We start from the raw sequence: 54144 nt of genomic DNA, 5'->3' as shown, positions 1-54144 counted from the left end.
ATGGTTGCTACGACAATTTGGTGTTGAGTAAGGATCAGGCTCAGGAGTACGGCAATGAACTTGTGCTGTCGTTGCGAGTGGACGACGAGATATTACGAGGAAAAGGGCTCAATCCGGGAGAGCCGTTTGCGTGGAAGATTGAAGACGGAGAGTTAGTTACGAAGCAAGTTTCGCGGCAGATGTTTGAATCGGTCGCAGAAGATGACCGACATGATTCCGAGTACGCTCGTCAAGTCTTACAGAATCGAGCAAGACGGAGACTCAGCGACTCACGGTAGCGACCGAGATAGTGACACTTGAGGTAGTTCGCTACTGTTTAGCATGGGGAGTCATCCTGCTTTGCCGTGAAGACGAGCTTCCGTCTCGGACTTCACACAGCTCTTATGCTTTCTGCCGAGTCGAAATCAGATCGGCCCAAGAATCCTCAGATCGATTCCGAGACGATTGTATCGAACCACTGCTTGAATCCAGTCTCTGATGGAATCCCAATCGGAGATTCATTCGAATCGAACTTGGCTGGTGGACAAGCATCTCGGTGGTTTAAGTATCACCCCTGCATAATAGCTGTTAGTAGCGGCCAAAAAACGCAATTGAGCGGATTTGGGTAGGCTCGAAACGAATGGTCACCCGGCGGTTGAGGGAGGCCTTTCGAGCCGAGGACATGGGTTCAAATCCCATACCGAGCACATTCCTGCCGCGAACGAGTTCGGAAGTGGCGACGCTGAGAGATGCGTCGGAGACGGTTCTCATTCCGGCGTAATGGAGGGATACGCGACCGATTCCGGCATTTTTGCTCGTCAAGGTGCCACACGTGACTCCAGTTTAGACGTGGGATAATATCCCGAGAGGGTCAGTGACACGGCCGGGTTAGGATGCCAGTAGCTATTTTTCCGGCGGGCGCCAGCGCTAAACCATGCAAGCAATCGTACTCGCGGCCGGCGAAGGGACACGGATGCGGCCGCTGACCGTGAACACGCCGAAGCCGATGCTCCCGGTCGCCGACCGACCCCTCGTCGCACACACCGCGGACACCGCCATCGAGGCCGGCGCGGACGAACTGATATTCGTCGTCGGGTACGAGGCCGATGCCGTCAGAGAGTACTTCGGCGACTCCTATCGCGGGCGCCCGGTCTCGTTTGCCGTCCAAGAGGAGCAACTCGGGACGGCCCACGCCGTCGACGCCGCGAGCGAGTACATAGACGGTCCGTTCGCCGTGTTGAACGGGGACAACCTCTACGACGAGGCGAGTCTCACGGCGCTGTTCGATGCGGCCCCCTCCATCGCCGCGTACCGCGTGCCCGACCCCTCGAACTACGGCGTCCTCTCGACGGACGGCGACCGCGTCACCGGCATCGTCGAGAAACCCGCGGACCCGCCGACGCGACTCGCCAACGCCGGCGCGTACGTCTTCCCCGCCGAAGCGCGCAACTGGCTCGACGTCCCGCTCAGCGACCGCGGCGAGCACGAGATCACCGACGTGCTGGCCCGGGTCATCGAGGAGCGGTCGGTCACGGCCGTCGAGGTGGACCGGTGGCTCGACGTGGGCCGCCCGTGGGAACTGCTCGAAGCCAACGAGTGGAAACTCGGCCAGATGACCCGCCGCGTCGACGGCGAGGTTCGCGGCGACGCCGACTTGCGCGGGGCCGTCGTCGTCGAAGAGGGCGCCGTCGTCGAACCCGGCGTCACCATCGAGGGGCCGGTTCTCGTCCGCGCTGGCGCCGAGGTCGGCCCGAACGCCTACGTTCGCGGCGCGACGGTGCTGGGAGAGGACACGCACGTGGGTCACGGCGTCGAGGTCAAGAACAGCGTCGTCATGGCCGATTCGGCGGTCCCGCACGTCTCCTATCTCGGTGACAGCGTCCTCGGCACCGACGTGAACCTCGGTGCGGGGACGCAGGTAGCGAACCTCCGCCACGACGGCGGCGACGTGAAGATAACCGTCAAGGGCGACCGCGTCTCGACCGGGCGGCGGAAGTTCGGCATCGTCGCCGGCGACGGCGTCCACACGGGCATCAATACCAGCCTCAACGCCGGCGTCGTCCTCTCGGCCGGTGCGACGACGGCCCCGGGTGAGAGTGTCACGCGCGACCGCTGACGCATACCGAGAGCGCGCGCCGATTATGTGGGATTAAGTAGGGTGAAAACGACCCTCAGGTAAGATGGTCGACCCGACTTCAGATCACCACGAGGACATCGACGAGGCGGATGCACCGAACTGTGAGGTATGTGGCGCGGCGATTGCGAACGAAGTGACCCATCGCGTCATCACATGGATAGAGGACGACAGCGTCCAGACCGCACACTTCTGTGACGACGAGTGTCGACAACAGTGGGACGGTGCGTAGATAACTTCGATCCCAACTAGCGCCTACAGAAGGCCTTTTGTGCGGTGGCTCGTTCTGGCGAGCAGATGACATATGTGCCGACGAGGTAGTGTGGTCGCCCGCGTCGCCTTCCTGGCGATACTCCTCTCCGCGACGGTCGCTGTCGGACACTCCTACGTGACTACGACGGGTGTCGCCGACGCAACGGAGACCGCACAGACCGACTCGAACAGCCCCGCCCACGTCTCGACAGTATCGACGACCGGCCAGACGCTCGACGTCGAGTCGCGTTTCGAGTCGGCGAGCGAGCGACCGACGCGCGGTGAGAACTGGTCGACGCCGCGCGTCACCGAGGCCGTCGCGACGCTCGACCGGAACGTCACCGTCGTCGCGACACAGGGGTTTTACGTCAGTGACGAACGGGCCGAACTGGCCGCGTTCCTCGCCAACGGAACCGTCGTGTACTACGACGACCGCTACCGCGTCTACTTCGACGTCGACCCGGTCGAAGCGGAACGCTACACCGTCGAGTACGTCGCCGCCGAGCACCTGACGGGCGACGCCTGCGGCCCGGTCGGTGGCGAGCCCTGCACCCGCAACGTCGTCACGCGGGTCAACCTCACGACCGGGGAGGAAGAGCAGGTCTACAGCGAGGTGACAGAGCGCGTCTACTCCGCCCGCTGGCACGACGTCGACCGCATCAACGAGACGCACCTCCTCGTGGCCGACATCGTCGACGACGGCGTCTACGCCGTCGATACGCGAGACGGAAGCGTCGCGTGGCGCTGGAACGCGTCCGCCCACTACGACAGGGAGCAAGGTGGCTCCGAGGGCGACTGGACGCACATCAACGACGTGGAGGCCCTCGCGGACGGGAGCGTCGTGGTCAGTCCCCGGAACATGGACGAAGTCGTCTTCCTCGAACCCGGCCCCGACGGGTGGGCGGTCAACGAGAGTCGGACGCTCGGGACGGACGAGAACCACGATGTCCTCTACGAACAGCACAATCCCGATTACATTCCTGCCGACCGCGGCGGCCCGGCGGTCCTCGTCGCCGACTCGGAGAACGGCCGCATCGTCGAGTACGAACGCACGGCCGAGGGGTGGAACCGGACTTGGAAGTGGCGTGACGTCCGCCTTCAGTGGCCCCGCGACGCCGACCGACTCCCCGATGGGAACACGCTCGTCGTCGACTCCCACGGCGACCGGGTCGCCGAAGTGGGCGTAAACGACACCGTCGTCTGGAGCGCCGACGTCGGGATGCCCTACGACGTCGAGCGACTGGGCACCGGCGACGAGAGTTCGGGCGGCCCCGCCGCGCCGTATCGTGCCGTCGTGAGCGACCGGCCCGGCGACGCCGCCAGCGTCGTCGCGAACGTCACGAACGCGTCTGGCGTCGGTTCGGGGTCGGAACCCCGTCGGTCGCTCGCCGACCGGTTCTGGCTCGGCCTCAAGACGCTCGTCCCGAGTCTCCTCGCGAACGGTGCGCTGTACGTCGCCCCCTCGTGGGTCCGGTTCAGCGACCTCGCGTTCGCGACCACGGCCCTCTCTACGGGCGTCGTCTGGTGCGCCTCGGAGTTCTACTGGTCGCGGTACTCGCTGGCGGGACTCGCACGACGAGCGACAGCCGTGGGTCGCCGTGCCTTCGCGGCTATCCGTCGTCGGTAGTCTCCGTCGGTGGCTCGTCGTCGTACGCCCGCTCGATGGCCTGCTGGCCACCGAGGCCGGCCGCCACCGTTCGGGTGAGGACATCGAAGACAGTAACCACCGGGTACAGGAGGAGTTCGACGTATCGTAGCGGACGCACGACCCGGAGTGCGAACGACTGCGCGTGGCCGAGCCCGTAGGACTTCGGGACTATCTCGCCGGCGACGAGGACGACGCTGGTGGCGACGACTGTCGTGACGACCACGGCGGTCCCCGACTGGAATCGGTCGACGAACAGCGCCGTCAGCAGACTCGAGAGGGCGATGTTGACGACGTTGTTTCCGACGAGAATCGTCACGAGCAGTCGGTGTGGGTCGGCCAGTAGGTCTTCGACGGCCGCCGCACGCGGGTCCGTAGCCGCCGCTTCGGCGACCCACTCCCGCGAGAGCGAGAACAGCGCGGTCTCGCTACTGGAGAAGAAGGCACTACACCCGAGCAGCGCGACGACGATTCCGAGCGTCGGGAGGAGATGTGTGGACATACGCGTCCTCGCACCCACGACGGCAAAGAACCGGCGCACTGCTGGCCGAGACGAGAGTCGAAGAATGCTCCGTCAGGGATTTGAACCCTAGTCATCACCGTGAGAGGGTGATATGATTGGCCGGACTACACCAACGGAGCGTACATTGAATCGGAGGGTGGTGGAACGTATAATGATTGCGTTTCGGGAGCGCCCTGTGTGGGTTTCTCACTCCTCGTCGAACGGCGAACCGGCGGCGTCTGGCTCCTGTCCGGAGAGGCTGATGATGTTCTCGCGGCCGACTCGGAGTTTGCTGATGTCGCCGTCCTCCTCCATGTCCGAGAGGAGCATACTGACCTTAGATTTCGACCAGTCGGTCGTATCGACGATGTCGACTTGCTTCATCCGGCCCCCGTTCTCTTCGAGGAGGTTGATGACGCGGTCGCTGTCGCTCAGCAACTCCTCGTCGGAGACTGCGGGTTCGGGAGCGGGTTGCTCGCGTTCCTCCGTGGAGGGGTCTGGGTCGGCGGGCGATTCGGCAGCCGTCCCCCCGCTGTCGTCGTCGCCCAGTGCGGCCGTCGCGGCCCCGGAGCGCCACGCAGCGGCGGCCACGGCACCGAGCGCGACGACTATCGCGACGACGGCTAGTGGCCACATCCCGTTCTCGGAACTGGGTCCGACGGTCGTCGTCGCGTCGGTCTGGGCCGTCGGGTCGCCGTCGAGGACGGCGGACCGCTGTCCGAGTTCGACGTACGGACGGCGGTCACCGAAAGACCGCTCTCCCACCCAACTGACGCTCTCGCTGCGGGCCAGCGAGTCGGGTTGACTCCGTGCATCCGGCGTCGGACGGACCTGTGCGAACGCCAGTGACGGCCCGCGTTCGAAGACGAGCGACTGGCTCTGGGCGATGTAGAACCCGCCTTCGAACACGTCGCCGACGACGACGCGGCCATCGGAGACGTTGGCGAAGTTCGTCCACAGGAACGCCATGCGGACGGTGCCAGTGCTCTGAACCGGATTCGCCGCCGCCGAGCGGCGGAAGTTCCGGGCGTCCATCTGGCGTCCAGTCTCGTTGGCCCCGTACTGTGTGAGCAGGCCGGCCTGCTCGACGAAGTTGACGTACAACGCCGTCTCGTTCCGCTCGAAGTTCCGAGCGAAGTCCTCGAAGCGCTGTTCCTCCGTCTCGTTGGTCAGCGGCGTCTGGTGTTCGATGGCCCACGTCGCAGAGCCGTTCTCGTAGACGGTGACCCGGAACGTGGTCTCTTCGAACCCGTCGGGCGTCTGGACGAGTGTGGACGGCTGCGACCCGAGTGCGGGGCCAGCGGCGAGGCTGGTAGTCAGCAGGAGAGTGACGACGACGGCGACCGCGCGAGACATCTACGTCGTATGACCCGAGGACAGCATAAAAGCGCTATGAATAGCGGTGCTATCGCTTCGTCGGACCGACGGCGTCTGCGAGTTTTTCGACTGGATGTGGGGGTTCCTCGCCGGCCGGCCGCTCACCTATCTGTGTCCGACAGGACGCGCCGGGCGCGACGACTTCCTCCCCGTCGCTGTCGGCTATCTGGTCGTAGAGGATACCAGCGATAGCCTTACTCATCGAGTAGTGTTCGGCCTCGTAGCCGAAACTGCCGGCCATGCCACAACAGCTAGAGTCCAACGGGTCGACGGCGTAGCCCGCCCGGCGCAGGACGCCGACGGCATGGTGGTCTTTCTTCGTCGCCTTCTGGTGGCAGTGGCCGTGGTAGGTCAGCGACGCCGACGAGTCTGTCCAGTCGACGTTCGCGTCCAGCGCGAACCGGTCGAGGTACTCACAGACGCCGAAGGCGTTGGTCGCCACCGTCCTCGCCCCGTCGTGGTCGTGGCCCAGCAGATCCAGATAGTCCGACTGGAACATCACGGCGTCAGACGGTTCCACGGCGACGACGTCCCAGCCCTCCGCTACCTTCGGTTCGAGGGCCTCGACGTTGGTCGCTGCCCGGTCGCTGGCGGCGTCGACGAACCCCTTCGAGTAGGGCGCCCGTCCGGAGTCGGTAACGTCCTCTGGAACCTGTACGTGGACGTTGGCGGCTTCCAGCACCTCGACGGCGGCCTGCAGGACTTCGGGGTGGCTGTAGTTGTTGTAGGTGTCGGGAAACAGCAGTGCCGTCCGTTCGGCGTCCCGTTCGGGCACCTGCGGTCCGCGGTCGGCCCACCAGTCCTCGAAGGACTCCCGTTCGAACGTCGGTAAGTCGCGTTCGCGGGCAATGCCGAGCAGTTTCTCCCCGAGATAGTCGCTCCCCGGAAGCTTCTGTGCCCAGTTCGAGACGGGTGCGAGCGCGCTCCCGACCTTGCTCACCGTCTCGATGTTCGCGAACACCCTCTCGCGCAGACTCGCGCCGTGTTTCTGGTGGTGGGCGTGTTCGACCTCCGTCTTGAGTTTCGCCATATCCACCTCGCTCGGACAGTCCTTGGCACACCCCTTACAGCCGATACAGAGGTCCATCACCTCGGAGACGAACTCGTCGTCCGTGGGGTCGTCGGGCAGGTCGCCGCTCATCGCCTGCCGGAGCATGTTCGCACGGCCACGCGTGGCGGTTATCTCCTCGTCGGCCGCCCGGTAGGTCGGACACATCACGCCGCCGGTGGTCTCCTGCGGGCCGCGACAGCCGCCACAGCCGTGACAGAGTTCGACCATCCCCTGCATCCCGTTCTCGTTGTCCCACGAGAGTTGGGGGTCGAAGTCGAACTCGAACTCGTACTCCGGCGAGAACCGCAGGTTCTCCGTCATGTCGACGGTGCGGGCCCGGGGCGGGGCTTCGCCCGCCTCTATGGCCGCCTCGTCGACGCCGACGACCTGTCCCGGGTTCAACAACCAGTTCGGGTCGAACGAGCGCTTGAGGTCCTGAAAGACCGCCCAGACGTCGTCGCCGTACAACTTGTGGTTCCACTGCGTGCGTGCACGCCCGTCGCCGTGCTCGCCGGAGACGCTCCCGCCGTACGCCGTTATGAGGTCCGTCGCACCGTCGGCGATGGCTTCCATCTGCTCGACGCCCTCCAGCGTCTTCGTGTCGACGAGCGGTCGGATGTGGAGACATCCCGGTCCAGCGTGGGCGTAGAAGGAAGCGAACGTCCCCTCCCGTTCGAGAAGGTCCTGAAAGTCCGCGACGTACTCCGGGAGGTTCTCCGGGGGCACGGCCGTGTCTTCGATGAAACTGATGTGTTTCGCGTCGCTGGTCCGCCCCAGCAGGATGGGGAGGCCGGACTTCCTGAGTTTCCAGAACCGTGCCCGCTCGGCTTCCTCGTGGGCCTCGCGGCCGTGGAAGGCCCGAATCGGCTCGGCGGTCAGTTCCTCGGCGTTCTCCTGCGGGACGGCCTCTGTCGAGAGGTCACCGACGCGGTCGGTGAGGAGGTCCGCCACTTTCTGCTTGCCCTGTGGGTCGTTCTCGGCGTAGAACTCCACGAGGAGGACGGCAGCCGTCCCCTCGGGGAGTATCTCGTCGACGAGGTCACCGAACTCCTCGGTCCCTGCGGCGAGGTCCAGCAACACGTCGTCTAAGACTTCGAGTGCCGCCGGGTCGTGTTCGAGGATGGGCGAGACGTCCTCCATCGCCGAGATGAGGTCGTCGTAGGCCAGCAGCGCGAGCGACTTGGTCTCGGGGATGGGTTCCAGCGAGACGGTCGCCTCGGTCACGATACCGAGCGTCCCTTCGCTCCCCGCGAGCAGTCGAGCGAGGTTGACCGTCCCGGCCTCGCCGTACTCACCCTCGGCCTCGGCGACCAACCGGTCTAAGTTGTAGCCGGAGACGTTCCGCTTTAGGTCCGGGAAGGCGGCGTCGACGTCGTCCCGATCCTCGTCGAGTATGCGGACGACGGCGGCGTGAATACGGGCTTCGAGGTCGCCGTCCGTGTCGGCGTTCTCGCGAAGCGTCTCGACCTCGACGTCGCCGAACGTCGTCACCGTCCCGTCGGCGAGGACCACTTCGCACTCCTCGACGTAGTGGTCCGTCTTGCCGTACTGCAGCGAGTGGGCCCCGGTCGAGTTGTTACCGATGGCGCCGCCGAGCGCCGACTTCTCGCCCCACGCGGGGTCGGGCGCGAACTTCAGGTCGTGGGGCGCGAGTTCGGCGTTCAGGTCACCGAGTGTCGTCCCGACCTGCGCGGTGGCGCGGGCAGCGTCCGGGTCGACGGAGCGTAGTGCGTCCATGTGACGAGTGAAGTCGAGGACGACGGCCTCGTTGACCGACTGGCCGGCGAGACTGGTTCCGCCGCCCCGCGGCAGGACGGGTATCTCCCGCCGTGCGCAGTAGTCCATCACGGCGGCGACGTCTGCCGTCGACTCGGGGTAGACGACGCCGACCGGCGTCACTTCGTACGCGCTCGCGTCCGTCGCATAGAGTTGCCGCGAGTACTCGTCGAACCGGACGTCGCCGTCGACCCGGTCGACGATGTCGGCGACTAGCCCGGGCCGATCCACGGTGTCGGTCCGGTAGTCGTAGTCCGCCCGCGCGTCGGCGGCCGGGTCCTCGATCGGTCCCTGTTCTGTAGCATCCATAGTCGGACGTTCGAGCGGTTCGACGTTAACCTGACGCACGAAGGCATTCCGAGCGCGTCTTCCCGATGCATCGGCGAAAACCACCGGAGCGTTATTTACGCTCCAGTGTCCAACCATTGCTAACCAATGGGTATCGCTGAGACCGTCTCGGATGGCCGACGACTGGCGATAGAGCGGCCGGACGCCGGCGCAGTCGCCGCCGTCCTCCTCTACCTCGTCGCAGACCTCACGACGAAACTGCTCGGAACGACGGTGTACGCCCTCGGATTCAGGGTCATGGGCGGGTCGCTGACCGTCGGGTCGCTGGCATCGATGGCGGTAGACGGCCTCCTCGTGGGCCTCGCCGTCGGACTGGCCGGTATCGGCCTTTCGATGACCTACAGCATCCTCGACTTCGCCAACTTCGCACACGGCGATACGGTCACTGTCGGTGCCTTTCTCGGCTGGGTCGCCGCGTACGTCACGGCGAATCTGGCCGTCAGCGCACCCCTGACCGACCTGTTCCTGTTCAACGGCGGCACACAACTGAGTGCGTCCGCGTCGTGGGCGCTCGTCCTGTTCGGCCTCGTCGTCGCCGCCGTCGGCACCGTCGTCGTCGTCCTCGTCGTCGACCGTCTCGTCTATCGGCCCATGCGTGACGCGGGGAACATCTCCCTGCTCATCGCCTCTATCGGTGTGGCACTGGCACTCCGCTATCTCATCGCCTTCGTCTTCAGCACCCAGACCAGCGGCGTCGCCACCAGCGGCGCCCGCCTCCAACTGTTTGCGGGCGTCGCTATCACCGACAACGAGATCGCGCTGCTGGTCGTCTCCGTCGTCCTGATGCTCGGGGTTCACCTCCTGCTCCAGCGGACGAAACTCGGGAAGGCGATGCGGGCGATGGCCGACAACGAAGACCTCGCTCGCGTCACCGGTATCCCGACCGAACGCGTCGTCCGTCTCACGTGGGTACTGGGCGGTGCGCTGGCCGGGACGAGCGGCTACCTCCTCGTCTTAGAGAGTGGCACCATCTCGTTTAACTTCGGCTGGATTCTCCTCTTGCTCATCTTCGCGGCCGTCATCGTCGGCGGCATCGGCTCTATCTACGGGGCGATGGCCGGGGGCGTTCTCATCGGCCTCGTCGACAGTCTGGCGCTCATCTGGCTCCCGTCGGGACTGACGCGGGCCGCCGCCTTCGCCGTCCTCATCGTCGTCTTGCTCCTGCGCCCGTCCGGTATCTTCGGGGGGGTAAGTACGGCATGACGGGCTTCGAAGACGTACGGGACCGACTGGAGGAACTGCCGGACGCCGCGCTCGTCGTTTCCTTCCTCGTCGGTATCTGGCTGCTACTGACCGCGCTCGCGTTCAGCGTCGGCGGCGCGCAGTCGGCCAACCTCGCCGCCGGGTTCGTCGGTAGCGTGACGGTGCTGGTCGGGGCGTATGCCATCCTCACCCTCGCGCTGAACCTCCAGTGGGGGTACACCGGGCTGTTCAACATCGGCATCGCGGGGTTCATGGCCGTCGGCGCGTACACGACGGCCATCCTCACGGCGCCGGTCGACCCCGGGGCGGGCGGCGTCCCGGGGTTCGGGCTGCCGCTGTGGGTCGGCCTGCTGGGCGGGATGGTGATGGCCGCAATCGTTGGGGCCATCGCCGCCCTCCCCGCGCTGCGACTTCGCGCGGACTACCTCGCCATCGTCACCGTCGCGCTCTCGGAGATAATCCGCCTGTTCGTCAACTGGGGCGGCGTCGCCGAGGTGCAGGTGTTCGGGAAGCGATTCGGTACGGGCGGCGCGACGGGTATCTCGTTCGAGTCACCCGACGAAATCGTCGCGACGCTCGTCAACGGTCCCGGCCAACCGCTCGTTACGGCCGCCGAGAGCGTCGGCATCTCTGGACCGAACGTCGTCAACATGGCGTACGGCCTGAGTCTGCTGGGTATCGCCGCCGGGAGCTACTGGGTGCTCAGTCGCCTCGTCAACTCCCCGTTCGGCCGCGTGCTGAAGGCCATCCGCGAGGACGAGACGGTCACGCAGTCACTCGGCAAGGACACCCGCCTGTTCAAGATCAAGGCGTTCATGATCGGCTGTGCGCTGATGGGGCTGGCCGGCGCGCTGTTCCGCGGTAGCGCGGGGTACATCAGTCCCGCGCAGTTCCGGCCCGTCATCACCTTCTACGTCTTCGCGGCGCTCATCATCGGTGGCTCCGGGTCCAACACCGGGAGTATCCTCGGTGCCGCGACGTTCTCGGCCCTGCTGTTTTACCTCCCGGCGCGGTTAGGCGAGTACGTCCCGACGTTCGGCCAGAGCGCCCCGGGCAACGTCTTCGAGGCCGTCGCCGCCCTCGGGTCGCTGGACCCGACGCCGCTCGTCGCCTACACGGTTAGCAACGTCAGCACGCTCCGGTTCGTCCTCATCGGAGTGGTCCTCGTGTACATCATCCAGAATCAGCCGGCGGGACTGCTGGGCCACCGCAACGAACCGGCGACGAGCGTGGACCTGACACGCCCGCACGCCGCCGACGGAGGTGAGGCCGATGAGTGACGCCGAACCCGTCGGCACGGAACGGACGCCCGAGAGCGAGGTGCCGACGACGAGCGACGCCATCGACTCCCCGCTTCTGGAAGTACAGGGGCTCAGGAAGGAGTTCGGCGGCGTCACGGCCGTCGACGGGACCTCGTTCAAAGTCGGAACGGGCGCGCTCACCGGGCTCATCGGTCCGAACGGCGCGGGGAAGTCGACGACGTTCAACTGCATCACCGGCATCCACGAACCCACCGGCGGGACGGTCAGGTTCGACGGCCACGACGTGACCGGGCTGGCGCCCTACACGCTCGCGAAGCGGGGCCTCGTCCGGACGTTCCAGATAGCCCGCGAACTCTCCGAGATGACGGTGCTAGAGAACGTGATGCTCGCCCCGCCCGCCCAGATGGGGGAGTCGGCGCTTCGGTCGGTCCTGCCGGGCCTGCGCGAACAGGTCCAGCGAGACGAGGCCGACGTGGTCGAGGAGGCATGGGAGACGCTGGAGTTCTTCGAGATCGACCACCTCGCACACGAGAACGCCGGCAACCTCTCGGGCGGCCAGCGCAAACTGCTGGAGATGGCGCGTGTCCTGATGACCGACCCAGAGATGGTGCTGTTGGACGAACCGCTGGCCGGCGTCAACCCGACGCTAGAAGAGAAACTGCTGGACAGAATCGACGAACTGCGGCAGGACGGGCTGACCTTCCTGCTGGTCGAACACGACATGGACGTCATCATGAACCACTGCGAACACATCATCGTCATGCATCAGGGACAGGTGCTGGCCGAGGGGGACGCCGACACGATTCAGTCGGACGAGCGCGTTCTCGAAGCGTATCTGGGAGGTGACGTATGAGCCAGCAGGCCCAGCGGTCCGCCGACGCGTCGCTGCCGGACCCCGCCGAGAGCCTGCTCGCGGTGCGCGATCTAGACGCCGGCTACGGCGACCTGCAGGTGCTAGACGGCGTCGACATGGACGTCGCCGACGGCGAGTACGTCGTCATCGTCGGCCCGAACGGCGCGGGGAAGTCGACGGTGATGAAGTCCGTCTTCGGTCTGACGACGTACATGGGTGGGACCGTCGTCTTCGACGGCGAGGACATCAGCAAGCGCCGCCCCGACGAGATTATCCACGAAGGCATCGGCTACGTCCCGCAGAACGACAACGTGTTCGGGTCGCTCACGGTTCGCGAGAACCTAGAGATGGGCGCGTACATCCTCGACGAAGTCCCCGAGGACCAGATTCGGACGATATACGACCGGTTCCCCATCTTAGAGGAGCGCTCGACCCAGAAGGCCGGGACGCTCTCGGGCGGCCAGCAACAGATGCTAGCGATGGGCCGGGCGCTGATGCTCGACCCGGACCTGCTCTTGCTGGACGAACCGTCGGCGGGGCTGGCACCGGACCTCGTCGCGGAGATGTTCGACCGCATCGACGGCATCAACGACGACGGCACCGCCGTCCTGATGGTCGAACAGAACGCGAAGGAGGCGCTGCGACGATGTGACCGTGGCTACGTCCTCGTACAGGGCCAGAACCGCTATCAGGACGATGGCGACGTCCTGCTCGCGGACCAGCAGGTCAGGCAGGACTTCCTCGGCGGCTAAAACGTCGAGCGAGAGGGGGCGACCGGTTCGCTACTGGTTCAGCGCGCTGTTGATCTGGGAGGTGTAGGACGACTGCTGGGACTCGAAACCCACCTGCTGGACGACGCTCCCGCCCTGCTCTTCGAACGCGGTGACGAAGGCCTGCTGGAGCGCCTGCCCGTAGCTGTTGTTCAGGTACAGCGTCGAGGCCGTCGACGCGCCGAGTTCCTCGGTCGCCAACTGCGCGAGCACCTGCCCCTGCAGGGCGTCGCTCGGCGGGGTCCGGAACACGAAGTCGTCGTCTTCGAGTGTGGTGATGGCCGGCGAGGTGGACGCGGGCGAACACCCGACGACCTGATTGTCCACGAGGACGTTGTTCGCCACCTGAATCGTCGCTTCGGACGAGGCCGCGCCGGTGATGGAGGGGTAGCCGGCGCTGACGAGCGAGTTCGCCGCGTTGACCGCGGCCTGTGCCGTCGACTGGGTGTCACCGACCTGCGTCTCGATGCGCTGGTCGATTTGGTCTCGGAGCTGAATCGCCGGGAGGAGCGCGGCGTCTCGAATCGGCTTGCCGAGCGGGCCGAGGTCGCCTGTCTCAGGCTGGAGGACGCCGAGTCGGACCGTCCGGTCGGCGCCGCTACCGCTCCCGGCGGGTTCCGGTTGCGCGAGGTCTGCGTTCCCGCCGAAGTCGATGGTCTGCTGGGTCTCGACGCCGCTCTGGGTAAACCCGAACACCTGATACTGCGCGGAAGTGATGTCCCCTGCGTCGTCGAAGTTGACGTTGCTGGAGGCCCCCTCGTACTGAATGTTCTCGCCGGCGGCCGCCGCGGCCGCCGCTTCGGGTAGTTCAGACGGCGTGTACGTCGTCCCGCCCGGGTTGGCGACGACGCGCATGTGGTCTCGAATCGCGGTCCCGTCGTTCTCGCCAGCCAGCAGGTTCGCCAGAATCTGGACCGCCGACGCGTCGTAGGCCTGCGAGGTGAACACGCCGGCCTCGTCGTAGTCGAACTCCTCGGTGAACAGGTTCGTGAAGGTGTCCACGCCCGGGCCGGCGGCGGACGGTGCCGATCCGAGGACGTTTGACATGTCGTTGCCGACGTCACCCGGGAGGCTGCCGTCTTGTAGTCCGTCTGTCACGAGGATGTCGACGGTGTCGTCGCCGTAGTCCGAGTAGTAGTCCTTGAACAACTGGACGCCACTCTGCGGGTACCCCACGATCATCAGAACGTCGGGCGTGTCCGCACCGCCGCCGCCATCACCGGTGGTCTCGCCGTCGCCGCCACCGTCACCGTCGCCGCCATCACCGCCGTCACCGCCACCGTCGCTCGGTTCTGTCGAACACCCTGCTAGTCCGACCAGACTCAGGGTACTGAGCGCACCGGTGCGCTTGAGGAATGTTCGTCGACTGCTATCACGACTCATACCTATCGTTCATTGAACCTACTAGTAGAAATATGTTGTCCGTGGTGGGACGCTGTACGACGGCGTGACACGGAGAAACGGTGTGACGGTTCTATCGAGTACCAGACCTATCAGGGCGCGAGTCGGTTCTTCCGGTTTTTCATCTCACGTTCGTAGTGGTCGAAGGTAATCGGACACCACTCGCCCGCGATGTCGAGCAGTTCCTCGGTCATCTCGCGAATCTCCCACTGTGCGTCGGCGGCGGCCCGCATGTCGGCGACGTGCATCAACATCCGGGCGTTCATCGACATCACGATGTTGACCTTCGTCCCGATCGGGAGGACGAACCGAGCGTCTTCGGGCGGCATTCCGAGATCGAGCAGTTCCTGATACGACTCGACGGCGTCCTCGATGGTGTCGCGGAAGATCTCCGCACGCTTCTCGACGTCCGCCTCGTCGACCGCCCCTTGCTTCTGGTTGCGACCCACCCACTCGGGGTCCGTCGCCGACGGCGGGATGACCACCATCTCGCCCTCGCGCACGTCGGCCGGGTCCACGTCGTCGAAAGAGACGTACCGCATCGACTGGACGTCGAAAGAGACGTGGCGATGGCGCGTAATTTGGGCCATACAGGACCGGGAGACGCCCTCGATGGCGAACGTAATCTGCGGGTGTTCGAACGGACCGAAGTGGCCGTGGTCCAGCAGGTGGCCGATGAGGGTCTCCTTTTTCGCTTCGAGCGTGTCGCCGTCGACTGTCTCCATCGTCGCTTCGAGGGACTGCCCGCCGACGAACGCTCCGCTGTAGTCGTTGCGAGCGGCTTTACAGACGAGGTCCTCGGGGTCCTCAGTGGCTTCCAGCAGCGTGACTTCCATACCGGGTGGGAACACCGGAGCGTGAAAATACTTCCTCCCCACCGCCACCGCACGAACCGGGACCCGCCGCGTCGGTTCGCGAGCGGTCTCAGATTCGCTTCCAGTCCGTCGGTTCGCCGGAGAAACCGAGGACGCGCGATTCGCGCCCGCCACCGTCCGCGTCGCGGACCTCGATGAGTCCGTCGAACGCCTGCTTGATGACCTGAATCGTCTGCTGGTCGTGCGCCCCGGAGTCGATGGTGAACACGCCGATGTAGTCCGCCGCGTCGAGACGGGACGAGAGGACGTGACAGAACTTGAAGACGGTCTTTTTGTCGGTGTACGTGAGCATCGTCGACAGGGAGACGAGCGCGAGACGCCCGCGGTCACGGCCGGAGTTGTGCAGCCCTTCGAGCGTCTTGGTGATGCCGATACCGATACCCGTCAGGTCGCCCGGCGAGGACACCTGATGGACGTAGGCACCGTCGACCGAGCTGTTGTCTGACCCGCCTTCGCGGCGACAGTCGACGACGCCGAGTTGGGACTCTTCGAGTTCCGGCACTCTCTCGCGGAACTCTGCGACGACGTCTGTCGCGTCGTCGCCCGTCGTCACGACGACGGTGCCGTCCCCGTCGCGAGCACCGTCGGCCAAGATATCGTAGGCCAGCCGTTGTTTCCCGGTCATCGCGGGGCCAGAGATGAGGATACTGGACCCGGGACGGACCTCGGACAGAGCGTCGAAATCGAGTACAGATGAGAGGTCGTACATATCTTCCATCACCTCAGTTCTCTTCGCCATTGCTCAGTCCACGCAGTGTCGCGATGAAGTCGTCATCGTCTTCGATGCCGCCGAGCGTATCGGAGAGTCCCTCCCGCATCTCTGCCACCTGCTCTTTGAGGTCGGCGTACTCCTCGCTGTCGGCGAGTTCCGCGTTCGACTTCGTCGCTTCCAGTGTCGCCCGTTTCTCGACCAATGCGTAGTAGTCCTGCAGTAACGAGTCGTACTCGGACCGTTCTAAGAGGTTCGATACCGTGTCGTGGAGCTGCTCGCTCCGAATCGGCTTCGAGAGGTACGCGTCGAATCCCATCTCGAGGATGTCGAAGTCCGGTTCGACGGCCGTCACCATCGCCACGCGACATCCCAACTCGCGCTCGCGGATTCGGCTGAGGACTTCGTCTCCGGAGAGCCCGGGCATCATCCGGTCTAAGAGGACGACGTCGACTGTATCGTCCAACAGTTCGAGCCCCTCGTCCCCGTTTTGGGCCATCCGGACCTCGTAATCACCTTCCAGCCACAGTTTGTACGTCTCTGCGACGTCCGGTTCGTCTTCGACGATGAGTACGACAGGCGGGTCCGATTCGGACATACTTTACTTACTATCCCCGTCTTTAGTACCCACCTACATAGCCCTGTGGGTGCGGGCGCGAGCGGGCGTGTCGTACCGGCAATCGACGGTCTATTTCGCCACAGAGCGACACCGACATTGCCGGCCATCGACAACGAGGGGGCATGATACGGAACCTGGCTCGCGGCGCCCAGTCGTTTACCAGCAACACCTTCCTCGTTACGGGAGACCGGACCGTGCTCGTGGACGTCGGCAACGAGTTCGACGTCGTCTCGACCGTCACCGACCACGCGGACGAACTCGACGCCGTCGTCCTGACCCACACCCACTACGACCACGTCGGCAACCTCGACGACGTGGTCTCGGCCTACGACGTCGACGTCTGGGGGTTCGACACGAATCAGGAGGGCGTCACCCGCGCCGTCGCCGACGGCGAGACGGTGACGCTGGGCGACCACGACTACCGGGCGCTCCACACGCCGGGGCACAAGAACGACCACCTCTGCTTTTATTCGGCGGCGGCGAGCGTCCTCTTTGCGGGCGACCTCGTCTTCGCCAACGGGAGTTTCGGCCGGACAGACCTCGAAGAGGGGGACCGAGCGTTGCTCGTCGAGAGCATCGACCGCGTCCTCGACGTCGTCGACGAGGACCTCGGTGAGATGCACACGGGCCACGGCCCCAGCGTCACGGACACCCCCTATCACGACGTCGAACTGGCGTGGCAGGCCGCGCGGTTCTGATACTGGTGGCTGTAAGTTCGTAACGATATTCGCCACCCCGGGGTGGCGAATTACTTCAGTTTGTTACAGCCACCAGTATGAGTCTCGACCAAACCTCTTTGTCCGGACGGCGCGTCGATTCGCACATGACGCTTCCGATAGACCCATCGGCGCTCGACGCAGCGGACATCGGTGAGAAACGAGCCACGCTGGAGATGGACCACGAGGAGGCAATCGAACACGTCCGCGAGGTGTTCACCGAGGCAGGGTTCGGCATCCCCACCGAGTTCTCCCCGTCGGCGTTGCTCAACGAGAAGGTCGACGCCGACCGGGACCCGTACTACGTCCTCGGGGCCTGTAACCCGAACATGGCCGACCGGGCGCTCGACGCCTCCGAGAACCGCATCGGCGCGCTCTTTCCCTGTAACGTCGTCGTCTGGCAGGAGGAACCGGGCGTCCAGACTGTGTACCACATCAGCATCATGCGCGCCGCTCGACTCCTCGGGATGGCCCCCGACGACGAGGTGATGGCCGACATCGTCGCCGACACCGGCGAACTCGTCGACGAGGCGGTCGGCAACCTCGACAGCGTCGAGTGAGACAGCGGTTCAGTCGAACGCCGTCGCCAGCAGTGCGTCGTAGGCGTGGTCGTAGGCGTCGGCGACGGCCTCGGGGTCGGCCCGCGTCTCGGTGTCGAGGGCCGGCAATCTGACCGCGCCCGTCCGGTCGATGAGGTCGACCACGTTGCCGACCCGTTCCTCTAACTGTCCGTCACCGGGGCTCCCGGTGGCGATCTCACAGGCTTTCGCGTAGCGACGCCCGTCGTAGAAGCGGGCCCGGCCGGGTTCGACGACGGCGACGGCGTCCGGTTCGAACCCGTCTAACGGTCGGGCCACGTCGCCGTAGGACTCGACGACGGCGCGGTCGGCGTCGGCGATGTCCTCGGCGATTGCTCCCAGCGCCTCGGCGTGCATCACGCTCATGAGGTCGTTGAAGTCAGGCAGCGAGGTGACACGCGGCGCGTCGGCGACGGGGAGCGAGTCGGTGACCGACTGCGGCAGGTCGACGGTGCCGTTGACCACGAACTCGCCAGCGCCGTCACGGCCGCCGACGCGGTCCACGACGAACTGCCGGCGGTCGCTCCCGAGGATCCCAGTTCCCGCGCCCGGCGAGGGGTGCCAGAGCCGATGAATCGGGTTTATCGCCTCGGGCCGCACGTCGCCCGGCGAGGCGTCGGCCAGTCGCCTGGCGTCCTTGCCGAACAACCGGCCCTGTTCGGTCGCATAGCGGAAGTCGTCGTGGTCGAACCAGTAGTTGTTGCCGGCCCGCGGCTTGAACCCGCGAGCGCCGGTGTGGGCCAGCAACCCGACGGAGAACGTCGTCTTCCCGGCGTCGACGCGGTCGGCACCGGCCACGAGGAGGTTCATCTGTCGTCGAGACCGTAGAGGCCGACCACGTCTTCGGCGTCGGGTTCGGCGAACACCAGACTGTCCTGATTGTAGATCATCCACGGGATGGCCCAGTCGATGAAGACCGACTCGTTGAAGTCGCTCAACTCGGCGTCGACGGGCAGTCCTTGCAGGAGACGGGCCAGTTCCGGAATCGTGTACAGCAGGTCCGAGTCGAGGATGTCTGCCGGTTCGTGCAACTCGAAGGAGCGAACGTCGTCGAATTCGGCCTTGTCGGCTGGCATAGCCGCGGCTACGCCGAGGGAGTGGGTAAATCCCTCGGACCGGAGAGAGCCGCCGCTACGGGGAGGCGCTCGAAGAAATGTGCGGTTCGAGAGCGTTACTCGAAGTGACCGACCGCGGTCTGGTACTCCTCGGCGACCTCGCTCCAGTCGACGACCTCGAAGAAGGCGTCGATGAAGTCGCCGCGGGCCGGACCGTAGTCGTAGTAGTACGAGTGCTCCCAGACGTCGAGGGCCAGGACGGGGTGTGCGCCCCAGAGCGCGCCCTGGTCGTGCTTGTCGACCTTGACGTTGCGCAGTTGCTTCGCAACGGGGTCGTAGACCAGTAGCGCCCAGCCACCGGCAGCGGACGCGGCGGCCTCGAACTCGCCCTTCCAGCCCTCGTAGGACCCGAAGTCCTCCTCGATGCGGGCACGAAGGTCGCCGTCGGGTTCGCCGCCGCCGTTGGGGTCCATGTTGTTCCAGAACAGCGTGTGGAGATAGTGGCCACAGCCGTTGTGGGTCACGTTACCCAGCGCACCGGCGGACGAGGAGAAGTCCCCCGACTCGCGGTTCTCGGCCAGCGTTTCCTCCGCCGACTCCAGCCCGTTTACGTATCCCTGATGGTGGGTGTCGTGGTGCCACGTGAGCACCTGTTCGGAGATGTGTGGCTCCAGGGCATCGTAGTCGTACGGAAGCGGTGGCAGTTCGGGTTCGGAGTGTTCGGACATATGAAATCGCCTCCACATGAACGGTCGAGCGCGCGACTGTTAAACGTTTAGGAGCAGGACGGTACCACACCGCAGGGACCAGCCAGCGGCGGCGTAATGTGCCGTGAGTCGAGTATTTATGACACGTATCCAATGATATCGCGGCGAGATGTCAACAGTCGTGTTCGAGGACGAGTCCCGTCACCCGTCGTCACCCATCGTTCACACCGTGTCTCGCTGAGCCGACCCTCGCACGCCGGGTACTCGCCGGTCACCGCGTTCCCCGCTCTGCCGAGAGGGGACAGCGTCGCGTTTCAGCTGTCGCCTCTCGCGACCTCGAACATCTCGATAGCTTCCTCCCGGCGCTCGCTGTGGTCCACGATGGGGTCCGGGTAGTCCGGGGCCGCGTTCCGGCGCTGGGTCAGCGACGCCTCGTGCCACTCGTGGATAATCTCGGGCGCGGCGTCTTCGAGTTCCGGGACGTAGCGCGTGATGTACTCGGCGTCGGGGTCGTAGCGCTCGCCCTGCGTCATGGGATTGAACACCCGGAAGTACGGTTGGGCGTCCGTGCCGGTCGATGCGGCCCACTGCCAGCCGCCGTTGTCGTTGGCCGTGTCGTGGTCGACCAGTTTCTCCCGGAACCACTCGTAGCCGTGTCGCCAGTCGATGAGGAGGTCCTTCGTGAGGAACGAGGCCACGATCATCCGGACGCGATTGTGCATGAACGCCGCCTCGCGGAGTTGGCGCATCCCGGCGTCGACGATTGGGTAGCCCGTCTCGCCGTCCTTCCACGCCTGCAAGTGGTCCTCGTCGTAGTTCCACTCGATGTCGTGGTCGTACGTCTTGTAGTTCTCCGTGACGACGTTCGGGTTCGCGAACAGTACCTGCGTGTAGAACTCGCGCCACGCGAGTTGGGACAGGAACTCCTCGACGGACTCCGCGTCGGCACTGCCCGGTTCGACGGCGTCGCGGGCCTCGGCAGTGGCCGCGTACACCTCCCGGATGCCGACGGTGCCGAACTTGAGGTGGGCCGAGAGCCGCGAGGTGCAGTCGTCGGCGGGGTAGTCGCGCCGCTCCTCGTAGCGGTAGACGTTCTCGTCGAGGAACGCGTCGAGCAACTCGCGAGCGTGGTCGGTCCCGGCGGGCGGCACGTCGGCCTCGGGGGTATCGAACCCGAGGGCCGACAGCGTCGGCAGGTCGTCACCGTCGACGTCGGCCAGTGCGTCCGCGGCGGGGGTATCGTACGGGTCGGCCTTCTCCCGGTCGTGCCACTTCCGACCGAAGTACGTGAACACGCTGTAGGGGTCGCCGTCGTTGGTCGTAATCTCGCCGGGTTCGTGGAGGACGGCGTTCTGGACGGCCTCACGGGCGACCCCTGCGTCGTCCAGTGCGCGACGGACGGCGGCGTCCCGTTCGCGGGCGAGGCCGGTGTAGTCTTTCCCCCACGTCACCGTCTCGGCACCGTACTCCTCGGCGAGTTCGGGGAGGACCGTTCGGGGGTCACCGTGCGCGACGACGAGGTCGGACCCGTTCTCTCGGTACCACGACCGGAGGCTGTCGAGTGCGTCGAGCATGAACGCCACCCGCGGCGGGCCGGCGTGTGTGAGCACGTCCGAGTCGAAGACGAACACCGGGACCGCGGGGTCCCCGGCGCTCGCTCGGGCGAGGCCCGCGTTGTCGGCCGCCCGCAGGTCTCGACGGTGCCAGTGAAGGCGCATATCCGATGGTCGCTCGCCGCAGGCAAAAAGCCGTACCCAACAGGGTTTGGCTCCGACCGGCGGCAGAGTTATCTCGGCGGGCCCGGTGGTCGCGGGTATGTCAGACGATGCCGTTCTCCTGACTATCGAGGACGACGTGGCGACGGTGACACTGAACCGACCGGACGTGCGGAACGCGCTCGCCGCGGACACGGCGGAGCGACTGACGGAGCGCTTCGACACTATCGCCGACAGCGGCGCTCGCTGTGTCGTCCTCGAAGGGGCCGGCCCGGCGTTCTGTGCCGGCGGCGACGTCGGGGCGATGGTAGAGGGCGTCGCGGGCGACCAGCCACCGGCCGAACGCGTCGAACTCGTCGTCGCCGCCATCCACGGCGCTATCGAGGCGGTCCACGACTGTCGCCTCCCGGTCGTGGCGAAGATAGACGGGGCGACGTTCGGCGCCGGGGCCGGACTCGCACTGGCCTGTGACGTGCAGTTGGCCAGTCCCGACGCGAAGATAGGGTTCGGGTTCCGGCGGGTCGGCCTCGCCATCGATTCGGGCGTCTCGTACTTCCTGCCACGTCTCGTGGGCCCGAACAAGGCCAAGGAACTCGTCTTCACCGGCGAACTGCTGGACGCCGATACGGCCCGCGAACTGGGCATCTTCACCCGACTGTTCGAAGCCGATCAGTTCGAAGACGGCGTCGAGAACATCGTCACGACGATCGCGGAGGGACCGACCGTCGCGCTGACACAGGCCAAGCGGTTGCTGGACCGGGGGACCGAGTCGACGTTCGAGCAAGCCCTCGACGACGAGGCGACCGCACAGGGCCTCGCGTTCACGACGGCCGACCACGAGGAGGGTGCGACGGCGTTCATGGAACACCGCTCCCCGGAGTTCGAGGGGCGCTGACCGTGCGCACGCGTCACAGCGCCACCAGTAGACACCGCGGCACCAGTAGACACCGTCACGAAGACCGGACGCTCGTCGACGCCACGTTTTCGGACGGGAATTCGACTCTCGTACAGGAGAAATAACTGCGAGAGGCGTAACTGTCAAATCCGCAGGCAAATGAGTACCGATATGGTAGACGAGACGCCGGACTGGGAGTTCAAAGAGCGAGACGTACACATTCTCCGTGAACTCGCCGACGAGCCACAGCGGTCCTCCCGCCAACTGGCCGGGATCCTCGAAAGCGAGTACGACATCGACGTCTCGCACGTCACTGTCAGCGAGTCGATTCGGAAGATGCGCGAGGAGGAAGTGTTTCGTGAGGCCATCGTCCCCAACGAATCGCTGTTCAACTTCGCGCTGTTCGAGTTCAAGTTCAACCCCGAACACTTCGCCGACGAGTGGTACGAGGCGATGGTCTCCATCCGGGACGACGAACACACGCTGTTTTACTTCCTCTCGGACGGGGAGTACCAGTGGAAGTCCGTGATGATGTTCCAGACGCGCGCCGCCGAATCGCGGTGGATTCACGAGTTCTACAAGGAACACGGCAGGGTCGTCCAGAACGTCCGCAACTCCGTCGTCCACAACGTGTTGAAGTTCCAGACGGACCCCGAGATATTCACAGAGTTACACGCAGACGATAGATAGAGAAGACAGAAAGGGGAGTGTCGGCAGTACCGCCCGGCTACAGTTTCCGTTCGGCGTCTTCGGCCAGTTCCTTCATGCGCTTTCCGACCCGACCCGCATCGGAGAACTCGTCTTCGCTCATGGCCGTCGCCAGCGCGTTCCCGAGGACGAAGACGGCGTGTTTGTGTTCGCTCTTTGACTTGTGAACGTCCGAGGGGCGTACGTCCAGTTCCTGATACGGATCGAACAGGCCCGGATCGACGCTGTCCATCTCGTCACGGAAGAACTCCATGATAGTCACCATCTGTTCGTGTAGCTCTAACAGCTCGTCTTTGTGCATTGTCGTGTGCTATGTGACGGGACTCCTATAAGAATTGCCTGAGAACAGGTACCAGACTCACTGTTCGAGAGTCAGAAGACGTACTCGTCGTCGTGTCCCATCATGCCGTCGTCTTCGAACCCTGGCTCTTCGTCCTCGTCTTGGGGACCTGAAGTCTTGTACGCCTTCAGACCGGTCGAGAGGAGGTCTTCGATGGCTTCTTCGCGATTGAGGAACTCGCCTTGCTCGACGAGCTGGGCGATCTGCATTTCGAGGTGTTCCGGGATGTTGATCTCTACCTTTGGCATCGCAACGTTGGCCCCTTTGAGTAAGTCACATTTAAATTTGACGGGGGTAGTTGCGTATTTCGCAAACCGATAGTGCATAGTACGCGGTATCTACTTCTCGAAACCAGATATTAATTTTTGAAAATCGGAAGCGGCAGGCTGGGCACGCCCACCGCGGGGACAGCGGTCGTGGGTATAGTCAGGCTCAAAGGGTCGGAATCCTAAGACGGTGGTGATGGAACCACTGCGTGGCGACGAGTCGACGGTGGGTGAGACATCGGTCGTCACACGCGGCTGTCGAGTCGAGAGCGGCACACCCCGAACCGTCCTCGACACCGGGACGCGACCACGATGCGCGTGGGCGACGGGCTCTGAGTCCATCGCGGCGAGCGGCGCCGCCGCCACCGTGACCGCGTCCGGTGCGTCCCGATTCGCGGACGTACAGGCGGCCGCGACGGCGCTGTTCGACCGCTGTGACGTCCCGACAGACCTCCCGAGTGTCGCGCGCCCCCGCCTGTTCGGTGGCTTTGCATTCCACGAGGGCGACACCGAGAGCACAGATTCGCCGTGGGACGGGTTTCCGGGGGCCGCGTTCTTCCTCCCCGAGGTGCAGGTGACCCGGACGGACGGCGGGACGTGGCTCACGACGACCGGTACCGGGCCGACGGCGGCGGCCGACGCCGAACGGCGGCTCGACGAGTGGGCCGACCGACTTGCCGACGTGCCAGCGTCCGCTCCGAGGGGACCACCGGGCGTCGAATCCCGAGAGCGGACGCCGTCACAGGCGACGTGGCGCGACCAGGTGGGGGCCGCACTGGAGAGCGTCGACGACGGGAACTTACAGAAGGTGGTCCTCGCACAGGCACTCCGCGTGCGTCTGCGCGAGGACCTCTCTGTCCCGGACGTACTGGACCGGTTGGCAGTGACGTATCCGGACTGTTACCGATTCCTGCTCTCGCCGGAAGACGGCGGGACCTTCTTCGGCGCGACGCCGGAGCGACTGGTCTCCCTGCGAGGGCGAACGGTACGGACCGAGGCGCTCGCGGGGTCGACCGGTCGCGGTGACACGCCGGCCGAGGACGAATGGCTGGCCGCCGAACTACTGGACAGCGAGAAGGACACGCACGAACACGCACTCGTCGCCGACGCCATCCGCGACCAGCTAGAACCGTTCGCGAGTTCGGTACGCATCGGCGACCGGACTGTGAGACGGCTGGCGACGGTCCAGCACCTCCGGACGTCTATCACGGCCGAACTCCAGCGGGACGAACACGTCCTCTCGCTCGTCGAGGCCCTGCACCCGACGCCCGCCGTGGGTGGCCTCCCGCCGGACGAGGCACTGCGGACCATCCGCGAGACGGAGGCGTTCGACCGCGGGTGGTACGCCGCGCCTATCGGGTGGGTCGACGCCGCCGGCAACGGCACGTTCGCCGTCGGCATCCGCTCGGCCGTCGCGAAGGGGCGACTCGCCACGCTGTTCGCCGGGGCGGGCATCGTCGCCGACAGCGACCCCGACAGGGAGTGGGACGAGGTCCAACTGAAGTACCGGCCGATGCTCGACGAACTGGAGTGACCGACGTGAGCTATCCCAACGTCAACACGCTGTGGGCCGAGACGCTCGTGGCGGAACTGGCCGCAGGCGGCGTCGACGCGGTCTGTGTCTCGCCGGGCAGTCGGTCGACGCCGCTGACCGTCGCGTTCGCGGAGCACCCCGACGTGACCGTATACTCCCACCTCGACGAGCGGTCGTCGGCGTTTTTCGCGCTCGGCCGCGCGAAGCGGACCGGTGAGCCGACGCCGCTAGTCTGTACCTCCGGTACGGCCGCGGCGAACTTCCACCCCGCAGTCATCGAAGCCGCCCAGTCGGGCGTCCCGATGCTCCTCCTGACGGCCGACCGCCCGCCGGAACTCATAGACAGCGGCGCGAACCAGACCGTCGACCAGGAGAAACTGTACGGCGATGCGGTCCGGTGGTACCGGGACATGCCGGAACCGGCGGCCAGACCCCGGACGGTCCGGATGCTCCGGACGACGATGGCCCGTGCGCTCACAGAAGCGACCGGCAGCGACCCCGGACCGGTCCACCTCAACTGCCGGTTTCAGAAACCGCTCGAACCGACGCCGGCCCCCGAGGACGGCCCCGACGGCGTCCCGGACGGCTGGGCCGACGGCGACCGACTCGCCGCGGAGGGCCGTGACGGGCCGTTCGTCCGGACGAGTCAGGGGACCAGCGAACCGCCCTCTGGCGACGTGGCGCGAATCGCTCGGGCCGTCGAATCGGCCGACCGTGGCCTCGTCGTCGCCGGTCCGGCGGACGACGGCCTCGGGGCCGAGGCGTTGACGTCGCTCGCGAACGCGACTGGCTTCCCGGTGCTCGCAGACCCGCTCTCGGACCTCCGGTACGGCCCCCACGTCGACCGCATCGACCCGCCGGTGTGTGGCGGCTACGACGCCTATCTCGGGAGCGGGGCGACGGAGTCGTGGGTCGATCCGGAGATCGTCCTCCGGGTCGGCGCGTCACCGACCTCGAAACCGCTCCGACACTACCTCAGGGACGCCGACTGCCGGCAGATCCTCGTCGACCCGTCTGGTAGGTGGTCCGAAGCGGAGTTCACCGCGACGGACCATCTCGTCGCCGACGAGGACGCCGTCGCCCGGGCAGTCGCCGAGCGAGTGACCGAATCGGGGGCGCGGGCGTGGCGTGACCGCTTCGAGACTGCCGAGCGAGTCCACTGGGACGCCGTGAGCGACGCCGTCACCGACCGCTACTGGGAGGGCGGCGTACTGGCGGACGTGACAGCGCACGCACCGAACCCGACGACGGTGTTCGTCTCGAACAGTATGCCGGTGCGTGACCTCGACAGGTTCGGGGAACCGCGTGCGGCCGACCTCACCGTCCTCGGCAACCGCGGGGCGAGCGGTATCGACGGTATCACCTCGACGGCGCTGGGGGCGGGCAGCGCGACACCGGACCCGCTCGTCCTCGTCACCGGCGACCTCGCGTACTACCACGACATGAACGGACTGCTGGCACTCTCCCGGTGTGGCGTCGACGCGACAATCGTCCTCCTGAACAACGACGGCGGCGGCATCTTCCACGCGCTCCCCATCGAGGACCACGACACCTTCGAGGAACAGTTCAAGACGCCACACGGACTAGACTTCGGGCCGACCGGCGACCTCTACGGACTGGCGTATCGCCGCGTCGACGGCCGTGGCTCGTTCGTCGATGCCTTCACGGAGTCCGTCGAGAGCGACGGAACGCAAGTCGTCGAAGTGTGTTTCGACGCCGAAGCGAGCCACGCCGTCAGAGACGACCTGACCGCTCGCGTGCGAGACGCTATCGCCAGTCGCTGAGTGACGCTTCCAGCGTGTCGACCGGAACGGACGTGGTTTGTTCTGCTATCTCCGGGAGTTCCGTGTAAGCCGTCTCGTTTCTGCTGTAGTCCGGGCGATTGCCCGCGGTCCCGGTCGTCGCCCCGGAGACGACGCCGACGACGTCGCCATCGAGGGTGACCAGCGGGCCACCGCTGTTCCCCTGCTGGGTGGGCACCGTCGAGAGGAGCCAGTCGATACCGTCCAGAACCCGCAGATAGCGACCGAGGCTGAGTATCCACTGGCCGAGTCGGCCGGGGTGGCCAACGGTGACGAGCGGATCCCCCCGTGAGAGGTCGTCAAGACTCCCCAGTGAGAGCGGTGGCACAGACAGGTCCGTCTCCAGCAGCGCGAGGTCCGGTTGTAGCTCTTCGTGGTAGCCGACCCGCTCGCCCGTCCCAGTCGCTCCGTCGAACGTCTCGACCGACAGCGTTCGGGACCCGTCGGCGACGTGTGCGTTCGTCACGATTTCGCCCTCGCCGACGAACCACCCCGTGCCGCCGCGGTTCCCGTCCCGAAGCACGACTACCGACTCCCGCACCGACGTTCCGACCTCGGACGCGCGCTCTCGGGTGGCCCGCGTAAACGCCGTCTCGACCGGCTCGCCGTCGGTTCTGGTGAGTCGGGGCCGGGACGAGTCCGCCCGCTCCGTGGCCGACTGCGGGTTTGCCGCTGCCCCCGCCGAGCCGTCCGTCGACGGTGGCGCGGAGTCGATGACCCCACCGCACCCAGACAGGCCGGCAGTTGCGGCGACCGACGCGAGAAACGACCGGCGAGAACGGTCCATACGCTTGGGACTAGTCCGCCCTACAAAAACCTGCATCTACAGCCGCAGGACCGAGTACGTGAGTATCGAGAACCCGAACGGGAGCCACGTCCCACACAGGGCGACGACCCCGAGGAGCGAGAAGACACTGACGTTCACCCACAGCAGCACGAGCGGCGTGAGGAGGCTCCAGATGCCAAAGACCAGTATCGCGACGTTGGGAACCGACTGGAGGTACCCGACGACGAGGACCAGACAGACGCCGAGCACGAGGTTGACGAACAGCGGGAACTCCGGAACGAGCGCGCTGAACAGCAAGACGGGATAGAGCGCGAAGGTGAGACCGAACAGCGTGAGTTTCCGGCCGGTCGGCACCGGCCGCTCGTATCTCGGCCCGGGCTGGACGGTCTCTCTGACCGCGTAGCTGCTGGTGGCGGTCCACGCGCTGGTCTCGCCGGCACCGGCGTATCCGCCGGGCGCGTCTGTGTCAGCGCTCCAGCCACCAGTCGGGTCGCTGTCGGCCCGTGCCGTCCGGCCGTCGTCGGCCGCCGCGTCGTCGCCGCGCTTCGTCCCGGTTCGCTCCTCGCGGTCCGCTCGCACCCGTTCGCTGGCGCGCCGCTCCCGTTCGGCGCGTTCGCGCGCTCGCTGGCGCGGGTCACCGGCGTCGGACGCTGTCGACGAAGCGTCCGACGACTCGGTCTGGCCGCCCTCGGACTCGGCGTAGCCAGCCCGACGCGCCGCCGCGGCGACGTCGCTCTCGGCCACCGAGGACTCGTGCCTTACGTACGCCTCGTGACCGAGTCGGTCGTAGCGCTCGCGAGCGGCCTCGTCGACGAGAACGTCGCGTGCCTCGACGAGTGCCTGTGTCACCTCACGGGCGTCGTCGGCGTCGCTCACGTCCGGGTGCGTCTCTTTCAGACGCTCCCGATAGGCGGCCTCGATCTCGTCGGTCGTCGCGTCCGTCGGGACGCCGAGGACGTCGTAGAACGTCTCAGTCATGCAGGTGCTGGACGAACGGTAAGTCGGCTACTGAGACGTATAACTCCTCGTGCCCAGTTCTCAGTATTCACGTTCGGGTTCGCGCTCGCTGCTCCGGTCCGTCGACTGGGTCTGTCGGCCGCCGTCGGCGCGCTGGTAGGCCAACTGCTCCAGCGACGACGCGATACGGGCCAGCACGAGGATGAAGTGATAAAACAGGTAGACGGACCACAGCACCGCAATGACGAGCAAGCCGAGCAGTATCTGCTGTACGATGACGAGGCTGTAGGCGAGGACCAGCACCGAGAACACGGCCAAGCCGGCTCTCAGGGTCCGATCGTTCATGCTGGAGGGCATACGTTCGGTGACGGACGGCCGTGAGGAAAGCGTTTCGCCGTCACTACGAATCTTTTTGCGCCGCCCACCGTCATGCCCGGTATGGTCTCAGAGCTATTCGACCCGGACCGCTGGGAACCCATCGAGCGGTTCGACTTCACCGACATCACCTACCACCGCTCTACCGAGACGGGTGCGGTCCGAATCGCGTTCGACCGCCCCGAGGTCCGCAACGCCTTCCGACCGGAGACGGTCGACGAACTCTCCGAGGCGTTAGACCACGCCAAACGACTCACCGACGTCGGCTGTGTCCTCCTCACCGGGAACGGCCCGTCGCCGAAAGACGGCGGGTGGGCGTTCTGTTCCGGCGGCGACCAGCGCATCCGAGGCGAGAGCGGATACGAGTACGAGGCCGATGCGGACAGCGAGTCGCCGCGCGACTCGGAACAGGCGAGCGGGGAGCAGCGCGACCCACGAGACATCGGGGACGAAGATGCACCGGAGAACGTCGGCCGCCTCCACATCCTCGAAGTCCAGCGCCAGATTCGACACATTCCCAAACCCGTCGTCGCCGTCGTTCCGGGGTGGGCCGTCGGCGGTGGCCACTCGCTACACGTCGTCTGTGACCTCACGCTCGCCAGCGAAGAACACGCGAAGTTCCTCCAGACCGACCCCGACGTGGGGAGTTTCGACGGCGGGTTCGGCTCCGCGTACCTCGCCAGACAGGTCGGCCAGAAGAAGGCCCGTGAGGTGTTCTTCCTCGGGAAGACGTACGACGCCGAGGAGGCCGCTGACATGGGCATGGTCAACGACGTGGTCCCCCACGAGGAACTGGCGGACGAGGCCCTCGACTGGGCCCGGCGTATGAACGAGAAGTCGCCGACGGCGATGCGGATGCTGAAGTACGCCTTCAACCTCGACTCCGATGGGATGGTCGGGCAGCAGGTGTTCGCCGGCGAGGCGACGCGTCTGGCCTACATGACCGACGAGGCTCAGGAGGGCCGGGACGCGTTCAACGAGGGCCGGAAACCGGACTTCGACGACGTGCCCTGGCACTACTAGCCCACCGTTCCCGAGCGGTCGCGACCGCAGCACCGACTGCGACAGTTCGCGGGCCGCAAGCGGCTATCGCGTCGACAGCAACGCTTCGGTGTTGGATTTCCCGAGCGCGATAACCCCGTAGTCCTCCGTCCCGATTTCGAGCGTGGCGGTACCAGACCACCCGGCGTCGGCCAGCCCGGACAGCGCTCTCGTGAAGTCGAGTCTGCCCATCCCGACCGGGAGGTGTTCGTCGCTGCCGCCGCGCGTGTCGACGAGGTGGAGGTGGTCGATTCGGTCGGCGTATCGCTCTGTGAACTCACCCATCTCGGATTCGTCCATCCCGGTCAGGATGGCGTGGCTGGTGTCGAACGTCATCGACGCGTCGGGGTACCGTTCGAGGAGTTCCGGGAAGGAAGCGGCGTCGTAGTAGCTGTTCACGACGTTCTCCAGACAGGGGTTCAGGTCACGCTTCTGGGCGGCAGGGACGAGGTCGTTCAGGCTCTCGTGGACGAACCCGCGACAGTCGGACTCGGTCCAGCCGAGGTCCCAGGCGTCCGAGGACGGGTGGAAGACGACCCGCTCGGCACCGAGGTCCGCAGCGAGGTCCATGCCGGCGGTCAGTTCCGTGACGGCTCCCTCGCGGACGGGAGTAAACGGGGAGCCGAGGTCGACGGCGAACGGGAGGTGAACGACGACGTCGAGGCCGTGATCGGCGAGCGTCCCGGCCATCTGCGCTCGCCGGTCGACGATTCGCTCGCGGGCGTACGGCCCGTCCAGTAACAGTTCGACGAAGTCGAACCCCTCGTCTGCGGCCCAGGCGACTGCCCGCTCGAAGTCGAGGCCGAGACCGAGCGTGAATCCGAGTTCGAGGTCCAGCGTCAGGTCGGAGGCGGCGGTACGGTTCGGGGACACACCGGGTCTGTCGACCGGTCGGGTGAGAGGCGTCAGGGAACGTGTAACAGTTGCCGGTTCCGGCGGCGAGTCACGCCGGTGGCTCTGTACGCGGGAACGTGAGTTCGACGACGGTCCCGGTCGGGTCGTTGTCGCGGATGTCGAAAGAGCCCTCGCTGTTTATCGCCATCCAGCGGACGAACCACAGACCCAGCCCCGACGTGTGCTTGAGGTCTGACTCCATCCCGGCGGCGAGGACCTCTCGCTCCTCGTCGGGCATCCCCGGTCCGTCGTCGGTGACGGTGACGACGACGGTGTCGGATTCGACGGTCACGTCGACCACGACGGTGACACACGGGTGGCCGTACTCGAAGGCGTTTTCCACCAGTTCGCCGAGTGCGAGTTCCAGCGAGCTGTGGGCCCGTGCCCACGCTTCCTCGGGCGTGTTCGCGAGGATAGTGCCGTTGGCGTGACTCAGCCCCGCCTCTTCGACGACGTGGTCGACGTGCGGAACGACGTCTATCGGCCCGACGTGGTCGGTCGAATTCGGGTCGAGCGTGTCGTGGAACTCTCTGGCAGTGTCACCGAGATCTAGCAGTTCAGCGGCCACTCGCTCGATCGCCGCCGCCGACGTCCGGACCACCTCGTCGTCGCTGGCCTCTCTGATAAACTCCACCTGTGCGAGGACCACGTGGAGTTTGTTGCGCAGATTGTGCCGGAGGACGCGGTCCAACACCGACAGGCGGTACCCCCGTTCGCGGTGGCTGGTCACGTCACGACTCACGCAGACGACGCCGTCGAACTCGGACGCCGGACGCATCGCGACGGCCGTCTGGAACCGCCTGTCTCGACCCTCGGTGTTCCGTATCGTCGTTTCGATGGTCGTCTGTGGTGTGTCTTCCGCGGCCAAGTTGAGGATGGCGCGGGAGAGCGCAGCGGCGTGTGTCCGTCCCAGCACCGACCGGACGTGTTCGCCGGTCAGTTCGTCCGGAGCGCGGCCACAGAGTTCTGCGGTCGCCTCGTTCAACAGCGTAAACCGGAGGTCGGCGTCGAGCGAGTATATCGGGTCGCTCGCCGCACGGACTATCTGTTCGTGCTGGCGGAGGTTCCGGGCTCGCTCGACTCGGTCGGTGATGTCCTGCTGGAAGCCGACGAAGTGTGTCGGCCCCGAGCGACCGTACACCGGGGCTATCTCGACGTGGTTCCAGAACGGCGTGCCGTCCTTCCGGTAGTTTTGGAGTTCGACAGTAACGCCCTCTCCTCGCTCTATGGCCTCGCGCATCTCCCGGACCGGGTCCGGGTCGGTGTCTGGCCCCTGCAAGAACCGGCAGTTCCGACCGAGTATCTCCGAGCGGTCGTAGCCAGTCATCTCGACGAACGCGTCGTTGACGTACCGCAATGGCTGGTCGTCTCGGGCCGAAGCGATAGTGATGCCCGTAAGCGCGTCGTCCATCGCTCGACGGAACAGCGCCAGATCTTCCGACTGGCGCCTGATACGCAGCAGCGACCCGAGACGGCCCCGGAACACCGCCTTCGACGTCGGCATCACCAGCACCTCGTCGACGGCCTCCGGTAGCGTCTGGACCGCGTGTTCGGGGACAGCGGCCCCGACCACCAGCAACACTGGGACGAACTTCGGGTCCGCGTCGGCCTTCCGACGGGCGAGTTGGTCCTCGATTCGGGGATACGTCGCGGTATCGACCAGACAGACGTCGAACTGGGGGAGATCCGCCAGCGACGCCGGTGTCACCACCTCGTGGTCTTCGAGTCGGTCCGCGAGTAACTCCCGGTCCTCGTCGTTCTCGACGAGCAACGCCACCCGCACCGGCCCCCGGTCGAACGTCGCTGTGAGCGGGTGGTGGGTGGGGGGCATCTGTTTGTTACTCGATCCGATTGGTCGGGGCCCCGGTCAGGCTACCGCGGCAGTCGCCGGATCGTTCACCGACCGTGATACCGTATCGCCAGCGGGACAGTATCTCACCGAGGCTGGGGACGCCGGACGAGACGCAGTCGGTATCGGCGTCGGTCACACTTACGATACCGGGGCAGGCGGCAAAAGTGTAGCCATTTTGTAGCATTTGGTTGTCAATTTCTCCGGAGCACGATTCGAGGCGTCGGACGAGACGGTGTGAACCACAGTCGCTTTGAGGATAGCGTCCCGAGTTCGCGACAATGAGTACAGCGACGGCCGACGTCTCGAAGCGGAAGGCGTGGCTGATGGCCGCCCGGCCACAGACGCTCCCCGCCGGGGCCGCCCCGGTCGTCGTCGGGACCGGACTCGCGGTCCACGCCGACGTCTTCGCACTGTTCCCGGCGCTTGCGGCGCTCGTCGGGGCCCTCCTCATACAGGTGGGGACGAACTTCGCGAACGACTACTACGACGCCATCAAAGGCGCCGACACGGACGAACGAGAGGGGTTCACCCGGGTGACGGCGGGCGGTCTCATCGAACCCGACGCGGTCAAGCGGGCGATGATACTGACGTACGGCCTCGCCGTCGTCGTCGGCGTCTACCTCGTCGCCATCGGTGGCCTCCCCATCGTCGTCGTCGGTCTCTCGGGCATCGCCGCCGGCATCCTCTACACCGGCGGCCCGTTCCCCTACGGCTACCGCGGTCTGGGCGACTTGTTCGTCTTCCTCTACTTCGGCCTCGTCGCCGTCACCGGGACGTACTACGTGCAGGCGGTATCGCGTATCCCGGACGTCGGCGTGTTCCCGATGGCCCTTCCCGACGGGAGTCTCACAGTGGCCGCAGTCGTCGCAAGTCTGCCCGCCGCCGGCCTTTCGACAGCCATTCTCGTGGTCAACAACGTCCGCGACCGGGAGACGGACATGGCCGCCGGCAAGAAGACCCTGGCCGTCTACATGGGCTATCGGTGGAGCCGCGTCGAGTTCCTCGCTCTCGTCGGCATGGCTTACGTCGTCCCGGTGGTCTTCGCCCTCGACCCGACCTACGGACTGCCGGCACTGGCACCGCTGCTCTCGTTGCCACTGGCCGCGAAGACGGGGAAGACGGTCCTGACAAACACCGACGGAACCGCACTCAACCCGGCCCTAGAGCGAATCGGACAGACGCTGTTTCTCCACTCGCTCCTCTTTGCGGCCGGCCTCGCACTCCCGACGCTACTATGAGGACGACCCCGTTCTCGCTCCGGTTGAAGCGGCCGCTTGCCACCGCCGACGGAACCATCGCCGAACGCGAGGGTGTCGTCGTCCGCTACGACCACCGCGGGGAGACGGGCGTCGGGGAATCGACGCCGCTCCCGGGGTGGACGGAGTCGCTCGACGCGTGTCGCTCGGGATTGGCGGACGCCGCCGCGGCCGAAGCGGACGGCGGCCACACCGCCGCGATGCTGGCCCTCGACGCGGCGGCGGTGCCCGCTGCTCGTCACGGGTTCGCCACGGCACTGCTTGACGCCGACGCCCGCGCCGACGGAGTGCCGCTGTATCGGTGGTTCGACCCCGACAGGCGCTGCCAGTCCGTTCCAGTCAACGCCACCGTCGGGGACGGCCGACCACAGGAGACGGCCGACGCCGTCGCCGACGCCGTCGACGCCGGCTTTGATTGCTGTAAGGTGAAAGTCGGTGCCAGACCGGTCGCTGACGACGTCGAGCGAATACGGGCGGTCAGGGACTGCGTCGGCGACGACGTGACGCTCCGGGCCGACGCGAACGGCGCGTGGTCCCGGGACGAGGCCGAGACGGCCTTCGAGGAGTTAGCGTCGTTCGGCGTCGAGTACGTCGAACAGCCACTCGCTGCCGACGACATCGAAGGGCACGCGAGCCTTCGCGGCGGGTCGGTCGGCGTCGCGCTGGACGAGTCGCTGGTCGACCGGCGCGTCCACGCGATACTCGATGCGGACGCCGCCGACGTGTTGGTTCTCAAACCGATGGTACTGGGCGGCCCCGGAAACGCCCACACGCTGGCGATGCGGGCCCGCGAGCGGGGCGTCGACCCCGTCGTCACGACGACCATCGACGGCGTCGTCGCCCGCCTCGCAGCGCTCCACGTCGCCGCCGCGATACCCGACGTGAGCGCGTGCGGCCTCGCCACCGGCGACCGGTTGGCGACGGACCTCGCGCCCGACCCCGCGACGGTGTCCGACGGCCGGATGTCGGTCCCACAATCGGCCGGACTCGGCGTCGACCCCGCGGAGGTGGGTCCCGATGCGTGACCCGGTCGAGTGGCCGACTCGCGACTTGCTGACCCACAGAGTCCGGACGACGCCGGAGCGCATCGCGACGGTCGACGCCGATACGGGCGAGGCGACGACCTACCGCGAACTGGACGCCCGGGCGGGCGACGCGGCCGTGACGCTGGCCGCGTCCGTCGGCACGCCGGACGGCACCGTCGCGACGCTCGTGGACACCCGGCCCGCAGTCGGGCCGTTGCTGTTCGGCGCGATGCGGGTCGGTGCCACCCTCGCGCCGCTGAACGTCGACCTCGACCCGAGCAGCCTCTCTGCACAACTGACGACACTCGATGCCGACCTCCTCGTCTGTGAACGCGAGACGGAAGCACTGGCCGCTCGGGTCGCAGACTGTCCCGTGGTCTCCGTCGACGACCCGGAACGGACCGGCGTGAACGCCATGCAGTCGGACACTAGCGGAGTCGACCCGGTCGAAGTCGACCGCGATACGACGCAACTCGTCCTCTTCACCTCGGGGACGACGAGCGACCCGAAGGGCGTGCGACTGACCGTCGGCAACCTCGTCGCCAGCGCCACGGCCTCGGCGTTCCGCCTCGGCGTGACGCCGTCGGACCGGTGGCTCGTCTGCCTGCCGACCTACCACATGGGCGGGCTGGCACCGTTCGTCCGGACCGCGCTCTACGGGTCGACGGTGGTCGTCCAGCGCGAGTTCGACCCGAGCGAGACGGCCCGCGTGCTGTCCGAGTGCGACGTGACCGGCGTCTCGCTCGTGCCGACGATGCTCCGACGGTTAGTCGACTCCGGGTGGACGCCCGCTTCCGAACTCCGGTTCGTGTTGCTCGGTGGCGGTCCGGCGAGTCCAGCGTTGATAGACCGCTGCCGCGAGCGCGGCGTCCCGGTCTGTCCGACCTACGGCATGACCGAAACCGCCTCCCAGATAGCTACTGCGCTCCCCGAGACGGCGTTCGATCATCGGGACACCGTCGGCCAGCCACTCGTCTGTACCGACGTGACCGTCGTCGACGACGGCGACCCGGTCGGCCCCGGCGAGCGGGGCGAACTCGTCGTCGACGGCCCGACGGTCACGCCGGGCTACCTCGACGCGGACCGGACCGAGGCGGCGTTCGGCGAATACGGCTTCCACACGGGGGACATCGGCTACCGCGACGAGGACGGACGGCTGTGGGTCCTCGGCCGCGTGGACGACCGCATCGTCACGGGCGGGGAGAACGTCGACGCCAGCGTCGTCGCCGACGCTATCAGGGACTGTCCGGGCGTCGAGGACGCCGCCGTCGTCGGCCTGGCCGACGAGGAGTGGGGCCAACGCGTCGCGGCGCTGGTGGTCGGCGACGTGACGGCCGAGCGCGTCAGCGACTACTGCCGAAACGAACTTGCACCCTACGAGGTGCCGAAGACGGTGGACGTGGTCGACGCGCTCCCACGGACGGCCTCGGGGACTGTGGACCGGGACGCGGTCCGGGCGTCGCTCGGGGACTGAATGCGAACGGTAGCGAGAAGAGTTATCATTTCACGAGTAGTGTATGAAATATGAATATACGAGATGCAATATACACGCTGCTCAACGTCGTCGTGATACTGGTGGGAGCGTTCGTCGTGGGCGGCAATATCCTGGCAGTCACCGGCGGATCCGGCGGGACAGCCCCCGCGTCGCCGGACAGACTCGGCGTCGGTAGCGTGAGCCACTCACCAGACTGGGGCCTCTTCGCGCTGGCGACGCTCGTCGCCGTCGGACTCCTCGTCATGGCGGCGAAAAACCTTCACACCCTCCACTCCCGTTCTGGATAGCGTCGGTCTTTCCGCAACCGATTCTGAGATAATCAGCCCACTGGATTAAAAAAAAAATCGTCCGCCCAGTTCAATCCGTTACCAAAGGTATCGATCGTAGGTCTGGTCCGCGTAGGCGTCGATCTCGCACCCGACAGTCTCACTCGACATACACCCCAGATCTGTGACACACCCGTCGAATTGTCCGGCTGAACTAAAGTGGACCACGTCGAGGTCCTTGTTGTGATTCTTTCGAACTCGAAGGACGCCTCAACTGCGTTGCGCACTTCAGCCTGGTTCTCCGGGTCGAAGGGTGGTGATGTGTGGAGATATGCGCCGCAGCCGGCACAGCCGTTTTGACCTTCGATGGCCTATCCCTGAGCGTGTGTACGATAGTCCTCGCGTGGCAGGTGTTCGAGGGAACGCCCGTGGCCTTCGCGGCCAACCGTGACGAACGCGTCGACCGCCCCTCGGAACCGCCGGCAGTCCGACACTGGGGGGCCCGCGTCGTCGCGCCAGCCGACTCAGAAGCCAACGGTACGTGGGAAGGCTACAACGAACACGGCCTCTTGGCGGCCGTCACCAACCGCTGGGTCGACGCCGACCTCGCCGGTGAGCGCTCCCGCGGCCTGCTGGTCCGTGACTGTCTGGGCCACGAGACGGCCGAGGACGCCGCCCGCGCCGTCGAGCGGGCCACCCGCGAGGCGGAGTACGACGGCTTCAACCTCCTGCTGGCCGACGAGAACGCCGCCCTCTTGCTGGAGTGGGACGGGCAACTCGCGGTGCGGAACTTCCAGCCCGGCGTCCACGTGGTCGTCAACGTCGGCGCCGACGGCGACTACCGTATCCCGGGCCACCGTCCCGACGTGGGCGAACAGCAGGCCGTCAACGCCGACCGCCTCCGTGAGGCGATACAGGTCGACCCCGGCGAGGGCCTCGACGACTGGCTGGACCGCACGAGCGAGACCATCGCGGACCACGACTACGGCGTCTGCGTCCACGGCGACGGCTTCGGTACCCGCTCGTCGTCGCTCATCGCGCTAGGGGAGCACCGCCGCTACGAGTTCGCGGCGGGGCCGCCCTGCACCACCGAGTACCACCCGGTCGAAGGCCAGATTTAAGCGCCCGACCGTCGGTGTTGGTAACATAATGAGTTCGGCAGCGTCGGAGGCGGACCTCTCTGAGGACGAACGAGCCGGGTTAGAACTCATCCGCGAGTCCGGCGGTATCCATCAGAGCGACTTCTGGAAGGAGTTAGACGTCTCCTCCCGGAAGGGTAGTCGTATCGTCGAATCCCTCTTCGAGAAGGGGCTCATCCAGCGCGAGGAGACGGTCTACGAGGGCCACAACACGTACCATCTCACGCCCGCGGCCCGCGACCTCGACTTCTCGCTGCTGATGGCCGGCGACCAGTTGTCGCCGTTCATCGGCGACGAGGAGGTCGACCCACACGACGACGCCTTCTCCCAGTGGGTCATGAACCTCGCGTACCAGAACTGACCGGCCGGTTCCCGTTTTCCTCGGTACACGAGACCACAGGCCGAGCAGCGGCTATCCGAACGGTGAAAGAGAGAAACGCCGCCGCGACTACTCTTCGAGTGCGTCGGCGATGCGGTCCAGCGAGCGCCGAACGTCGTGGACCTCGTCGCGGAGCTTCCGGATTTCGCGGGTGAGTTCCTCGTTGTCGCTCCCGCTCTCTTCCTCGCGGCCGCGTCCGGGCGGCCCGCCGCCCATGCCGCCGGGGCCGCCTGGGCCGCCGCCCATCATGCCGCCCATCATCTGTGCGAAGGGGTTGCCCCCGCCGCCCATGCCGCCGGGGCCGCCGCCACCGCCCATCATCTCTTCCATGCGCTCTTCGCGGCTCATCTCGCCCTCTTCGCCTTCTTCGCGCTCCTCGGCGCGCTTCTGACGTATCTCCTCGACGCGCTCGCGGAAGGACTTCTCTTCGTCGCCGTTCTCGCTCGATTCGGCCGTCTCGTCGGCGTTCTCGGGTTCGTCGTCTGCCATGCCTCCGGGTTCGGCTGGGCCGCTGAAAAGGGTTGTCGTGTCAGGCCAGCCGGCGCACGAGCGCCGAGAGGCCGATACCACAGCCCAGCAGGACGACGAGGTTGAATCCCGCCATGAACAGCGGTCGGTACCGGTGGGTGACGAACGTATCGACGGCCGCCGACACCGAAAAGTAGAACCGCAACGTGGCGATGAGGGCGACGACGACGAGGACGGTCAGCGCCGCCCACTCGAGATACTCGACGGCGGAGCGACTCTCGTCGTCCGACGGATTTCGGTTCTCGGGCGACCCAGGGGGTGCAGAGGGGCCGCCCCGTTTCTGGTCGGTCGGTGCGGTCGATTCGGTGGTGGGTTCCTCGGTCATGCGTGTCTCCGTGCGAGTCCGAGCGTCGCGACGACGAGTGCAACCAGCGCGGCGAGTGCGGTGAATCCGGGACCGCCCCCGCCGACAGTCGTCTGCTCGTGTGTTTCTTCCATTCGCGGTTCCTCTGTCGCGGCCTCTTCGAAGTCGCCGGAGTCGAACCCGACGTCGCGGCGCGTCTCGTTTTCGGTCAGCGTCTCCTGCGGGTCGAGGTTCGCGGGTGCGCTCTCCGTGGCGACGATGACGCCGTCCGACTGGAGGATGCCGTCCAGCCAGTAGTTGTAGCCGTCGGGGACGGTCAACTCCGTGCTGACCGTCCGAGTCCGGCCGGGGCGAATCTGCCCCACTTCGAGCGCCGACGCGTCGGCGACGACGTTCGACTCCGCCTGCCGGGCGCGCATCCGGAGCGAGAGGCCGCCGGCCGAATCGTCGCCGCTGTTGGTGAGATACGCCGTCACGTTCAGCGTCGTCTCGTTGTTCTCGACGTCGGCGATACGGTACGAGATGGCCCGGAGCGGCGTGTTGGTGTTCTCGAACCGGTGGAACGAGACCGTCGAGCGAGCGTACGCCGGCGTCAGGGCGTCGACGTTCCTGACCATCCGCCGCTGGACGGATACGCGGCGGCCGTCCTCGTACACTGTCGTCTCGATACGGTAGTCGCCGTCTCGTTCGACGGTGAGGTTCCGTGTGAAGGAGACGTCTCGGTCGCCGCTGACGTTACCGAGTGACTGCCGTTCTGTCGTCGCTACCAGTCCGGTGTCGGCGTCGATAGCCCGCGTCACGACGGTGACGTTCTCGGCCGCCCCACCTCGGTGTTCGAGGCTGGACGTGAGCGAGAGCGTCACCGTCTCGCCGGAGACGTCGGGGGAATCGACGTAGGACTCTCGGAGGTCGAGGTGACTCGGACGGACGTCCTCGGTGGATTCCGAGAGGATTCCGGGGACCGCTGTCGCACTGGCGACCATCGTCAGCGTGAGGAGGGCGATGGCCCCAGCGAGTAGTACTTCGCGTCGCACGAGTGTAAGCGCGACACCGCCCGGTATATGTTTTGTGTATGACTCTACGGGTGCGGATTGAACTCACCCGAACGCGCCGAGACTCGACTGGAGGTCCCGGTCGGTGCCGCCGTCAGTCACCTCGTAGCCGACGAGGGCACGCAAGTCGACGGCGTACGTGCTCCCGTTGTTGTCGAGGACGGCGACGCGGCCTTTCGTTCCGCGGACCGTCCCCGTGGCGAGCGTCTCCGCCATCGGTCGCTCGGTGAGGGCGAGACCGTAGTCGAAGTCGTAGGTCGCAAGCGTCTCGTACTCGTCTAAGAGGGTCGACCAGAACTGTTCGTCGACGGACTCGTGGAGGCCGGCGATCTTCGTCGGGACGCGGACCCGGTCACCGAGGTCGGTGGCGACGTCGGCCTCTATCTGGCGGGCGATGCGGCCGTCGGCGACGGTCCGAAGGTGGGCCGCTCGGTCGGCCCCCTGCTCTCGCAACCGGGTTTCGAGGCGCCACGACCGCGTGACGCCCACTTTGACGGTGTCCGGCGCGAACACCGCCAGATAGACGACGTGTTCCTCGTCGCAGGCCTCGATAGGTTTGTTGCAGTCGCCGGTACACCGGGCGCAGGGCCACCTGCTCGTGTGTTCCGGGCAGTACGGCGCGTCCGCCCCGTCGCAAGCGTAGTGTCGCTCGCCGTCGACGGCACCGGCACAGTGGCGCTGGCCCAGTGCGTACGTGAGTTCGGTCCCCGGGTCCAGTCGCTCGACGGTGACCGCCCCCTCGTCGGCGAGGAGCAGTGCGGCGTGGTCTTCGACGCGAGAGTGGTACCCGACGACCTGCACGGCCGGGCGTTGGCGAGCGACCGGCAAAGGGCTACCGGGATGACGTTTTTGTCGTTCGAGTGGGAAATCTGCGATATGGCAGACCTCGAACTCACCAGTCCGGCGTTCGACGACGGCGAGCGCATCCCCGAGGAGTACGGCTACGCGTCGGCGAACACGAGTCCGCCACTGGAGATACACAACGTCCCCGACGGGGCCGAGTCGCTGGTCCTCGTCGTCGACGACCCCGACGCGAAGGAACCGGCCGGGAAAGTGTGGGACCACTGGGTCGTGTGGAACATCCCACCCGACGTCGGCGAAGTCCCCGAGGGCACGACGCCCGGCGGCGCACTAGAGGGGCAGAACGACTTCGGCGAAGTCGGGTGGGGTGGGCCGAACCCGCCGGACCGCGAACACACCTACCGGTTCCTCCTGTACGCACTCGATACGACGCTCGACCTCAAACGCGGCGCGAGCAAGGACGACGTCTACGACGCCGCCAGCGGCCACATGGTCGGAAAAGCCGAACTGACCGGGACCTATCCCGCGAACTATAGTAGCCATTGAAAATCAATGCACACCCGACCGCACGATGGCGGTGCGGTCGGTGTGTGAATCGTTTCAATTGTTACTATAGAGTTCGTCGAGGAGTTCGCGGGCGCACTGCCGCACCGCGTCGTCGCTCGATTGGGACGGCTCCCAGCCCAGCGCGGCGAGTTTGTCGATGGAGAGGCGCATCCGGGGGACGTCGCCGGTCCAGCCACGGTCACCGCCGGTGTACTCGTACTCGGGGTCGACGCCCATCTCGTCGGCGACGATGTCGGCGATGCGGTCGACTGAGGTCGTCGTGCGCGTGCCGAGGTTGAACACGTTGTGGTCGGCGTCGGCGTGTTCGACGGCGTAGACCATGGCCTCGATACACTCCGAGACGTGCATGTAGGACTTCTGCTGGCGGCCGTCGCCGAGGATGGTCAGCGACTCGGGGTTCTCTCGCAACTTCTCGACGAAGTCCGGGACGACCGCACCGCGCAGGCGCGGGCCGACGATGTTGGCAAAGCGGAACACCCACGACTGCAGGTCGTGACTGTGGGCGTACGTCGAGACGAGCGACTCCTCTGCGAGTTTCGTCGCGCCGTAGACGCTGATGGGTTCCAGCGGCGCGTAGTCCTCCGGCGTCGGCCGCGGCGCCTCGCCGTACACAGTCGAAGACGACGTAAACACGAGGCGTTCGACGCCTACCTCGTCCATCCGTTCGAGGAGGTTGTACGTGATCTCGCTGTTGTCCGTGAACTGACGGCGCGGCGTGTCGGTGTCGACGAGTTTCGAGGCGGCGAGGTGGACCACGAGGTCGGTGTCAGCCGTGACTGTGTCCGCGACGACGGCGGGGTCGGTCAGGTCCCCCTCGACGAACGTCGCGTCGTCGTGGACCCACTCGCGCCGGCCGTTCGAGCCGTCGTCGACGACGAGGACGTCGTTGTCCGTGACGAGGCGTTCGACGAGGTGAGAGCCGATGAAGCCCGCACCGCCCGTGACGACGATGTGCTGGCCTTCGAGGTGCATACTCGGGGTCGACGCGGGTAGTCAAATAGCGTTCCGGTACCGCGATGAACGCCGTTTTATAGCTGCCGGGGCGAGTAGGGGATATGACGCGACTCAGCCGCCGCGGATTCCTCGCCGGAAGCGTCGCCCTCACCGGCGCAACTGCTGGCTGTCTCTCCGGAGGGTCCGGGGAGTCCGGAGACGACGGGTCCGACGACCGTTCGGTCCCCACTGCGAGCGGACAGCCCCTCTCGGCACCCGTCGCCGGCAACCCCGACGCCGACGTGACCGTCGCCGCCTACGAGGACTACGCCTGTCCCCACTGCAAGACGTACTCTCAGACGGTCTTCCCGAAGGTTCAAGAGAACTTCCTCGCCGACGGGACGGTTCGCTACGAGTTCCACGACTTCCCGATTCCGGTCGACGAGACCGTCTCGTGGCAGGCGGCAAACGCCGCCCGCAAGGTGCAGGACGCGGCGGGCGACGCCGCCTACTTCACCTACTCGAAGCGACTGTTCGAGAACCAGAGCCGTCTCGGTCCGGACGTGTACGCCGAACTCACCGACGGCCTCGACGTCGGCGGCGACGCCGTTCGAAAGGCCGCCACGGATCGGACCTACGACCCGACGGTACAGGCCGACCGCGACAGGGCCGTCGAGAAGGGGCTACGCGGCACCCCGACGGTCCTCGTGAACGACCAACCGGTCGAGTGGCAGGAGATAGCCTACGCACCCGTCCGGGACGCCATCCAGTCGGCGCTGAACGGATGAGCGACGACCACGAAGTCACGGTGCTGCGACTGGGCCACCGTCCCGGCCGTGACGAGCGCATGACAACCCACGTCGGCCTCACCGCCCGTGCGCTGGGCGCCGACCGCGTGGTGATGGCGGGGTCGGCCCGCGATCGAACCGACACCATCGTCGACATCACCGAGCGGTTCGGCGGCCCCTTCGAGGTAGACGTCACACAGGAACCCAAACGGCTCATCCGCGACTTCGAGGGCACCGTCGTCCACCTCACGATGTACGGCGAACCGGTCCAGGACGTGGAAGACGACGTCCGCGAGGCACACGCCGAGGGGCCGCTCTTGCTGGTCGTCGGCGCCGAGAAGGTCCCCTTCGAGGTGTACGAGAACGCGGACTACAACGTCGGCGTGACGAACCAGCCCCACTCGGAAGTGGCCTCGCTCGCGGTGTTCTTAGACCGCCTGTTCGAGGGGCGGGAACTCGACCGGGAGTGGGACGACCCGGACCGGGTCGTCGTCCCGATGGAGACGGGCAAGCGCGTGGTCGACCCCGACGAGGCCGAAGCCGACGAGTAGCGAGCGACCCGACGGTGCGCAAACGCACCGCGTTTACGAATCCCGGGGCGTGATCGCCAGCGAGCAAGCCGGAGGTTTTAACCACGTGACCCACCGAGACACGGATAATGGCTTTTGAGGATCTCCTGGAGGACCCGGTTATACAGAAGTACCTCCACGAGCTAGTCGGACCGAAAGGGATGCCGGTCGCCGCCGCGCCGCCGGACGGCGAAGTGACCGACGAGGAACTGGCCGAGGAGCTCGGACTCGAACTCAACGACGTTCGCCGAGCGCTGTTCATCCTCTACGAGAACGATCTGGCGTCGTATCGACGCCTCCGCGACGAGGACTCGGGGTGGCTCACCTACCTCTGGACGTTCGAGTACGACAAGATACCCGAACAACTAGAGGAGGAGATGTACCGCCTGCTCGACGGCCTCGAAGAGCGCCGTCAGTACGAGCGCGACAACGAGTTCTATCTCTGTGAGCACTGCGGCATCCGCTTCGAGTTCGGGGAAGCGATGGAGTTCGGCTTCGAGTGCCCCGAGTGTGGCAACCAGATCGACGCCATGGAGAACACCCGCCTCGTGACCGCCATGGAGGAGCGCATCGACGAACTGCGCGACGAACTGAACGTCGAGACGGAAGCTGAGGCCTGATGGTCGTCCTCGGAACCAAAGTGTACGTCACGGGCGATACCCGTGACCGTGCGCTCGACGGCCTGCGGTCGCTGGTCGCCAACGAACTCGGCGACCTGGACGTGACGTTCGACATCGGCCACCGGGAGGACGACTTCCCGACGGTCACCGTCGACGGCCCCGACGCCACCGTCGCCCGGAACCTCCTGCGTGAGGAGTTCGGCGAGATGGTCACCTCCCACGAGGACGGCGAGACGTACGTCGGGACCCTCGACTCGTGGGACGACGACGGGTTCGTCTTAGACGTCGGGTTCGGACAGGAGGTCCGCATCCCCGCGGACAACCTGAACCTCGGACAGGGGTCGCCCGCCCAGATTCGCAAGCGGTTCGGCGTCGTCCAGCACATGCCGCTTCGCTTCGTCGCCGGCGACGATCCGCGACTCGCCGACGAGGAAGTCGACCGCCTCTATGACTGGTCGCGCGGGAACGGTCGGGTCAACGCCAACAGCGTCACCCGGTCGAACGCCCGTGCGACGGTCAACCGGGCCGGCCACGCACAGGACATCGTGACCGTCGAGCGCATCGGCCTCCTCGAACAGAGTATCGTCTGTAACCCCGACACCGACGCGCCGGGCATCCTGTCCGACATCGGCCGGTTCATGCAATCGGAACTCCTCGCCGTCGTTCCCTGAGCTATGCAACGTCGCCACCTCGCTCTCCTCGGTATCGTCGCGCTGGTCGCGCTCTCTGGCTGTAGTGGTATATTCGGGCAACAGAACATCGACCCGAACCAACTCAACCAGAACGCCACCTACGACTGGGACACGCAGTCAAACGCGTCTGTCGTCCTCGACCGATCGTCGTACAGAGCGGTCTACGACGTCCGAAACAACGACACCTTCGAGGTGTACGACCGCGACGGCCTCGGGCGCGAACAGGCCGTCCCGATTCGGGCGCTGAAGTTCCGCTACGCGAACGGTACCGTCATCACGGAGGCCAACTCGTCGCTCAACGCCACCCGTGGCGGGAGTCAAACGACCATCCGGTTCCCGGGCAACGTCACCGGACAGGTCGCCTACAGTGCCCCGCGCAGCGGGAAGTCCTACGCGACACCGACCCACCTCGATGGTGCGACCTATCAGGTGACACTGCCACCGGGGGCTCGGGTCGGTATCCCGATGCTCTCGCAGGTCAGCCCCGGCGGCTACGAGACCGGCGTCGACGAGGAGACCAACCGAATGACCGTGCGGTGGTCCCAACCGGTCGACGCCCGACAGGTGAGCGTCAGGTACTATCTCGAACGCGACCTGCTCATCTTCGGTGGCCTCGCCCTCGTGGCTATCCTGATCGGTGGCGGCGGCACGCTGTACTACTACCGACAGTTGCAGGCGGTCAAACGAAAGCGCAAGGAGGCTGGCATCGACCTCGAAGAGGAGCAAGAGGACGACGACCCGCGGGACCGCGGTCCGCCGCCGGGAATGCGCTGACGGACGACAAACAGTATTTGTATCGCCACACCGTACCCCGGTGTATGCGCGTCGCGGTGGTCACGGTCGGAGACGAACTGCTCGCCGGAGAGACGGTCAACACGAACGCGGCGTGGCTGGGCCGACAGCTAGCCGACCGCGGCGTCACCGTCGAGCGAACGACCGTCGTCCCGGACCGGATCGCCGACATCGCACGGGTCGTCAACGAGTATCACGCCGAGTACGACGCGGTCATCGTGACCGGCGGCCTCGGTCCGACCCACGACGACGTGACGATAGACGGTGTCGCGGCCGCGTTCGGTCGTGACGTGGTCGAGAGCGAGGCGGCCCTGGCGTGGCTCGAAGAACACGGCGGCTACACCCGTGAGGACCTCACCGACGGCACGGGCGAGGTGCCGGAGGGGAGCCGCGTCCTCCCGAATCACGAGGGAGTCGCTCCCGGATGTGTAGTCGAACAGTGTTACGTGCTTCCCGGCGTTCCCGACGAGATGAAGCGGATGTTCGAGGAAGTGGCCGGGGAGTTCAGCGGCCAGAAACAGTACGTCCGGACCGTCGACGCCGCCGAACCCGAGAGCGCGCTCCTCGACAGACTCGCGGCGGTACAAGAGCGGTTCCCCGTCAAGGTCGGGAGCTATCCCGGCGAGACCGTCACAGTGCGGTTCGAGGGGCCTGACGAGGCCGTCGTCGAAGAAGCGGCGGCGTGGCTACACGAGCGAGTCGACGCACCCGAGACCGAGTGAGCACCGATACTCAGCGGTAGAGGTACTGGAGCCAGAGTGCTGTAAGCAAGAGCCCGCCGAGCGTGATGACCGCCCCGGCGGCACTGATGACGCCGGTCTGGACGTTCGCCTGCAGTAGTTCGAGCATACCGGCACTTCAGTGGCGGGTGGCTTGAAAGACACGCTCCCGGGTGCCTTTTGCCGCCGGGTATCCAACCGACTGCTATGCGACGTATCGGTGTCGTGGTCAACCCCATCGCGGGCATGGGTGGCCGCGTGGGACTGAAGGGAACCGACGGCAAGGTCGCCGAAGCACGCGAGCGCGGGGCCGAACAGCGCGCCCCGGACCGGGCACACGACGCACTCGAAGCACTTGCAGCCACGGGTGCGGACGTCGAACTCTTCACCTACGGCGACCCGATGGGTGCCTCGCTCGCCCGCGAGGCGGGGTTCGACCCGGTGGTCGTCGGCCACCCCGAGAACCCGGATGTGACTTCGAGTGCAGACACCAGAGCAGCGGTCCGGGCCTTCGTCGACCACGGCGTCGACGGCATCGGGTTCGTGGGCGGGGACGGCACCGCCGTCGACGTGGCAGAGACGCTCGACGAACTGGACGACGAGACGCCGATTCTCGGCGTTCCGGCGGGCGTCAAGGTGTACTCGTCGGTGTTCGGCGTCTCGCCCCGCGCGGCCGGACGCATCCTCGGGTCCTTCTCGGAGACGGAACCCGCCGAGGTCAACGACATAGACGAGGACGCGTTCAGAGGGGGCGAAGTGGTGACCGAACTGCGGGCCGTCGCCACCGTCCCGGTCGCCGACCAGCGCCAGTCGGCCAAGCAGTTGGGCGGCGGCACCGTCGAGACGCTCGCCGAGGGGGTCGCCGAAGGCGTTCGCCCGGGCGTCACGTACGTGCTTGGACCCGGGAGTACCGTCGGGGCAATCAAAGCGAAACTGGGGTTCGACGGAACGACGCTGGGCGTCGACGTCTGGCGGGACGGGGACCTGCTCGTCGCGGACGCCGCCGAATCGGACATTCTGGACGCACTCGGCGAGGAGAACGTCATCGTCGTCTCGCCCATCGGCGGGCAAGGGTTCGTCTTCGGACGGGGCAACCAGCAGCTCTCGCCGGCAGTCATCCGTCACTGCGACGTCGAAGTCGTCGCGTCCCGTCGGAAACTCGACGACATCGGGACGCTCCGTGTCGACACCGGTGATTCGGCGTTAGACGCCGAACTAGAGGGGTGGCTCAAAGTCCGCGTCGGACGGTACGAACGGCGCCTCGTCGAAGTCGTCGCCTGACAGACGTGGGTCGACAGCCGGCCACATCAAGTGATTGTATTCGACTGTCGGCATTAATTGGTGTATAGTGAAGATTAAGGTCGGTGGCGTATAAGAAAGGCCATATGGAAACGCGGAAAGTCCAGCGCCTCGGTCCCTCCACCCTCGCTATGACGTTACCGGCGGAGTGGGCGAGCGCACACGACGTGGAAAAAGGCGACGAAGTGTCACTCCGGATGGGCGGGAAAGGCACGCTGACTGTGATGCCCGAGTCCGTCCAGACCGAGGAGTCAGAGGCGATAATCCACGCCCAGAACCTCGATGCCGACGCCGTCGAACGGGCCATCGTCGCCCAGTACGTCCTCGGTCGGCGCATCATCCACGTCGAAGCCCCCGAGGGGCAGACGCTCGATTCGGCCCACATCAACGCCGTCTACAACGCAGAGACGCAGTTGATGGGGCTGGGTGTCATCGAGGAGACCCCCCAGCGCATCACCATCCGCTGTTCGGTCGACCCCGAGGACTTCACGCTCGACAACCTACTGGAACGACTGGAGTCGACCGGGTCGACCATGCGTAACGAGGCGGTCAAGGCGCTCGCTCACGGCAACCCCGACCTCGCCCAGCGGGCGCTGAACCGGGAACGGCAGGCCAACAAGATTTTCGTCCTGTTGCTTCGCCTCATCTTCACCTCCTATCAGAACCCCAATCTCGCGCGGGCGGTGGGGCTCGAAGACGGCTTCCCGCTCATCGGGTACCGCTCTATCGCGAAGAACCTCGAACTGACCGCCGACAACGCCGAGGACATCGCGGAGATCGCGCTGGAAGCGCCCGACCACGCCCTCGACGTCGACAGTTCGACGATGCGGCGCATCCGTGACTTCACCGACGAGGTCAACGAGATAACCGCGATGGCCGTACAGGCCGCCGTCAACCGGAACTACGACACCGCCATCGAGGTCAGTGAGGCGTACTCCGACATCGGCGATAAGGAACACGATATCCTCAACGACCTGCCGGAGATGGACAACCAGAAACTGCTGCAGGTCCGCGAAGTGCTCGTCAGCCTCCAGCAGACCGCCGAGTACGCCGTCAGGAACGCGGAGATAGCGACCAACCTCGCGCTGGACGAGGAGTCCGAACACACGACCATCCAGTAACGGTCGTCGGAATCAGCCGATTTTCGTCGCGACGGCGCGGGCGCTTATGCCGCCGGAGAGCGACCCGTCCAGCGGGGTGTCCCGCGGACACCGAGGAGGTGTTTGGCCGCGTCGACGCTGGCTGTGTCTACGTCAACCAACTCGTCAAGTCGGACCCACGGGTTCCCTTCGGCGGCATCAAACAATCCGGCTACGGCCGCGAACTCTCGGGTCCCGGTATCCGGGAGTTCGTCGACAGGAAGACCGTCTGGGTCGAATAGCGGGACCGCGGCGCTCAGCGACCGAGGGCGAGGATGCCGCCGTCGTCCGTCACCGTCTCGGTACTGGTCGCCGTCGGAGTGGCAGTCGTCGTCTCCGCCTCGGTGGCCGTCGCAGTGTCGGTGCTGTCGCTCCCACCGAGGACGCCGTCGTCCGTCGCCGTCTCGGTAGTCGCCGTCGTCGTTTCGGTGCTGCCACCGCCCAGAATCCCGTCGTCAGTTTCGATTGGGGTAGGCGTCGGCGTCTCGGTCGCAGACTCGGACTCGTTCGCCGAGTCGGACTCCGTCGTCGCGTTCTCGCCGGTCGGGTACTGTGCCTTGTTGCCGAAGATATCCGTCTCGATGGTCGTCTCGTAGTCGATGGCGTCTAGGTCGATGCGGAACTGCTCGCCGCCCCCTTCGAGGACGAGGTAGAAGTCGATAGAGAGGTCCGTCACCTGATTGCGTTCGAGGTGGGTGACCCACCACCGGTCGAGGTTCCCGTTCTGGATGGCGGTGTCCGCTTCGATAGTCTCCGTCTGGCCCGGCCCGATGGTGTAGCCGCGCTCTGTCTCACCCTCCCCGACGGTAACGTCGTTCATCGATATCTCGTAGCCGATTTTCGAGACCGTGTAGGGGTAGGGTTTCGGATTGTAGACGGTAAAGGCGAGGTCCATCGGCGTCTCGGACTCCGTGAGGTTCGCCCGGTCCCACGACCCGCGAGTCTCGTTGATGTACAGCACCGGGTCCGAGACGAGTGGCTGGTTCGCGTTCACTGGCCGCGTCTCGGTGGAGTTGAACTGGCCGATGATGTCCGTCTCGATGGTCTTGTCCTGCGTCACCGAGAGCGAGCGACCGCCGAGCATCGACGAGGAGACGTCGGCGTCGATGGTCACTTCGGTGGTCTCGCCGTTCTCGATGTGGGTGTGCCACCACGGCGGAATCTGTCCGTTCTGCATCTGGGTGGCGAACGCGAGCGTCGAGTTCCCCTTCGCCAGCGCCAGCCCGCTCTTGTCACCGCTGGCGATCGGGACGCCGTTCATCGCGACAGTGTAGTCGACAGCCGTCCCGCCGAGTTGCACCCCGACGGGGTTGGGGTTGTTCACCGTGAGGTTCGTGTGGACCGCCGTCGTCTCGTTCGAGACGCCCGCAAAGTGGTTGTCGACGGATTCGACGGTCGGTGCACCGACGGCGCCGAGGGCGAACGCGGCACCGCCAGCGGTGCCGAGAGCGAGCACGACGACGACGAGCAGTTTCAAGCGCCCGAGTCTAAACATTACACGGCGCTCTCTCGTCTGTCGCTATATGTCCTGTGGCTGGTGACTGGCCCGAATGAACTAAGTGGGCAACACGGAAACTCACTCGCATGGCGACGGAATCGCAGACTGATATGGGTATCGGGCTCGGCGTCCTGTTCGGGGTGGTCGCCGTCGGCGCCGCAGTGTTGACGGCCGTCAACAGCTACAACTACGCCATCCGGCACGCACAGGAACTCGATACGAGCGGGCTGTTGTTGAACAGCGGCGTCGGCTTCGGCGTGGCCATGCTCGCAGCGAGCCTGGCGCTCGTCGCGATACACGTCTACGACGCCTGAAGATCGCGGGTGGGTGCCGAAAGGAACGATTAAAACCGTTCAGAACGTACCTCTTCTATGGTCGATTTCAGCGAGGAGGACAGACGCATTCTGGAGTACCTCCGGGAGAGCGTCTCGCGGGGTGAGAGTTACTTCCGCGCCAAGAACATCGCCTCACAGCTCGGCCTGTCCTCGAAACAGGTCGGCGCTCGGTTACCCCGTCTGGCAGAGGAGGCAGACGAGGTAGACATCGAGAAATGGGGCCGCGCCCGCTCGACGACGTGGCGCGTGACGACGAGCTAGTCGGTGGATTCATTCCGGCGGAAACCTGAGCTACGTGCATGACTGTCCGGGTCGAGCGGTCGATGACTGTGTCGGCACCTCCCGAGCGAGTCTGGGCGTTCATCGCCGACCCGGACCAGCGGGCACGCCCGATTAGCGTCGTCAAGGACTGGGAGGTCACGAACGACGAGGAAGCGACGTGGCACATCTCGTTGCCGATTCCGATCATCGATCGAACGATCCGCATCGAGACGCGGGACGTAGAGCGGCGTGAACCCGAGTACGTCCGTTTCGTCGGTCGGTCGAGAGTGATGCAGGTACAGGGCGAACACGAACTCGAACCGACCGAGAGCGGCGGGACGAAACTGACCAATCGGTTCGTCGTCGACGGCAAACTCCCCGGCGTCGAACGGTTCTTCAAGCGGAATCTCGACGGCGAGATGGAGAACCTCGAACAGGCACTGCGTGACTATCTCGAAGTCGAAGTATGAGGCTCACACTCGCCCAGATTGCGGTCGAACCCGCGGCCGTGAGCGCGAACGTCGGACGGGCCATCGACGCCATCGACCGCGCGGCCGCGAACGGGGCCGACCTCGTGGTCCTGCCGGAGTTGTTCAACGTCGGGTACTTCGCGTTCGATAGCTACGCACGGCACGCGGAGGGCGTCGAGGGTGAGACGCTGACCGCCGTGCGCGAGGCGGCCGCCGAACACGGCGTGGCGATTCTCGCCGGGAGTGTCGTCGAGGACCTCGCCGCGAGCGCCGCCGCCGGCATCGACGTGCCCGTCGAGGACGGACTCGCCAACACCGCGGTGTTCTTCGACAGGGACGGGACGCGTCGCGCCATCTACCGGAAACACCACCTCTTCGGCTACGGGTCCGCCGAGACGGACCTCCTCGAACCGGGCCAACACCTCCCGACCGTCGACTTCGCCGGGTTCACCGTCGGCGTGACGACGTGTTACGACCTCCGGTTCCCGGAACTGTACCGGAGACTCGTCGACGACGGCGTGACGCTGACGCTCGTCCCGAGCGCGTGGCCCTACCCCCGCGTCGAGCACTGGAAGCTGTTTCCGAAGGCCCGCGCCGTCGAGAATCAGCTGTACGTCGCGGCGGCCAACGGCGTCGGGTCGTTCGAGGACGCGGAACTGCTGGGCCGGTCCACGGTGTACGACCCGTGGGGGACGGCGCTGGCCAGTTCCGCCGACGACCCGGCGCTCGTGAGTGCGACCGTCGACCCGGAGCGAGTCACGGCCGTCCGAGAGGCGTTCCCGGCGCTCGACGACCGACGGACAGAGTTCCGATAGGTTCAGTCGCTCTTTCACACAAAGCGCGCTTTGAGCGTCCGGCGACACTATACGCTGGCGACGACGATACGTAGTCGTCATGTCGAGGAACTCACTCGTCGTCGCGCTGGCCCTGACCCTCCTGCTCGCCGGGTGTGCGGGCATGGGCGGGAACCCGGCCGGCGGCGACGGTGCCGAACTGTCTGCCGACGGCGGTGACGGGTCCGCGCCTGCCGCAGAGGGTGCAAACCAACAGAGCGCCGATACGAGCGGCGGGGGGAGCGCACAGGTCGACGCGGCGGTCCAGCAACGGGCGATAATCAAGACCGGGCGGATGGTCGTCGAGGTGGAGAACTTCTCGCAGAGTCGTACAGCCATCGCCTCACAGGCCCGACAGTACGGCGGGTACGTGAGCGGGTCGAACCAGCGCCTTCACCGCTCGGGCAACGAGACGTGGATCTCCGGCTACGTCGTCGTCAGAGTGCCCAACGAGCAGTACCGGGCGATGCAAGACGACATCGCCGCGGAAGGAACGGTCCTGAGCGAGGAGACCCAGACGGACGACGTGACCGACCAGTTGGTCGACTTAGAGGCGCGACTGGAGAACCTGCGACAGCGCCGGGACCGCCTCCGGACGTTCTACGACGAGGCCAACGACACGGAGGAACTGCTCCGCATCGAAGAACAACTCTCCGAGGTGCAGGGCCAGATAGAACAACTCGAAGCCAAACAGCGCTCGCTCGAACAGCGCGTGGCGTACTCCACTATCCGTGTGGAACTGCAGGAACCGGAACCGGGCATCAGCCAGATTCGGACCCAGTACCACGAGCAGTCGCTGGCGGCCGTCTTCCTCCGGTCAGTGAACGACGTCTACGTCTTCGGGCGGGCGACCCTGGTGACGCTGGCCGCGGCGGCGCCGTGGCTGGGCGTGCTGGCCGTTCCGGCGTTCGGCCTGCGTCGAGTCCTCCGTGGGCGTCGACTCCCGTTCGTCGGCGGGAGCGAGAACAGTAGCGACCACGAGAGCAGCGGCGACAGCGATAGCGGGAGCGACGAGAAGGACGTACGCACAGCGGCCACTGCGTCGGACGACGAGACGGAGTCGGCGGCCGACGACGAGCGATAAGGGCCGGACACCGGGCCTTTTTTATCGGTGGCTCCGCTACGTGTGTTCGCCGGCAAGGCGCTTTTCACGTCGATGCCGGTACAACAGTCCGTCTCGCTGCTCGGCCACATGGCGTCGCTCGTCCGCCAAAGGCTGTCCGGACAGCCTTTCACGTCACTCCTCGTCGGCGGCGCCCAATCCACCGTTCCACTCTCTGGGTGTTCGATACAGTAGCGACGAGTCCAACAGACGTCCCGTGTTTCAACGCTCCGCTTTGTGCGCTAGCGCTCGCTGGAAGTGCTCGGCAGTGATGGTCACGTCGTCGGCACGTTCGCTGGCTTCC

The 54144-nt window shown here is 66.0% G+C and carries 60 protein-coding genes, 1 tRNA gene and 1 pseudogene (1 of these 62 only partly in view); 35 read left to right on the top strand and 27 right to left on the bottom strand.

Going from position 1 to position 54144, the window contains the following annotated elements; translation table 11 throughout:
• Positions 1-913: 913 nt before the first annotated feature.
• The 3 genes from glmU to NDI85_RS01830 all read left to right on the top strand — a co-directional run bounded on the left by glmU (position 914) and on the right by NDI85_RS01830 (position 3992).
• Positions 914-2095, top strand: coding sequence for a bifunctional sugar-1-phosphate nucleotidylyltransferase/acetyltransferase (gene glmU, locus NDI85_RS01840; protein WP_188995066.1), 1182 nt, complete (start codon positions 914-916; stop codon positions 2093-2095).
• A 64-nt stretch (positions 2096-2159) separates the two neighbouring features.
• Complete coding sequence (locus NDI85_RS01835; protein WP_166970145.1) at positions 2160-2345, top strand: hypothetical protein; 186 nt, start codon at positions 2160-2162, stop codon at positions 2343-2345.
• 90 nt (positions 2346-2435) lie between these two features.
• On the top strand, positions 2436-3992 hold the full coding sequence (locus NDI85_RS01830) for an aryl-sulfate sulfotransferase (protein WP_310914737.1): 1557 nt from the start codon (positions 2436-2438) through the stop codon (positions 3990-3992).
• Here NDI85_RS01830 and NDI85_RS01825 read toward each other — a convergent pair.
• The 4 genes from NDI85_RS01825 to NDI85_RS01810 form a co-directional block, all read right to left on the bottom strand.
• Entirely contained in the window at positions 3976-4512 is a 537-nt protein-coding gene (locus NDI85_RS01825; RefSeq protein ID WP_188995069.1) for a DUF21 domain-containing protein, read from the bottom strand. The genes NDI85_RS01830 and NDI85_RS01825 overlap by 17 nt on opposite strands.
• 65 nt (positions 4513-4577) lie before the next feature.
• A tRNA-Glu gene (locus NDI85_RS01820) sits at positions 4578-4652 on the bottom strand.
• Positions 4653-4719: 67 nt separating this feature from the next.
• Positions 4720-5868, bottom strand: coding sequence for a hypothetical protein (locus tag NDI85_RS01815; RefSeq protein WP_310914736.1), 1149 nt, complete (start codon positions 5866-5868; stop codon positions 4720-4722).
• A 49-nt stretch (positions 5869-5917) separates the two neighbouring features.
• Positions 5918-9025: an FAD-linked oxidase C-terminal domain-containing protein gene (locus NDI85_RS01810; protein ID WP_310914735.1), complete on the bottom strand. Its 3108-nt coding sequence runs from the start codon at positions 9023-9025 to the stop codon at positions 5918-5920.
• Between the two features lie 126 nt (positions 9026-9151).
• Here NDI85_RS01810 and NDI85_RS01805 point away from each other — a divergent pair, with 126 nt between their 5' ends.
• The 4 genes from NDI85_RS01805 to NDI85_RS01790 are packed head-to-tail and all read left to right on the top strand — an operon-like array spanning position 9152 to position 13134.
• A complete protein-coding gene (locus NDI85_RS01805; protein WP_310914734.1) occupies positions 9152-10267 on the top strand; it encodes a branched-chain amino acid ABC transporter permease in 1116 nt (371 codons plus the stop codon).
• Complete coding sequence (locus NDI85_RS01800; protein WP_188995077.1) at positions 10264-11547, top strand: branched-chain amino acid ABC transporter permease; 1284 nt, start codon at positions 10264-10266, stop codon at positions 11545-11547. Before NDI85_RS01805 ends, NDI85_RS01800 begins: the two co-directional genes overlap by 4 nt.
• A complete protein-coding gene (locus tag NDI85_RS01795; protein ID WP_310914733.1) occupies positions 11540-12382 on the top strand; it encodes an ABC transporter ATP-binding protein in 843 nt (280 codons plus the stop codon). Before NDI85_RS01800 ends, NDI85_RS01795 begins: the two co-directional genes overlap by 8 nt.
• Positions 12379-13134: an ABC transporter ATP-binding protein gene (locus tag NDI85_RS01790; protein ID WP_310914732.1), complete on the top strand. Its 756-nt coding sequence runs from the start codon at positions 12379-12381 to the stop codon at positions 13132-13134. Before NDI85_RS01795 ends, NDI85_RS01790 begins: the two co-directional genes overlap by 4 nt.
• A gap of 30 nt (positions 13135-13164) precedes the next feature.
• Here NDI85_RS01790 and NDI85_RS01785 read toward each other — a convergent pair whose 3' ends face one another.
• From NDI85_RS01785 to NDI85_RS01770, 4 genes are all read right to left on the bottom strand, one after another.
• Entirely contained in the window at positions 13165-14535 is a 1371-nt protein-coding gene (locus NDI85_RS01785) for an ABC transporter substrate-binding protein (RefSeq protein ID WP_310914731.1), read from the bottom strand.
• 110 nt (positions 14536-14645) lie between these two features.
• Positions 14646-15389 carry an FAD-dependent thymidylate synthase gene (thyX, locus tag NDI85_RS01780; RefSeq protein WP_188995085.1) on the bottom strand — a complete coding sequence of 248 codons (744 nt, stop codon included), beginning with the start codon at positions 15387-15389 and terminating at the stop codon, positions 14646-14648.
• Positions 15390-15477: 88 nt separating this feature from the next.
• The gene (locus tag NDI85_RS01775) at positions 15478-16137 is read right to left on the bottom strand and encodes a hypothetical protein (RefSeq protein ID WP_188995702.1); all 660 of its coding nucleotides are present in this window, start codon (positions 16135-16137) and stop codon (positions 15478-15480) included.
• A 13-nt stretch (positions 16138-16150) separates the two neighbouring features.
• Positions 16151-16735, bottom strand: coding sequence for a response regulator transcription factor (locus tag NDI85_RS01770; protein ID WP_188995087.1), 585 nt, complete (start codon positions 16733-16735; stop codon positions 16151-16153).
• 143 nt (positions 16736-16878) lie between these two features.
• Here NDI85_RS01770 and NDI85_RS01765 point away from each other — a divergent pair, with 143 nt between their 5' ends.
• Together NDI85_RS01765 and NDI85_RS01760 are read left to right on the top strand one after the other, a co-directional pair.
• Entirely contained in the window at positions 16879-17454 is a 576-nt protein-coding gene (locus NDI85_RS01765; protein WP_310914730.1) for an MBL fold metallo-hydrolase, read from the top strand.
• A gap of 125 nt (positions 17455-17579) precedes the next feature.
• Complete coding sequence (locus tag NDI85_RS01760) at positions 17580-18032, top strand: DUF302 domain-containing protein (RefSeq protein WP_188995091.1); 453 nt, start codon at positions 17580-17582, stop codon at positions 18030-18032.
• Positions 18033-18041: 9 nt separating this feature from the next.
• Here the strand turns inward: NDI85_RS01760 and NDI85_RS01755 are convergent, their stop codons facing one another.
• The 4 genes from NDI85_RS01755 to NDI85_RS01740 form a co-directional block, all read right to left on the bottom strand.
• Positions 18042-18860 carry an ATPase gene (locus NDI85_RS01755; protein ID WP_188995093.1) on the bottom strand — a complete coding sequence of 273 codons (819 nt, stop codon included), beginning with the start codon at positions 18858-18860 and terminating at the stop codon, positions 18042-18044.
• A complete protein-coding gene (locus tag NDI85_RS01750; protein WP_188995095.1) occupies positions 18857-19126 on the bottom strand; it encodes a DUF5827 family protein in 270 nt (89 codons plus the stop codon). The genes NDI85_RS01755 and NDI85_RS01750 overlap by 4 nt, the downstream gene beginning before the upstream one ends.
• A 95-nt stretch (positions 19127-19221) precedes the next feature.
• Entirely contained in the window at positions 19222-19833 is a 612-nt protein-coding gene (gene sod, locus NDI85_RS01745; RefSeq protein ID WP_188995097.1) for a superoxide dismutase, read from the bottom strand.
• Positions 19834-20126: 293 nt separating this feature from the next.
• Entirely contained in the window at positions 20127-21530 is a 1404-nt protein-coding gene (locus NDI85_RS01740; protein ID WP_188995099.1) for a deoxyribodipyrimidine photo-lyase, read from the bottom strand.
• 97 nt (positions 21531-21627) lie between these two features.
• Here NDI85_RS01740 and NDI85_RS01735 point away from each other — a divergent pair, with 97 nt between their 5' ends.
• A complete protein-coding gene (locus NDI85_RS01735) occupies positions 21628-22422 on the top strand; it encodes an enoyl-CoA hydratase/isomerase family protein (RefSeq protein WP_188995101.1) in 795 nt (264 codons plus the stop codon).
• Between the two features lie 171 nt (positions 22423-22593).
• A complete protein-coding gene (locus NDI85_RS01730; RefSeq protein ID WP_166970184.1) occupies positions 22594-23112 on the top strand; it encodes an Lrp/AsnC family transcriptional regulator in 519 nt (172 codons plus the stop codon).
• 37 nt (positions 23113-23149) lie between these two features.
• Here the strand turns inward: NDI85_RS01730 and NDI85_RS01725 are convergent, their stop codons facing one another.
• The gene (locus NDI85_RS01725) at positions 23150-23431 is read right to left on the bottom strand and encodes a UPF0058 family protein (protein WP_166970186.1); all 282 of its coding nucleotides are present in this window, start codon (positions 23429-23431) and stop codon (positions 23150-23152) included.
• Positions 23432-23502: 71 nt separating this feature from the next.
• On the bottom strand, positions 23503-23718 hold the full coding sequence (locus NDI85_RS01720) for a ribbon-helix-helix domain-containing protein (RefSeq protein ID WP_166970188.1): 216 nt from the start codon (positions 23716-23718) through the stop codon (positions 23503-23505).
• A 214-nt stretch (positions 23719-23932) separates the two neighbouring features.
• Here NDI85_RS01720 and NDI85_RS01715 point away from each other — a divergent pair, with 214 nt between their 5' ends.
• Positions 23933-25270 carry an isochorismate synthase MenF gene (locus NDI85_RS01715; protein WP_188995102.1) on the top strand — a complete coding sequence of 446 codons (1338 nt, stop codon included), beginning with the start codon at positions 23933-23935 and terminating at the stop codon, positions 25268-25270.
• A 5-nt stretch (positions 25271-25275) separates the two neighbouring features.
• Positions 25276-27054, top strand: coding sequence for a 2-succinyl-5-enolpyruvyl-6-hydroxy-3-cyclohexene-1-carboxylic-acid synthase (gene menD / locus NDI85_RS01710; RefSeq protein WP_310914728.1), 1779 nt, complete (start codon positions 25276-25278; stop codon positions 27052-27054).
• On the opposite strand, the gene NDI85_RS01705 is transcribed toward menD, so the two are convergent.
• From NDI85_RS01705 to NDI85_RS01695, 3 genes are read right to left on the bottom strand one after another with little or no spacing between them, the layout of a single operon-like run.
• Positions 27038-27859, bottom strand: coding sequence for a S1C family serine protease (locus NDI85_RS01705; protein WP_188995104.1), 822 nt, complete (start codon positions 27857-27859; stop codon positions 27038-27040). The genes menD and NDI85_RS01705 overlap by 17 nt on opposite strands.
• Before the next feature lie 36 nt (positions 27860-27895).
• A complete protein-coding gene (locus NDI85_RS01700) occupies positions 27896-28837 on the bottom strand; it encodes a J domain-containing protein (RefSeq protein ID WP_188995106.1) in 942 nt (313 codons plus the stop codon).
• Between the two features lie 60 nt (positions 28838-28897).
• Positions 28898-29173 carry a hypothetical protein gene (locus tag NDI85_RS01695; protein ID WP_188995108.1) on the bottom strand — a complete coding sequence of 92 codons (276 nt, stop codon included), beginning with the start codon at positions 29171-29173 and terminating at the stop codon, positions 28898-28900.
• 81 nt (positions 29174-29254) lie between these two features.
• Here NDI85_RS01695 and NDI85_RS01690 point away from each other — a divergent pair, with 81 nt between their 5' ends.
• A complete protein-coding gene (locus NDI85_RS01690; RefSeq protein WP_188995110.1) occupies positions 29255-30214 on the top strand; it encodes a 1,4-dihydroxy-2-naphthoyl-CoA synthase in 960 nt (319 codons plus the stop codon).
• 63 nt (positions 30215-30277) lie between these two features.
• Here NDI85_RS01690 and NDI85_RS01685 read toward each other — a convergent pair whose 3' ends face one another.
• The 3 genes from NDI85_RS01685 to NDI85_RS01675 all read right to left on the bottom strand — a co-directional run bounded on the left by NDI85_RS01685 (position 30278) and on the right by NDI85_RS01675 (position 33114).
• On the bottom strand, positions 30278-31105 hold the full coding sequence (locus NDI85_RS01685) for a sugar phosphate isomerase/epimerase (RefSeq protein ID WP_188995112.1): 828 nt from the start codon (positions 31103-31105) through the stop codon (positions 30278-30280).
• Between the two features lie 70 nt (positions 31106-31175).
• Complete coding sequence (locus NDI85_RS01680; protein WP_310914726.1) at positions 31176-32957, bottom strand: PAS domain S-box protein; 1782 nt, start codon at positions 32955-32957, stop codon at positions 31176-31178.
• Between the two features lie 7 nt (positions 32958-32964).
• Positions 32965-33114: a hypothetical protein gene (locus NDI85_RS01675; protein WP_310914725.1), complete on the bottom strand. Its 150-nt coding sequence runs from the start codon at positions 33112-33114 to the stop codon at positions 32965-32967.
• 142 nt (positions 33115-33256) lie between these two features.
• Between NDI85_RS01675 and NDI85_RS01670 the strand changes: the two genes are divergently transcribed.
• The 6 genes from NDI85_RS01670 (at position 33257) to NDI85_RS01645 (ending at position 38520) form a co-directional block, all read left to right on the top strand.
• Positions 33257-34216, top strand: a complete 960-nt coding sequence (locus NDI85_RS01670; protein ID WP_310914724.1) for a 1,4-dihydroxy-2-naphthoate polyprenyltransferase — start codon at positions 33257-33259, stop codon at positions 34214-34216.
• Complete coding sequence (locus NDI85_RS01665) at positions 34213-35259, top strand: mandelate racemase/muconate lactonizing enzyme family protein (RefSeq protein WP_188995117.1); 1047 nt, start codon at positions 34213-34215, stop codon at positions 35257-35259. Before NDI85_RS01670 ends, NDI85_RS01665 begins: the two co-directional genes overlap by 4 nt.
• A complete protein-coding gene (locus tag NDI85_RS01660; RefSeq protein WP_310914723.1) occupies positions 35252-36733 on the top strand; it encodes an AMP-binding protein in 1482 nt (493 codons plus the stop codon). Before NDI85_RS01665 ends, NDI85_RS01660 begins: the two co-directional genes overlap by 8 nt.
• Before the next feature lie 50 nt (positions 36734-36783).
• Positions 36784-37041: a hypothetical protein gene (locus NDI85_RS01655; RefSeq protein WP_310914722.1), complete on the top strand. Its 258-nt coding sequence runs from the start codon at positions 36784-36786 to the stop codon at positions 37039-37041.
• Positions 37042-37403: 362 nt separating this feature from the next.
• The gene (locus NDI85_RS01650; protein ID WP_188995123.1) at positions 37404-38141 is read left to right on the top strand and encodes an NRDE family protein; all 738 of its coding nucleotides are present in this window, start codon (positions 37404-37406) and stop codon (positions 38139-38141) included.
• Positions 38142-38169: 28 nt separating this feature from the next.
• Positions 38170-38520, top strand: coding sequence for a MarR family transcriptional regulator (locus NDI85_RS01645; RefSeq protein ID WP_188995125.1), 351 nt, complete (start codon positions 38170-38172; stop codon positions 38518-38520).
• 87 nt (positions 38521-38607) lie between these two features.
• Here the strand turns inward: NDI85_RS01645 and NDI85_RS01640 are convergent, their stop codons facing one another.
• The 4 genes from NDI85_RS01640 to NDI85_RS01625 all read right to left on the bottom strand — a co-directional run bounded on the left by NDI85_RS01640 (position 38608) and on the right by NDI85_RS01625 (position 41223).
• Positions 38608-39027 carry a hypothetical protein gene (locus tag NDI85_RS01640; protein ID WP_166970217.1) on the bottom strand — a complete coding sequence of 140 codons (420 nt, stop codon included), beginning with the start codon at positions 39025-39027 and terminating at the stop codon, positions 38608-38610.
• A 40-nt stretch (positions 39028-39067) separates the two neighbouring features.
• A complete protein-coding gene (locus tag NDI85_RS01635) occupies positions 39068-39391 on the bottom strand; it encodes a hypothetical protein (protein ID WP_188995129.1) in 324 nt (107 codons plus the stop codon).
• A complete protein-coding gene (locus tag NDI85_RS01630) occupies positions 39388-40404 on the bottom strand; it encodes a PGF-CTERM sorting domain-containing protein (protein ID WP_310914721.1) in 1017 nt (338 codons plus the stop codon). The genes NDI85_RS01635 and NDI85_RS01630 overlap by 4 nt, the downstream gene beginning before the upstream one ends.
• A gap of 63 nt (positions 40405-40467) precedes the next feature.
• Entirely contained in the window at positions 40468-41223 is a 756-nt protein-coding gene (locus NDI85_RS01625) for a DUF2797 domain-containing protein (RefSeq protein WP_396275499.1), read from the bottom strand.
• A 75-nt stretch (positions 41224-41298) separates the two neighbouring features.
• Between NDI85_RS01625 and NDI85_RS01620 the strand changes: the two genes are divergently transcribed.
• Complete coding sequence (locus NDI85_RS01620; RefSeq protein ID WP_188995135.1) at positions 41299-41769, top strand: YbhB/YbcL family Raf kinase inhibitor-like protein; 471 nt, start codon at positions 41299-41301, stop codon at positions 41767-41769.
• 54 nt (positions 41770-41823) lie between these two features.
• Here NDI85_RS01620 and NDI85_RS01615 read toward each other — a convergent pair whose 3' ends face one another.
• Positions 41824-42762 (bottom strand): NAD-dependent epimerase/dehydratase family protein, encoded by a 939-nt coding sequence (locus NDI85_RS01615; protein WP_188995137.1) that lies wholly within the window; start codon positions 42760-42762, stop codon positions 41824-41826.
• An 83-nt stretch (positions 42763-42845) separates the two neighbouring features.
• Between NDI85_RS01615 and NDI85_RS01610 the strand changes: the two genes are divergently transcribed.
• The 9 genes and pseudogenes from NDI85_RS01610 to NDI85_RS01570 form a co-directional block, all read left to right on the top strand.
• Positions 42846-43511 (top strand): thioredoxin domain-containing protein, encoded by a 666-nt coding sequence (locus NDI85_RS01610; RefSeq protein WP_188995139.1) that lies wholly within the window; start codon positions 42846-42848, stop codon positions 43509-43511.
• Positions 43508-44062 carry a tRNA (cytidine(56)-2'-O)-methyltransferase gene (locus tag NDI85_RS01605; RefSeq protein WP_188995141.1) on the top strand — a complete coding sequence of 185 codons (555 nt, stop codon included), beginning with the start codon at positions 43508-43510 and terminating at the stop codon, positions 44060-44062. Before NDI85_RS01610 ends, NDI85_RS01605 begins: the two co-directional genes overlap by 4 nt.
• 107 nt (positions 44063-44169) lie before the next feature.
• Positions 44170-44700: a transcription factor E gene (gene tfe, locus NDI85_RS01600; protein ID WP_166970231.1), complete on the top strand. Its 531-nt coding sequence runs from the start codon at positions 44170-44172 to the stop codon at positions 44698-44700.
• On the top strand, positions 44700-45371 hold the full coding sequence (locus tag NDI85_RS01595; RefSeq protein WP_188995143.1) for a DUF2110 family protein: 672 nt from the start codon (positions 44700-44702) through the stop codon (positions 45369-45371). Before tfe ends, NDI85_RS01595 begins: the two co-directional genes overlap by 1 nt.
• Positions 45372-45374: 3 nt before the next feature.
• A complete protein-coding gene (locus tag NDI85_RS01590; protein WP_166970235.1) occupies positions 45375-46166 on the top strand; it encodes a DUF5803 family protein in 792 nt (263 codons plus the stop codon).
• Between the two features lie 44 nt (positions 46167-46210).
• Positions 46211-46906: a molybdopterin-binding protein gene (locus NDI85_RS01585; protein WP_188995147.1), complete on the top strand. Its 696-nt coding sequence runs from the start codon at positions 46211-46213 to the stop codon at positions 46904-46906.
• 204 nt (positions 46907-47110) lie between these two features.
• Entirely contained in the window at positions 47111-48184 is a 1074-nt protein-coding gene (locus tag NDI85_RS01580) for an ATP-NAD kinase family protein (RefSeq protein ID WP_188995148.1), read from the top strand.
• Positions 48185-48288: 104 nt separating this feature from the next.
• Complete coding sequence (locus NDI85_RS01575; protein WP_166970241.1) at positions 48289-49323, top strand: phosphate uptake regulator PhoU; 1035 nt, start codon at positions 48289-48291, stop codon at positions 49321-49323.
• A 92-nt stretch (positions 49324-49415) separates the two neighbouring features.
• A pseudogene (locus NDI85_RS01570) lies at positions 49416-49583 on the top strand (aldehyde dehydrogenase family protein); the annotation flags it as partial.
• Positions 49584-49597: 14 nt separating this feature from the next.
• Here the strand turns inward: NDI85_RS01570 and NDI85_RS01565 are convergent.
• Positions 49598-50836, bottom strand: a complete 1239-nt coding sequence (locus NDI85_RS01565) for an LEA type 2 family protein (RefSeq protein ID WP_310914719.1) — start codon at positions 50834-50836, stop codon at positions 49598-49600.
• An 89-nt stretch (positions 50837-50925) separates the two neighbouring features.
• Between NDI85_RS01565 and NDI85_RS01560 the strand changes: the two genes are divergently transcribed.
• The 5 genes from NDI85_RS01560 (at position 50926) to NDI85_RS01540 (ending at position 53822) form a co-directional block, all read left to right on the top strand.
• Positions 50926-51153, top strand: a complete 228-nt coding sequence (locus NDI85_RS01560; protein WP_227015542.1) for a hypothetical protein — start codon at positions 50926-50928, stop codon at positions 51151-51153.
• A gap of 57 nt (positions 51154-51210) precedes the next feature.
• Entirely contained in the window at positions 51211-51435 is a 225-nt protein-coding gene (locus NDI85_RS01555) for a hypothetical protein (RefSeq protein ID WP_166970245.1), read from the top strand.
• A gap of 38 nt (positions 51436-51473) precedes the next feature.
• A complete protein-coding gene (locus NDI85_RS01550; protein ID WP_188995152.1) occupies positions 51474-51905 on the top strand; it encodes an SRPBCC family protein in 432 nt (143 codons plus the stop codon).
• Positions 51902-52720 (top strand): nitrilase-related carbon-nitrogen hydrolase, encoded by an 819-nt coding sequence (locus NDI85_RS01545; protein WP_188995154.1) that lies wholly within the window; start codon positions 51902-51904, stop codon positions 52718-52720. The genes NDI85_RS01550 and NDI85_RS01545 overlap by 4 nt, the downstream gene beginning before the upstream one ends.
• 79 nt (positions 52721-52799) lie before the next feature.
• The gene (locus NDI85_RS01540; protein WP_310914718.1) at positions 52800-53822 is read left to right on the top strand and encodes a DUF4349 domain-containing protein; all 1023 of its coding nucleotides are present in this window, start codon (positions 52800-52802) and stop codon (positions 53820-53822) included.
• Positions 53823-54062: 240 nt separating this feature from the next.
• Here NDI85_RS01540 and NDI85_RS01535 read toward each other — a convergent pair whose 3' ends face one another.
• Positions 54063-54144 carry the 3' portion of a CDC48 family AAA ATPase gene (locus NDI85_RS01535; RefSeq protein ID WP_188995158.1) on the bottom strand. Its footprint extends 2093 nt past the window's final position, so 82 of the gene's 2175 nt are visible here — the last part of the coding sequence; its start codon lies beyond the right edge, outside the window; it ends in the stop codon at positions 54063-54065.

It is taken from the genome of Haloarcula sp. S1AR25-4 (assembly GCF_031624555.1).
Classification (GTDB): domain Archaea; phylum Halobacteriota; class Halobacteria; order Halobacteriales; family Haloarculaceae; genus Haloarcula; species Haloarcula pellucida.
The sequence above is the reverse complement of the archived record's forward strand: the minus strand, read 5'-3'. Positions and strand labels throughout refer to the sequence as shown.

What these genes read in the sequence shown, in the direction of transcription:
- NDI85_RS01825 (WP_188995069.1), bottom strand. Translation starts at nt 4,512, where the DNA reads ATGTCCACACATCTCCTCCCGACGCTCGGAATCGTCGTCGCGCTGCTC.
- NDI85_RS01765 (WP_310914730.1), top strand. Translation starts at nt 16,879, where the DNA reads ATGATACGGAACCTGGCTCGCGGCGCCCAGTCGTTTACCAGCAACACC.
- NDI85_RS01720 (WP_166970188.1), bottom strand. Translation starts at nt 23,718, where the DNA reads ATGCCAAAGGTAGAGATCAACATCCCGGAACACCTCGAAATGCAGATC.
- NDI85_RS01555 (WP_166970245.1), top strand. Translation starts at nt 51,211, where the DNA reads ATGGTCGATTTCAGCGAGGAGGACAGACGCATTCTGGAGTACCTCCGG.
- NDI85_RS01680 (WP_310914726.1), bottom strand. Translation starts at nt 32,957, where the DNA reads ATGCCCCCCACCCACCACCCGCTCACAGCGACGTTCGACCGGGGGCCG.
- NDI85_RS01795 (WP_310914733.1), top strand. Translation starts at nt 11,540, where the DNA reads ATGAGTGACGCCGAACCCGTCGGCACGGAACGGACGCCCGAGAGCGAG.
- NDI85_RS01735 (WP_188995101.1), top strand. Translation starts at nt 21,628, where the DNA reads ATGTCAGACGATGCCGTTCTCCTGACTATCGAGGACGACGTGGCGACG.
- NDI85_RS01590 (WP_166970235.1), top strand. Translation starts at nt 45,375, where the DNA reads ATGCAACGTCGCCACCTCGCTCTCCTCGGTATCGTCGCGCTGGTCGCG.
- NDI85_RS01640 (WP_166970217.1), bottom strand. Translation starts at nt 39,027, where the DNA reads ATGGCAGACGACGAACCCGAGAACGCCGACGAGACGGCCGAATCGAGC.
- NDI85_RS01695 (WP_188995108.1), bottom strand. Translation starts at nt 29,173, where the DNA reads ATGCCCTCCAGCATGAACGATCGGACCCTGAGAGCCGGCTTGGCCGTG.
- NDI85_RS01565 (WP_310914719.1), bottom strand. Translation starts at nt 50,836, where the DNA reads ATGTTTAGACTCGGGCGCTTGAAACTGCTCGTCGTCGTCGTGCTCGCT.
- NDI85_RS01580 (WP_188995148.1), top strand. Translation starts at nt 47,111, where the DNA reads ATGCGACGTATCGGTGTCGTGGTCAACCCCATCGCGGGCATGGGTGGC.
- NDI85_RS01605 (WP_188995141.1), top strand. Translation starts at nt 43,508, where the DNA reads ATGAGCGACGACCACGAAGTCACGGTGCTGCGACTGGGCCACCGTCCC.
- NDI85_RS01715 (WP_188995102.1), top strand. Translation starts at nt 23,933, where the DNA reads ATGGAACCACTGCGTGGCGACGAGTCGACGGTGGGTGAGACATCGGTC.
- NDI85_RS01755 (WP_188995093.1), bottom strand. Translation starts at nt 18,860, where the DNA reads ATGAACCTCCTCGTGGCCGGTGCCGACCGCGTCGACGCCGGGAAGACG.
- NDI85_RS01740 (WP_188995099.1), bottom strand. Translation starts at nt 21,530, where the DNA reads ATGCGCCTTCACTGGCACCGTCGAGACCTGCGGGCGGCCGACAACGCG.
- NDI85_RS01700 (WP_188995106.1), bottom strand. Translation starts at nt 28,837, where the DNA reads ATGACTGAGACGTTCTACGACGTCCTCGGCGTCCCGACGGACGCGACG.
- NDI85_RS01545 (WP_188995154.1), top strand. Translation starts at nt 51,902, where the DNA reads ATGAGGCTCACACTCGCCCAGATTGCGGTCGAACCCGCGGCCGTGAGC.
- NDI85_RS01575 (WP_166970241.1), top strand. Translation starts at nt 48,289, where the DNA reads ATGGAAACGCGGAAAGTCCAGCGCCTCGGTCCCTCCACCCTCGCTATG.
- tfe (WP_166970231.1), top strand. Translation starts at nt 44,170, where the DNA reads ATGGCTTTTGAGGATCTCCTGGAGGACCCGGTTATACAGAAGTACCTC.
- NDI85_RS01705 (WP_188995104.1), bottom strand. Translation starts at nt 27,859, where the DNA reads ATGGACCGTTCTCGCCGGTCGTTTCTCGCGTCGGTCGCCGCAACTGCC.
- NDI85_RS01815 (WP_310914736.1), bottom strand. Translation starts at nt 5,868, where the DNA reads ATGTCTCGCGCGGTCGCCGTCGTCGTCACTCTCCTGCTGACTACCAGC.
- NDI85_RS01585 (WP_188995147.1), top strand. Translation starts at nt 46,211, where the DNA reads ATGCGCGTCGCGGTGGTCACGGTCGGAGACGAACTGCTCGCCGGAGAG.
- NDI85_RS01660 (WP_310914723.1), top strand. Translation starts at nt 35,252, where the DNA reads ATGCGTGACCCGGTCGAGTGGCCGACTCGCGACTTGCTGACCCACAGA.
- NDI85_RS01730 (WP_166970184.1), top strand. Translation starts at nt 22,594, where the DNA reads ATGGTAGACGAGACGCCGGACTGGGAGTTCAAAGAGCGAGACGTACAC.
- NDI85_RS01595 (WP_188995143.1), top strand. Translation starts at nt 44,700, where the DNA reads ATGGTCGTCCTCGGAACCAAAGTGTACGTCACGGGCGATACCCGTGAC.
- glmU (WP_188995066.1), top strand. Translation starts at nt 914, where the DNA reads ATGCAAGCAATCGTACTCGCGGCCGGCGAAGGGACACGGATGCGGCCG.
- NDI85_RS01615 (WP_188995137.1), bottom strand. Translation starts at nt 42,762, where the DNA reads ATGCACCTCGAAGGCCAGCACATCGTCGTCACGGGCGGTGCGGGCTTC.
- NDI85_RS01750 (WP_188995095.1), bottom strand. Translation starts at nt 19,126, where the DNA reads ATGCCAGCCGACAAGGCCGAATTCGACGACGTTCGCTCCTTCGAGTTG.
- NDI85_RS01665 (WP_188995117.1), top strand. Translation starts at nt 34,213, where the DNA reads ATGAGGACGACCCCGTTCTCGCTCCGGTTGAAGCGGCCGCTTGCCACC.
- NDI85_RS01670 (WP_310914724.1), top strand. Translation starts at nt 33,257, where the DNA reads ATGAGTACAGCGACGGCCGACGTCTCGAAGCGGAAGGCGTGGCTGATG.
- NDI85_RS01835 (WP_166970145.1), top strand. Translation starts at nt 2,160, where the DNA reads ATGGTCGACCCGACTTCAGATCACCACGAGGACATCGACGAGGCGGAT.
- sod (WP_188995097.1), bottom strand. Translation starts at nt 19,833, where the DNA reads ATGTCCGAACACTCCGAACCCGAACTGCCACCGCTTCCGTACGACTAC.
- NDI85_RS01790 (WP_310914732.1), top strand. Translation starts at nt 12,379, where the DNA reads ATGAGCCAGCAGGCCCAGCGGTCCGCCGACGCGTCGCTGCCGGACCCC.
- thyX (WP_188995085.1), bottom strand. Translation starts at nt 15,389, where the DNA reads ATGGAAGTCACGCTGCTGGAAGCCACTGAGGACCCCGAGGACCTCGTC.
- NDI85_RS01800 (WP_188995077.1), top strand. Translation starts at nt 10,264, where the DNA reads ATGACGGGCTTCGAAGACGTACGGGACCGACTGGAGGAACTGCCGGAC.
- NDI85_RS01770 (WP_188995087.1), bottom strand. Translation starts at nt 16,735, where the DNA reads ATGTCCGAATCGGACCCGCCTGTCGTACTCATCGTCGAAGACGAACCG.
- NDI85_RS01775 (WP_188995702.1), bottom strand. Translation starts at nt 16,137, where the DNA reads ATGTACGACCTCTCATCTGTACTCGATTTCGACGCTCTGTCCGAGGTC.
- NDI85_RS01785 (WP_310914731.1), bottom strand. Translation starts at nt 14,535, where the DNA reads ATGAGTCGTGATAGCAGTCGACGAACATTCCTCAAGCGCACCGGTGCG.
- NDI85_RS01620 (WP_188995135.1), top strand. Translation starts at nt 41,299, where the DNA reads ATGGCAGACCTCGAACTCACCAGTCCGGCGTTCGACGACGGCGAGCGC.
- NDI85_RS01540 (WP_310914718.1), top strand. Translation starts at nt 52,800, where the DNA reads ATGTCGAGGAACTCACTCGTCGTCGCGCTGGCCCTGACCCTCCTGCTC.
- NDI85_RS01805 (WP_310914734.1), top strand. Translation starts at nt 9,152, where the DNA reads ATGGGTATCGCTGAGACCGTCTCGGATGGCCGACGACTGGCGATAGAG.
- NDI85_RS01550 (WP_188995152.1), top strand. Translation starts at nt 51,474, where the DNA reads ATGACTGTCCGGGTCGAGCGGTCGATGACTGTGTCGGCACCTCCCGAG.
- NDI85_RS01725 (WP_166970186.1), bottom strand. Translation starts at nt 23,431, where the DNA reads ATGCACAAAGACGAGCTGTTAGAGCTACACGAACAGATGGTGACTATC.
- NDI85_RS01655 (WP_310914722.1), top strand. Translation starts at nt 36,784, where the DNA reads ATGAATATACGAGATGCAATATACACGCTGCTCAACGTCGTCGTGATA.
- NDI85_RS01810 (WP_310914735.1), bottom strand. Translation starts at nt 9,025, where the DNA reads ATGGATGCTACAGAACAGGGACCGATCGAGGACCCGGCCGCCGACGCG.
- NDI85_RS01610 (WP_188995139.1), top strand. Translation starts at nt 42,846, where the DNA reads ATGACGCGACTCAGCCGCCGCGGATTCCTCGCCGGAAGCGTCGCCCTC.
- NDI85_RS01635 (WP_188995129.1), bottom strand. Translation starts at nt 39,391, where the DNA reads ATGACCGAGGAACCCACCACCGAATCGACCGCACCGACCGACCAGAAA.
- NDI85_RS01690 (WP_188995110.1), top strand. Translation starts at nt 29,255, where the DNA reads ATGGTCTCAGAGCTATTCGACCCGGACCGCTGGGAACCCATCGAGCGG.
- NDI85_RS01560 (WP_227015542.1), top strand. Translation starts at nt 50,926, where the DNA reads ATGGCGACGGAATCGCAGACTGATATGGGTATCGGGCTCGGCGTCCTG.
- NDI85_RS01645 (WP_188995125.1), top strand. Translation starts at nt 38,170, where the DNA reads ATGAGTTCGGCAGCGTCGGAGGCGGACCTCTCTGAGGACGAACGAGCC.
- NDI85_RS01760 (WP_188995091.1), top strand. Translation starts at nt 17,580, where the DNA reads ATGACGCTTCCGATAGACCCATCGGCGCTCGACGCAGCGGACATCGGT.